The following is a 57,671-nucleotide window of genomic DNA, read 5'->3' as shown; positions in this document are numbered from 1 at the left end:
CTCACCGTCCCCGCGGTGCTCGGCGAGGCTGCGGGCCTGCCCGCCCTGCCGCTCGAGATCGTGCCCCTCTACTTCGAGCTCGACGGCACGTTCCCCAACCACGAGGCAAACCCGCTCGAGCCGGCAAACCTCGTCGACCTGCAGCGCGCCGTCGTCGAGCGCGGCGCCGACCTCGGCCTCGCCTTCGACGGCGACGCCGATCGCTGCTTCGTCGTCGACGAGCAGGGCGGCGCCGTCAACCCGTCGACGGTGGCCGCCATCGTCGCACTGCGCGAGATCGCCCGCGTCGGGGCCGCCGGCGAGACCGACGTCAACGTGATCCACAACCTCATCACCTCGCGATTCGTGCCCGAGACCATCGAGCGCGCTGGCGCGACCCCCGTGCGCACGCGGGTCGGGCACTCGCTCATCAAAGACCAGATGAAGGCCACCGGCGCCGTCTTCGGCGGCGAGCACTCGGCGCACTACTACTTCCGCGACTTCTGGGGCGCCGACAACGGCATGCTCGCGGCGATGCACGTGCTCGCCGAGTTCGGTGCGCAGCAGGCGCCGCTCTCAGAGCTCGCCGCACGATTCACGCCCTACTCGCTCTCGGGCGAGATCAACTCGGTCGTCGACGACGTGCCCGCCGCATACACGCGCATCGTCGAGGCGTTCACGGGCCGCGGCGAGTTCGACGAGCTCGACGGGCTCACGGTCGACGGCATCACCGCCGAGAGCGAGCCGTTCTGGTGGTTCAACGTGCGGCCCTCGAACACCGAGCCGCTGCTGCGCCTCAACGTCGAGGGTGCCGACGAGCCCACGATGGCCGCGATCCGCGACGAGGTGCTCGCGCTCATCCGCTCCGCTCCCTGAGCCCTGTCGACCGAAACCGGTCGACTCGAGCGCTCCGACGTCCCGTCTGCCGCATCCCGGCTCGACCTGACCGGGGTTCCCCGAGCGACTCGCACGTGCCCCCCGAAAGGGGGGAAGGTTTCTTGCCGAATGTGTGGGTAGTCTCGACATCCGAACACGGTCCGGCTGTGCGACAGCGTCGCCGCGCACACGGTTCCCCGACCCGAACCCTACAGCCGGAGACCACGTGCGTCCTCGATCGATCCTGTCTGCCCTCGGTGGAGCTTCGCGCCTCGCCCTCATCGCCGCGCTCGCATCCGGTCTCGCGCTGAGCGGTGCGTCCCCTGCGCTCGCCGAATCAGTGCCGCCGTCTGCTGCGCCGACCGTCGAACCGACAGAGCCCCCGAGCGTGCCGGCGGAGGAGCCGGTCGACCAACCAGCTGACGAACCCCTCCAGACCGAGCCCGCAGAGACCGAGCCCGCCGAGCCTGAGCCCGCCGTGAACGCATCGATCGATGGCACGGTGACCGTCGCCGACGGTGCGCCCGCGGTCGGCGTGAACGTGAACGCCTATCGGCACAACGGCGACTACTTCGAGTACTCAGCCGGTGCGATGACGACCGACACCGGTGAGTACACGATCGAATCACTCGAGCCCGGCACGTACACGCTCGAGTTCGCGCCGTCGTCCGACGAGTCGATCGTCGCCGAGTGGTGGGACGACCGGCCGACGCAATCGTCTGCGGATTCGTTCGAGGTCGGTGAAGGCGGCACGTTCTCGGGCATGGACGCGACCCTCGCGCTCGCCGGCGTCATCGAGGGCGGTGTCTCCGGGGTCGATGGCGTACCGCTGCCGTACGCCAGCGTCACGGCATACGAGTACGTCGATGGATCCGCCGAGTACCGGGGCAACGCCTGGACCGGTGAGGACGGGGCGTTCAGGATCAGTGGCCTGCCGGAAGGCACGTACACGTTGCACTTCAGCCCGCCGTGGGAATCCGCCTATTCGGGCGAGTGGTGGAACGACAAGTCCGACCAGTACTCGGCCGACACCTTCACGGTGATCGCCGGCGAAACCGTCTCGGGCATGCTCGCCGAACTGTCGGTCGGCGGCGGGATCAGTGGTGCCGTGACCGGCGCGGACGATCTGCCGCTCGCCGGGGTCACGGTCAGCGCGATGGGGTCGGGCACCTGGGGTTCGGATGTCTCCGACGCCGACGGACGCTACGAGATCCTGGGTCTCCCCGCCGACAGCTACACCGTCTCATTCCAGCCCGACGAGTTCGAACCCGGGCCAGCGTCCGGGTACCTCCGCGAATACTGGGACGACGTGCCGAATCAATTCGACGCCGTGCCCGTCGTCGTGGGCGCCGGCGAAACCGTGAGCGGCATCGATGCCGAGCTCGCTCGGGCGGGATCGATCTCCGGCGTCGTCGCCGCCGACGGCCAGCCGATCGCCGGCGTCGAGGTCTCGGTCAGCGGGCCCGGGTGGGGGTGGGCGACCACCGACATCGACGGACGGTACGAGGTGCTCGGTCTGCCTCGAGGCTCGTACGACGTCTGGTTCACGATGCCGGCCGGTACCCCGTACTTCGGCGGCCCCGCGACCGTCCAAGTGTCCGACGGCGAGACCGCCTCACTCGACTACACCCCGCAGCGAGCCGCGAGCGTGAGTGGGCTCATCTCGGTCGCCGGGTCCGACGAGGGCGTCCCCGGCGCGACCGTGACCTTGCACTCGTTCGGCGGCGCGACCGCCGGCACCGCGACCACCGATGGTGAGGGTCGCTACACGATCGCGCCGGTCGATGCCGGGCGCTACCTGCTCGAGGTGTCGGGCCCGGGCATCAGCACCACCTGGTCGGGCGGCTCGCCCGTTCGAGCGGGCGCCGAGGTGTTCTCGGTCGCGGCGTCGAGCGAGACGGTGCGAGATGTCGCGGCCCCAGCCGGTTCCTCGGGTGGGATCTCCGGCATCGTCTCGGTCATGACGAGGGAGGGCGCAGTGGCCGCGCCGGACGCTGTGGTCGAGCTCTACACCGAGCGCGGGCTGCTGCGCAGCACGGTCGCCGACGCCGACGGCGGCTTCCGATTCGATCGGCTCGATGCCGGGAAGTACGCGGTCCGTTTCGCGGAGTCCGCGTGGTCGACGAACTCGTGGTGGTGGGACGGCTCGGTGCGCGACACGGCGAGGTACTTCGACGTCGGCTCGACCGAAACGGTCACGCGCGACTTCACGCTGCCGGGTCTCGGCTGGATCGGAGCAACGATCCAGGTCGACGACACGTTCACCGGCGACATCCGCCTCGAGGCGGTCGATCCCGTCACGGGTGAGGTACTCGCGGCCGGCACTACACACGATGGGAGCGAGTACACCCTGTTCGATGTGCCTGCAGGCGATGTCAAGGTGCGCTTCGTCGGAGCGATCCGCGACACGTGGTGGGGCGGGGCCGCGGACTTCGCCGACGCCCCGACGCTGACCGTGCCGATCGGCGGCGAGGCACGAGCCGACGCGACCCTTTCGCTCGACACCGTGCTCAGTGGGATCGTGACCGGGCCCGACGGTGAGCCGCTCCCCGGGGCGTCGGTGCTGAGCCGACCCGACGATGCCGCGGGGAACGACTTTTACACCATCACCGACGAGTTCGGCCGATATCGGATCACGGGCCTGGAGCCGGGTCGCTACTCGCTGACCTCCGACGCCCCCGCGGCGAGCACGCACGGACCGGTGGTCGTCGAGATCGCCGCAGGAGTCGCCGGAGTGACCCGCGACATCCGGCTCGAGCACGACGTGCGACTCACCGGCACGCTCACCTACCTCGGCCAGCCTGTCGAGGGCTGTGTGGGCGTCGACGGGCCGATCCGCGACACCATCTGCACCGATGCGAACGGGACGTACGAGCTCCCGCTGCGCCCGGGCACGTACCGCGTCTCGTTCCGGACCACGGTCGACCTCGGAGCAGCCGCCCGCGTTCAGCAGGTGACGGTCGCTCCCGGACAATCGGGCCCACTCGAGCTCGATGCGGATCTCGAGACCGGCGGCGTGATCGAGGGCAGGATCACTGCCGACCTCGGAGCTGGACCCGAGGCGATCGGAGGGGTCTGGGTCACCGCCGCCGAAGGCTCCCGGTTCGGCGGTTCGGCGGAGTCGGGCGCAGACGGCCGCTATCGCATCTGGGGCCTGCAGAAGGATGTCCCGTACACCGTCCGGTTCGGCAACCCGTGGAACGACCTCGGCATGGAATGGTGGAACGACGCATCGTCGCCCGGAACGGCGACCCCGGTCGTTCCCGGTACCGAATCGATCACCGGCATCGATGCCGAGCTCACGCGCGGCGGCACGCTCAGCGGACGGGTCGTCGACGCCGAAGGGCTCGGAGCCTCCTTCGCCACCGTCGAGGTCTCCTCGCTCGACGGCGCCTACCTCGATGAGGTGCGGGCCGACATCCAGGGGAGCTACGCGATCACCGGGCTGGCAGCAGGCGACTACAAAGTGAGGTTCGAGCCCTCGACCGAGCGTATGCCGGGCTACCTGCCCGAGTGGTGGCGCGACGCAGGCTCGGCCGCTTCCGCGGCCGTCGTGACCGTCGCCGCAGGCGAGGAGACGTCGCACGTCGACGCTGCGCTGAACAGGGAGGGAACGGTGACGGTCGAGCAGGCCGCCCCGCAGCTGTCGGGCACGGCCCGCGTGGGCGAGACGCTGACGGCGATCGCGTCGTCGACGACCGATGGCGCAGCGATCGGCTACGAATGGCTCGCCGATGACGAGGTGATCACCGGCGCTGTCGGTGCCGAGTTGGTGCTCACCGCAGACCAACTGGGCAAGCGGATCTCGATTCGCGTGACCGCGTCCGCCGTCGGATACCTTCCGTCGACGCTGACGTCTCCCCAATCGGAGATGGTCGAGGCTGCGACGTCCGATCCGAGCCTGCCGCAGATCTTGGGCGTTCCACTCGTCGGCGCCAAGCTCACCGTCGACTCCGGAGAGAAGCCGCGGGGAACGGCCTTCGCCTACCAATGGCTCGCCGATGGCGTTCCGATCACCGGTGCGACGAGGAGGACGCTTCGACTCACCGAGGTGCAGGCCGGCGCCCGGATTCAGGTGCAGGTCACGACGCTCCGGCGAGGGGTCGAAGTGGAGCTTCGCACTTCCGTCCCGACGCTCCCGGTGCTCCTCATCGCAGCGCCGACGGCCGCAGGGTGACGACCCTGCGAGAATGGACGGCATGAGCACGCTGCCCGCCACCACCGCCCTCCCGTTCAAGGTCGCCGACCTCTCGCTCGCCGAGGCGGGCCGGCACCAACTCCGGCTCGCCGAGAACGAGATGCCCGGCCTCATGGCACTGCGTGAGGAGTTCGGTGAGGCGCAGCCGCTCGCGGGCGCCCGCATCGCGGGCAGCCTGCACATGACCGTGCAGACGGCCGTGCTCATCGAGACGCTCGTCGCGCTCGGCGCCCAGGTGCGGTGGGCGAGCTGCAACATCTTCTCGACGCAAGACGAGGCCGCGGCCGCCGTCGTGGTCGGGCCGAGCGGCACGGTCGACGCACCCGCCGGCGTGCCCGTCTTCGCATGGAAGGGCGAGACGCTCGACGAGTACTGGTGGTGCACCGACCGCATCTTCGACTGGACCGCCGAAGCGGCCGAGGCGGGCGCCGACTGGATCGGCCCGAACATGATCCTCGACGACGGCGGCGACGCCACGCTCCTCGTGCACCGGGGCCGCGAGTTCGAGGCCGCGGGCGTCGTGCCCGAGGCCTCCGGTGACGCGAGTGCCGAATACCGCGTCGTGCTCGACACCCTGCGCCGCTCGCTCGAGATCTCGCCCGACCGGTGGACGCGCATCGCCGAAGAGCTGAAGGGCGTCACCGAAGAGACCACCACGGGCGTGCACCGCCTCTACGAGCTGCACGCCGAGGGCGAACTGCTGTTCCCGGCGATCAACGTCAACGACTCGGTCACGAAGTCGAAGTTCGACAACAAGTACGGCATCCGGCACTCGCTGCCCGACGGCCTCAACCGCGCCACCGACGTGCTCATGGGCGGCAAGGTCGCGTTCGTCGTCGGCTACGGCGACGTCGGCAAGGGTGCCGCCGAGGCGCTGCGCGGCCAGGGCGCCCGCGTCATCGTGAGCGAGGTCGATCCGATCTGCGCGCTGCAGGCCGCCATGGACGGGTACCAGGTCGCCCGTGTCGAAGACGTCGTCGGAGACGTCGACATCTTCGTCACCTGCACGGGCAACAAAGACGTGATCCGCCGCGAGCACATGCTCGCCATGAAGCACCTCGCGATCGTCGCGAACGTCGGCCACTTCGACAACGAGATCGACATGGCCGCGCTCGAGTCGCTCGAGGGCGCCGAGAAGGTCGAGATCAAGCCCCAGGTGCACGAGTGGCGCCTGCCCACGGGCCGCTCGATCCTCGTGCTGAGCGAAGGCCGCCTCATGAACCTCGGCAACGCGACGGGACATCCGTCGTTCGTCATGTCGAACTCGTTCACCAACCAGGTACTCGCCCAGATCGAGCTGTGGACGCGCCCTGACGCGTACCCCGTCGGCGTCTACGTGCTGCCCAAGCACCTCGACGAGAAGGTCGCGCGCCTGCACCTCGACTCGCTCGGCGTGACGCTCACCGAGCTGAGCCCCGAGCAGGCCGCCTACATCGGCGTGCCGGTCGAGGGCCCCTACAAGGTCGACCACTACCGCTACTGAGCCGGGCCGGTCGCGCGCGCCCCCGCCCCACCCCGTCCCGCCGCACCCACCCGCCCCCCGTCCCACCCGTTCCGTCCCGAAAACAGGAAGACACGCCGCAGCGGCCTCGAGAACAGGAAGACACGCCGAGGTCGAGCGCCCGCGTTCCTGTTTTCGAGACGATGACGGACGGGCGTGGACGGGCGTGGACGGGTGTCGACGGGCGTCGACGGGTGTCGCGGATGTCGCACGCCTCGCTCCTGGCACGGGGAAGCGGCCGGGGGCGCGTTAGCGCTCGGGGAACCCTGCCGGCGTCGAGGTGAGCACCGGGCCGAGCGCGGCCATGCGGGCCGACTCGAGGCCGAGTGCGGCGAGGTCGCGTTCGCGCCGCAGCGCGGCGACACCGGCGAGGAATCGCTCGGCCGGGACATCCGGAACCGGTGAGACGAAAGGCGCGACCTCTGCGGCGAGGGATGTCGCGAGCCGCAGCCGACTCTCGGACACGAGGTGATCGGCGTTCGTGAAGAACGCGGCGACTCGCCGGGCGAGGGGATCGGGGAGCCGCGCGACGTCGGCGATGGTTGCCCATCCCGTGAGTTCGACGGGCACCCCGAACGCGGTCGACGGCGGCACCGGCACCCGTTCGACCTGGGCGTGCGTGCCCGCGAGCAGGTCGCCGAGCCGCTTCGACGAGGGGTTCAGGAACCCGACGAGCACGGCGAGGCCGCCGAAGGTCAGGTAGATCTCGATGACGCCGGTGAGGGCTCGGATGAGCGCGTGCCGGAAGCCGATCGCACCGCCGTCGTCCCGTACGACGCGCAGTCCGAGGGCGAGCTTGCCGAGCGAGCGGCCGCGGGTCGCCGTCTCGACCGTGGTGGGTACGAGCACGATGACCGTGACGACGCCCGCGATGAGGATCGCGCGGAACGCCGCCTCGTCGACGCCGAGGCCCGAGACCGCCCACAGCAGGCCGAGGAAGAGCGCGATGCTCACGAGCACGTCGATCGCGGTGCCGCCGCCGCGGATGAGCGCGCTCGCGGGGCGCACGTCGAGTGAGACGGCCTCGCCCGTGAGCACGCCGTCGTCGTCGAACCGGGCGACTCTGACGAAGGCGGCGGTCGATTCGGCCATGGGTAGTATTCAAGCAGATGGACCTCGACGCTCTCGCCGCCGCCCGCCACGACGATTGGCAGCGCCTCGACGCGCTCGCACGACAGCGTCGCCTCGACGGGCCCGAGACCGACGAGCTCATCGATCGGTACCAGGCCGGGGCATCCGACCTGTCTCTCGTGAAGTCGACCGCCGGCTCGACGGCGCTCGGCGACCGCCTCTCGATCTCGCTCGCGCGCGCACGCCTGAAGTTCACGGGTGCGCCCGAGAATCCGCTGCGCCAGCTCTCGCGGTTCGCCGGCGCGAGCCTGCCCGCGGCTCTGTACCGGCTGCGGTGGCTCACCCTCGCGGTGGCCGTCGCGACGTTCGTGATCGCCGGCCTCTACGCCTGGTGGATCACCGGCGATCCGCGTGCCATCGCCGCGCTCGGCAGTCCGGGCGAGCTCGAGCAGCTCGCCGAAGAGGGCTTCGTCGCGTACTACTCCGAGAACCCTGCGGCGTCGTTCGCGGGGGCCGTGTGGACCAACAACGCGTGGATCGCAGCGCAGTGCATCGCCTTCGGCGTGCTCGGCGTGTGGGTGCCGTACGTCATCCTGCAGAACGCGCAGAACCTCGGCATGACCGCCGCCGTCATGTTCGCCTACGACGAGGCCGACACGTTCTTCCTCTACATCGCCCCGCACGGCCTGCTCGAACTCACGTGCGTGTTCGTCGCCGCGGCCGCGGGCCTGCGCATCTTCTGGGCCTGGGTGGCGCCGGGGCCGCGCCCGCGCGGCATCGCACTCGCCGAAGACGCCCGGTCGCTGTTCACGGTCGCGATCGGGCTCGTGTTCTTCCTCTTCATCGCCGGCCTCATCGAGGGCTTCGTGACGCCGGCACCGTGGCCGTGGCCGGTGAAGATCGGCATCGGCGCACTCGCGCTCGCAGGGTTCCTCGCGTACATGCTCGTGCTCGGCGGTCGTGCGCGGCGCGCCGGCGAGACGGGCGACCTCGTCGAGTTCGACGCTGGCGCGACGCGCGTCGTCGCCGGCTGAGCGGCACCCGCCGACGGGCAAGGACGTCGGCCGGCAGGGCTCAGAGCTTGCCCGAGGCCTTCAACTCGAGGTAGCGGTCGGCAAGCGCCGGTGGCAGCTCGTGCGGCGCGGCGGCCACGGTGAGGGCGCCGAGTCGGCGGATCGCCGCACCGACGCGCTCGGCGTCGTTGAGACCGCGCTCGGCCGCGGCGGCGCGATAGACCTCGTCGAGGTCGCCGCGAGCGCGGCTCGCGTCGATGAGGGCCGGGTCGGCGACGGATGCCACCACCACGGTATGCCGCGCGGTGAGCTGTGGCAGCACCGAGAGCAGCCCCCGCGCGCTGCCGGGGGAGTCGGCAGCGGTGAGCAGCACCACGAGGGCGTGCCTGCTGGTCACACGGCGCACCTGGCCGGGCACGATCGCCCAGTCGGCCTCGACGAGCTCCGCGTCGATGCCGGCCATGGTGTCGACCATGCGGGCCAGCAGCTCGGGACCGGTGGCGCCGTGCACCCGGCCGCGCAGGCGCCGGTCGGTGGCGAGGAAGTCGACCCGGTCGCCCGCGTGCGTGGCGAGCGCCGCCAGCAGCAGCGATGCCTCGTAGGCCGTGTCGAGCCGTGGCTCGTCGGCGATTCGGGCGGCAGCGGTGCGCGACGTGTCGGCGACGATCACGATGCGGCGATCGCGTTCGGGGCGCCAGGTTCGCACCATGAGCCGCATGCTGCCCGGCACCTCGGGGTCGGCGTGACGTGCGGTCGCACGCCAGTCGATCGAGCGTACGTCGTCGCCGCGCACGTATTCGCGGATGGAGTCGAACTCGGTGCCCTGGCCGCGGATGAGCAGCGGGGTGCGGCCGTCGAGCTCGCGAAGCCTCGTGAGCCGCGAGGGCAGGTGCGCCCGCGAGTGGAACGGCGGAAGAACGCGCACGCGGCCGGGCGCGGCGAGGGTCGCCTGCCGTGACCAGAGCCGCAGCGGCCCCGCGGATCGGATCGTCACCTGCGAGGTGCGGCGGTCGCCGCGCCGCTGCGGCAGCAGCTCGAGCACGAGGCGCCGTCGTTCGGCGGGCGGGATGGTCAGGGCGGTGCGGTTGGACCCGACGACGCCGGCCGACGGCTCCCATGCATCGCGCACGGTCGCCCGAAGCGTGCGCGACCCCAGGTTCTGCACCGTGAGCACCGATGTGACGGGCTCACCGAGCCGCACGCGATCGGGGAGTTCGCGGGTCAACGCCACGCGCCGCGGCGACGCGGCGAGCGACAGGTCGATCGCCGCCGCCCCGATGACGAGGAACAACCACCCGACGAGCGCGAGCCAGGCCTCGGGCACGCCGGCGAGCCCCGCGACCACCACGGGGACGACCCCGAGCGCGAGGACGAGCGCGAACCGACCGGTCGGTGCCATCTCAGATCAGCGCCATCTCAGAGGGGGACCTGCACCTGTTGCACGATCGAACGCAGCACCGCGTCGACCGACACGCCCTCGAGCTCGGCCTCGGGTCGAAGCTGCACCCGGTGCCGCCACACGGGCAGCAGCATCGCCTGCACGTGGTCGGGGGTGAGGGACTCGTAGCCCGTGAGCCACGCCCACGCCTTCGATGCGGCGAGCAGTCCGGTGGTGCCGCGCGGGCTCACGCCGAGTCGCATCGACGGGCTGCGTCGGGTGGCGCGGGCGAGGTCGACGAGGTAGCCGAGCACATCGTCCTCGACGCGCACGGCCGCCGCCGCGGCGCGCGCAGCCGCGAGCTCGGCCGCGCCGAGCACGGGTTCGACGCCCGCCGCGGCGAGGTCGTGCGGGTCGAATCCGTCGGCGTGACGGCGCAGCAGCGACAGCTCGGAATCGCGCTCGGGGATGTCGAGCACGAGCTTGAGCAGGAACCGGTCGAGCTGCGCCTCGGGCAGCGCATACGTGCCCTCGTACTCGATGGGGTTCTGCGTCGCTGCCACCATGAACGGGTCGGGCAGCGGCCGGGTGACGCCGTCGGCCGAGACCTGGCGCTCCTCCATGGCCTCGAGCAGTGCCGACTGGGTCTTCGGCGGGGTGCGGTTGATCTCGTCGGCGAGCAGGATGTTGGTGAACACGGGACCCTCGCGGAACGCGAACTCACCCGAGCGCGGGTCGTACGCGAGCGAGCCCGTGACGTCGCCCGGCATGAGGTCGGGTGTGAACTGCACGCGCCGCGTGTCGAGGCGCAGGGTGCGGCTGAGCGTGCGCACCAGCAGGGTCTTGGCGACACCCGGGACGCCCTCGAGCAGCACGTGCCCACGGGTCAGCAGCGCGATGATGAGCCCGGTGACCGCGCCGTCCTGACCGACGACCGCCTTGCCGACCTCGGTGCGCACGCGGTTCAGGGCGGCACGCAGCTCGTCGTCGGGGTGGGCGGAGGCGGGCGCGGCGGCGGCGGCGGTGTCCGCCGGTGCGCCCGGCGCGCCGGCAGAGTCCTGCGGGGTCGTCGGATCGGTTGCGATCGGGTCGGTCATGGTCGCCTTCCTGCGGAGTCGTCCCCGGCTTCGGGGTGGGATGTCGCGGGCGCGAGCGTCGCCCGCACCTGGTCTTCGAGCGTGGTGAGGTCGGCGGCGAGCCGCACGAGGTCGCGATCGCCGGTGGGCGCGTCGTCGGCGAGAAGTCGGTGCACCGCGCCCGCTTCACGGCCGGTCGCGGCGGCTGCGGCGGCCGAGACTTCGTCGACGTGCGCCGTGCGGGGCAGCCGGAGCACCGAGGCGATGCGCTGGATGGCGCCGATGCGGAGCTGGTCGAGCGCATGGGTGCGCGCGGTGTTGCGCGCGTAGAGGCGGGCGCGCCCCTCGCTCGTCTCGCGGGCGGGGATGTGCACGGGGAGGTTCTCGGCGACGAGCGGGCCGAAGCGACGACCCTGCCACACGCCCGCGGCGATGACGACGATGATCGCGAGCACGAGCATCGGGCTGACCCAGCCGGGCGTCAGGTCACCGAGGGTCGGCGCAGCCTCGGCGTCGGCGTCGCCGGGACCGGGGAGGTACCAGACGAGGTCGTCGGAGGCGCCGGCGAGGCCGATGGCGAGGGCGGCGTTGCCGTGCTCGGCGATGCGGCCGTTCTCGAACGGGGTCGCCGCGGCGACGAGGGCGATCTCGGACCCGCCGTCGGTCTCGCCGAACACGACCGCATGGCCGAAGTCCGCGTCGCGGAAGCACCCGACCCAGCCGGCGTCGAGCGCGTCGTCGTCGACCGTCAGAAGGCGCTGCCCGTCTGAGAGCGAACCGGCGCGCTGGGCGGTCGGCACATCGCACGCGACATCGTCGAGCGGGCCGGTCGCCGCGCCGGCGAGCCGCACGCCGGGCGCGATGACCTCGAGCGCGCCGAACCCCGGCTCGACGACCACGAGCCGCTGCGCGAACATGGCGAGCCGTGCGAGCCGATCGTCGCCGAGCAGACCGTACTCGTCGTAGAGCACGACGGTCGCACCCTCATGGGCGCCCTCGAGTGCCGCGTCGTACGAGCGGGCGTCGGTGACGGTGACGCCGTGATCGGCGAGCACCTGCACGAGCGCCTTCGCCCCCGTCGGCCCCGGATTGTCGGCTCCGAGCCGGGGGCCGCCGCCGCTGACGGCGCCCTGCACGACGAAGATCACGATCGCACCGAGCACGAGCAGTGCGGCGAAGCCGATCCAGATGCGGCGTCGGCGCACGCTCGACCGCACGGTCGGCGTGAGTGCCACGGCGGCGTCGGCCGGGCCGTGGTCGGGCGTGCCGACGGCCACCCCGGTCGGAGTAGATGCACCGCTCATCGCACGGCCTCGAGAGATGCGTCGGCCGATGCCGGAGCCTCGGCTGGGCGGGCAGCCGCGAGTCGTGTCTCGAGCGCCGTGATCCGCTCGTACTCGGCCGCGTCGCCGGGGTGCCCGAGGTAGCGGACTCCCTCGAACCCGGCGGCCGCCGCGCGGATCCCGATCTCATCCTCGGGAAGTGCGCGGGTCGCGGCATCCGCGAACGCGCCTGCCGTCGTGCCGGGGTGCACGTGCACGAGGTCGCGATCGACCAGTCCGCGCACGATCGCCCGGAACCGCTCCTCGATCGCGAGCGGCCAATCGCCCGCGGCCGCGGCCGCAGTCGCGGCGCGACGCAACGCGGCGAGATCGCGCAGGTCGCCCTCGTCGAACAGCGGCACCGCCGCGGTGCGCGCACGCCGCAGCCGGGGGAGCCCGAACACGAGGAACGCGACCACGACGAGCGCCGCGACGACCACCACGACGATGAGGGTGAGCACGGGCCCGGGCACACCGGTCGCGCCGGCCAGGAGCTCGGCGAACCAGTCGCGCACGGCCTGCATCGCGAGGTCGAACGCCGTGGGCTGCGCGGCCTGGTATTCGGGCTTGGAGAGCTCGTCGGTGAGCCATCGGCGCGCCTCATCGGCGTCGGGAACGAGCGGGGTCGCCGCCGTCGAGGTGGGGATCACGTCGCGGGCGCCCCTGCGGTCGCGGGCGGGGCGAACGGATCGCCGACGGGGTGGCCCGTGTCGCGCAACTCGACCGTGCGCGCGAGCTCGAGGTCGAGGCCCTCGTGTCGCATGCGCAGGTCGACGTAGATGATTGCGACGAGCGCCGCCTGCACCACCGCCGTGATCGCCCCGATCACGAGCGAGAGGATGAGCGTCACGACCGTCGTGATGATCGTGACGGTGAGCCCTGCGCCCGTGCCGTTGGGGTCGATGAGGACGGCGAGGATGCTGCCGATGAACGAGATCGGCTGCACGACGACCTGGGACGCGAAGTTCAGGATGAGCGCGACGAGCAGCAGGGTGCCCAGCGTTCGCCAGAAGTAGTCGTTCGTGAGCAGCCACGACCGACGCACCGCGGCGCGGATGCCCGCACGCTCGAGCACGATGATGCTCGGCACGATCGAGAGCTTGGTGCCGAGCCACGCGGCGAGCACGGCGACGCCGAGGCCCGCGAGCAGCGTCGCGACGATCGCGACGACCAGTGCCGCGGGCGAGGTGAGCGCCCCGACGACGATGACGGCGACGAACGCCGCGATGACGAGGAGCACGGCGAGGGTGACGATCGCGGTCCACCCCAGCAACGGCCCGATGCGCTTCGCGGCCCTGCGCCACAGCGCCCCGAACCCGAGCCGTTCGCCGAGCGTGCCGGTTGCGACCTCGACCACCATGACGCCCTGCAGGAACGCCGCCGCGACGATCGAGACCGCGATCGGCACGAGCATGACGAGCAGCAGGCCGCCGACGCTGCCCGCCAGCAGGGCGTCGAGGTCTTCGGCGGCAGCGCTCTCGATGCGCGAGAACGTGAAGACGGCGAACGGCACGATGACGGCGATCGTCGCGATCGCCGAGATCAGCTGCACCACGAGGCCGCTGCCGAAGGTCGCCGCAGGGTTGCGCCGAAGCGCGGTGAACGGTGCCCACAGCAGCGTGCCGAAGCCCAGCGGCCGCAGCGGAAGCAGCCCCGGCTTGGGCGGCGGCGCCCACCCGCCCGATGTCCCCGGAAGGGGCGGCGGCGGTGCGCCGTAGGGCGAATCGGATGACCCGCCGCCGGGCTGCGACGCATACCCGGGAGCGGGCGCGCCCGAGGGCGAACCTGCGCTCGGAGCCGGGCCGCGCGAGGGTGCGCCGCCGGGCGCCTGCCAGTCGTGATCCGACACCTGTACGCGCTCCTTCCGGCGGGGTTTCCCCATGCTTTCACATTCGACCGACCGCTGCGGAGGCCGTCGCGTCGCATGGCGCCCGTCCACGGGACATCCGGCCGTCTGACGGTGTGAACGGCTAGTGTTGACGCACTGGATTCTGCCCCGCTCTCCGCGGCGACCGACAGAGATGAACAGATGCCTCCACGCGTACTCGTCGTCGATGACGACACCGCTCTCGCCGAGATGATCGGCATCGTGCTGCGCACCGAGGGTTTCGAACCCGTGTTCTGCGCCGACGGCGCAGGCGCGCTCGCCGCGTTCCGCGAGTCGAAGCCCGACCTCGTGCTGCTCGACCTCATGCTGCCGGGCGTCGACGGCATCGAGGTCTGCGGCCGCATCCGCGCCGAGTCCGGCACACCTATCATCATGCTGACCGCCAAGTCCGACACCGCCGATGTCGTGCGCGGCCTCGAGTCGGGTGCCGACGACTACATGGTCAAGCCGTTCAACCCCAAAGAGCTCGTCGCGCGCATCCGCACCCGTCTGCGCCCGTCACCCGACCCCGTCGCGGCGACGCTGGGCATCGGCGACCTCGTCATCGACGCCGCCGGTCATGAGGTGCGTCGCGGCGAGACCCGTATCAATCTCACGCCCCTCGAGTTCGACCTGCTGCTCACGCTCGCGTCGAAGCCCCAGCAGGTGTTCACCCGCGAGATGCTGCTCGAGCAGGTCTGGGGCTACCACTACAAGGCCGACACGCGGCTCGTGAACGTGCACGTGCAGCGCCTGCGCGCGAAGGTCGAGCACGACCCCGACAACCCCCGCATCGTGATGACGGTGCGCGGCGTCGGCTACCGCGCCGGCGCGACGACCTGAGGCGGCGCATGACGACGGCGGCCGAGGCTCCGGGGCGGTTCCAGCCCGGGTGGTGGCGGGAGGAGCCGCGGCGCCTCGCCGCGCTCTGGCGGCGCTCGCTGCAGTTCCGCACCGTCATCATCACGCTCGCCCTCTCGTCGCTCGCGATCCTCGTCATCGGCGCGTACATCTCGTTCAGCGTGGCGTCGAACATCTTCGAGCAGCAGCGCGACCGGGTGCTCGACGCGTCGAACAACGCGACGATCGCGGCGCAGCGCATTCTCAGCTCGTCCGATGCCGCCGACCGCGCGTCGCTGCAGAGCCTCATGAGCTCGACCGTGCGCACCGTGCAGGCGGTCTCGGGGAGCAACGCGATCAGGTACTTCCGGGTGCCCGACCAGGAGTCGAGCAGCATCGCCCCGCCCGACCGCGGCGACGCGGAGCTCAGCAACGTGATCACACCCGAGCTGCGCGAGCGGGTGCAGGCCAACCCGGGCGGGCAGTTCTGGCAGTCGGTCGGGCTCGCGAATCCCGACGGCGGCACCGACCCCGGCGTCGTCGTCGGCAGCGACCTCGAGGCGCCCCCCGGGGCCGGCCGGTACGAGCTCTACATCGGCTACAATTTCGCGGCAGCGCAGGACTCGCTCGCCTTCATGCAGGCCGTCGGCATCGTCGGCGCGATCGCCCTGCTCGCCCTGCTCACCGCGATCATCTTCCTCGTGGTGCGGTGGGTGATCGAGCCGATCCGCACCGCGGCCGCGACGAGCCGCCGGCTCGCCGCGGGCGATCTCGGCGTGCGCATGCCCTCGCGCGGCGAAGACGAGCTCGCCATCCTCGCCGCGTCGTTCAACGGCATGGCAGACAGCCTTCAGGCACGCATCCGGGAACTCGCCGAGCTCTCGGTCGTGCAGCAGCGGTTCGTGTCCGATGTCTCGCACGAGCTGCGCACCCCGCTCACGACGATCCGGCTCGCGGGCGACGTGCTGTACGGCCAGCGCGACGACTTCCCCGGCCCGACCTCGCGCACCGTCGAGCTGCTGCACACGCAGACCGACCGGTTCGAGCTGCTCCTCGCAGACCTGCTCGAGATCAGCCGCTACGACGCCGGATCCGTCGAGCTCGCGACCGAGCCGACGAACCTCGTGCACCTCGCGGGCGATGCGATCGAGTCGATGCACGAGCTCGCGCAGGGCCGCGGCAGCGAGCTTCGGCTCGTCGCCCCCGGCGGGCATCTCGACGCCGAGGTCGATCCCCGCCGCATCCGCCGCATCGTGCGGAACCTGCTCGGCAACGCGATCGAGCACGGCGAGGGTCGCCCCATCGTCGTCGCCGTCGATAGCAACGCCACGGCGATCGCCCTCTCGGTGCGTGACTACGGACTCGGCATGACGCAAGAAGAGAGCGCTCGCGTGTTCGACCGGTTCTGGCGCGCCGATCCGAGTCGGACGCGCACGATCGGCGGCACCGGACTCGGGCTCGCGATCTCCCTCGAAGACGCCGTCGCGCACGGCGGCACCCTCGACCTTTGGTCGCGGCCCGGCGCCGGCACGGTGTTCCGTCTCACGCTGCCGCGCACCGACGACGCTGCGGCCGTCGTCTCGCCGCTGCCGCTCGAGCCCGACGATGCCGGCGCCGAGGGCCCGCCGCCCACGGGCATGGTCACGACGGTCGAGAACGGTGCGATGCAGAACGGCGACGAGTCCGGCGCGATAGCGCCGGAGGGGGTGGATGCTCCGCCCGGGGCGTTCCCGTCGGCCCGAACCCCCGAGGAGGCCCGCGATGCATAGACGACACGGCGCTGCGGCATCCCTCGCCCTGATCCTGGTCGCGCTGCTCACCGCCTGCGTGTCGCTGCCGAGCTCCGGTCCGGTGACGGCAGGCAACCCCGAGCCGGTCGAGGAATCGCTCGAACTCGACACGTTCGCGCGCGGCCCGCAACCCGATGCCACGCAGCAGCAGATCGTGCAGGGCTTCATCGAGGCTGCGGCGAGCCCGCGCGGCCGCTACCAGGTGGCGCGAGAGTACCTCACGCCCGCGTTCGCCGGGGTATGGCAACCCGACGAACGCGCGACGATCGACGTGCTCGCTGATCGCGCGTACGAGCTGACGAGCGAGACCACGATGGTCGTCGACGTGACGCCGGCGGCCTCGCTCACGTCGAACGGGCAGTACGACCTGCCCGAGTCGAGCGCCGAGGTCGCGCTGCCGTACCGGCTCGAGCAGGTCGATGGGCAATGGCGCATCGCCGAGGCGCCGCAGGGCCTGCTCGTCGACGAGCTCACATTCGAAGAGGTGTTCCTTCCGCAGGCGCTGTACTTCTACGACACCGAGTACCGCTACCTCGTACCCGATCTGCGCTGGTTCGCGGGTCGCGACTCGGTGCAGACGAGCATCGTGCGGGCCCTGCTGGCCGGACCGGCCGACTGGCTCGATCCCGGGGTCGTCTCGGCGTTCCCCGAGGGGGTGCAGCTCGAGCCGAACTCGGTGCCGGTGTCGGGCCGAACCGCGAGCGTCGGCCTCTCGGGTGCCTCGTTCGACGACCTCGTCTCGGTGCAGCGCATGCAGGAGCAGCTCGACGCCAGCCTCGTCGGCAGCGTGCGCAACGTCGACGATGTCGTGCTGTCGCTCGACGGCGCCGAGCAGAACGTGCCCGCGCTGTCGCCCGAGCCCGAGGTGAATCCGCGAGTCGACCCGCGCCCGGTCGTGTTCGACGGCACGAGCTTCGGGCATCTCTCGACGTCGGGCGACTCGATCGAGCAGATCTCGGGGGTCTCGCCGCAGGTCGAGGCGCTCGCCCCCGATGGCGCCTCCGTCGGGCCCGGCGCCGAGGCCGTCGCGGTGCGGTCGGCCGGCGGCGTCGCGATCGTGCGCGCCGACGAGGACGCCGCGCCGCTCGATCCGAGACCGGGCCTCGTCGTGCCCGACATCGACCCGCAGGGCGTGGTCTGGTCGGTCCCTTCCGATGCGCCCGGCGAGCTCGTCGCGTTCCTCCCCGACGGCACCGAGCGCCAGATCCTGGTGCCGTGGGCGGGGAGTTCGATCGCGGCGATCGAGGTCTCGCGCGACGGCACGCGCGTCATCGCGCTGCTCGGCGACGGGGCGCGCACGCAGTTCGTGGCTGCCTCGATCGAGCGCGATGGCGACGGGTTCCCCACGCAACTCGGACCCGTGGGACTCCGAATGACGAGCGTTGCGGGCACGCCGCGCGACGTGGCGTGGCTCGACGCCCGCCGGGTCGCCTCGATCACCGCACTGCCCGGCGGCGAGACCCGCGTGATCATCCAGGTCGTCGGCGGATTCGCAGAGGTGGTGCAGGGCCCGGCCGAAGGCATCTCCGTCGTCGGCGGCAACGGCGAGCGAGACCTGCGGGTGCTCACGTCGGCGGGCGATCTCGTCGCGCGCAGCGGCGTCGGATGGCAGATCCGTGCAACCGGTATCCGGTTCACCGCGACGCAGCAGCCCGACTGAGCACGCGTCCTCGACAGGCGCGCACGATCCCGGCACATCCACATCTCCGACGCGGCCCGTTCACGTCCGGTCGCAGGTCGTCGACACTGTGCGGATGTCCCACCCGATGCATCCCGAAGCCCTCGCGCCTCGCGGGCGTGGCCTTCGCGGCCGTCTCGCTACGGCAGCGCTCGATGCGCTCGCGGTGCTCGCACCGGTCGCGTGCTCCGGCTGCGGGCTCGCCGACCGTGCCGTGTGCGACGACTGCCGCCGGGCACTCGTCGCGCACCCGACGCGGGTCTCCCGACCCGGCCTCGCCCGATGCGATGCGCCACCGGTGTGGGCGGCGCTGCAGTACGCCGGACCCGTCGCCGCCGTGGTCGGGGCGTTCAAGGACGGCGGACGCACCGACGCGGCTCCGGTGCTCGCGCGCGCACTGCACGCGGCCGTCGTGCGGGCGCTCGCCGACGCGCCGTCCGGCCGGGCGATCGAGGTGTGCACGATCCCGTCGACGGCCCGGGCCTTTCGCGAGCGCGGGTACCGCCCTGTCGAGCTGCTGCTTCGGCGCAGCGGCATCCGATCGGCACCGGTGCTGCGCCTGGCGCGCGATCGGGCCGACCAGGCCGGGCTCGGCGTCGAGGCCCGTCGCGCGAACGCCGAGGGCGCCCTCGTGGCCCCGAGATCGCTCGACGACCGTCGATTCCTCGTCGTCGACGACGTGCTCACGACCGGATCGACGCTCGCCGAGGCGATGCGCGCGCTGACCGCCGCAGGGGCCGAGACCGTCGCTCTCGCGGTGCTCGCCGAGACGCCGCTGAGGGGGTCGTCGGGCACAGGAGACTCTTGGCAAACATTCCGTGACAATGCCGTGTCGGGCGACTACGGTGGCAGGACAGGCGTGGTCGATCCACCCTCTAGAGCCGGGTGACACGCCGGTGAACGGAGGTCGTCATGGAACTGAACATCGTCGGACGCAACCTGGGGATCACGGATCGGTTCCGCGCATACGCGACCGAGAAGGCCGAGAAGGTCACGCATCTCGCCGAACGGGCAATCTCACTCGACGTGAAGCTCAGCCGTCAGAACGAGAAGAACGGCAACCCCGGTATCGACCGCGTCGAGCTCACCCTCGTCGGCAAGGGACCCGTGGTCCGCGCCGAGGCTGACGGCTCCGACAAGTACGCGGCGTTCGACGTGGCGCTCGGCCGATTGCTCGAGCGCATCCGGCGGGCAAAGGACCGCCGCAAGGTGCACCGCGGTGGATCGAAGCGCCCCACCTCCCTTCGCGAGGCGACCGACGGGGGCTTCTCCGACGTGGGCGTGCAGGCGGCAGCGCCCGAGGTGCTCGAGCAGGTGCGCACCGGCAGCATCCCCGTGGTCGCCGAGCACGAGGCGACCGAAGAAGACGAGGTGTACAGTCCCGTGGTGATCCGTCGCAAGGTGTTCCCGTCGACGCCCATGGCCGTCGACGACGCGCTGTACTTCATGGAGCTCGTCGGGCACGACTTCTATCTCTTCATCGACTCCGAGACCGGCAGGCCGAGCGTCGTCTACCGCCGCAAGGGCTGGGACTACGGGCTCATCGGACTCGACGAGAACGCCGAGGCCGCGGTCGACACCCCCGTGACGAACGGCAGGACGGCCGTCGCCTCCTGACCCGACCGTCCACCTGACGCAGCGAATCCGCCCACCGCGACCGCGGTGGGCGGATTCCGCTCAGCCTGCATCCCAGTAGCATGGCTAAAATGACCGCTGCACCGGCGGTGCGGGGCGTGCCCACCACCCGAGGCGTGTGCGCCCGACGAGTACAGGAGAACATTCGTGGCTTCGATTCTGGAAAAGGTCCTCCGTGTCGGTGAGGGTCGAACCCTCAAGCGGCTCGAGAACTACGCGGCGGCGATCAACGCCCTCGAAGACGGGTTCCAGGCCCTCAGCGACGAGGAGCTGAAGCACGAGACCGTCGAGCTGCGCGAGCGATACTCGAACGGCGAATCGCTCGACGACCTGCTGCCCGAGGCGTTCGCCGCGGTCCGCGAGGCCTCGCGCCGCACGCTCGGGCTGCGTCACTTCGACGTGCAGCTCATGGGCGGCGCCGCCCTGCACCTCGGCAACATCGCCGAGATGAAGACCGGTGAGGGCAAGACGCTCGTCGCAACGACCGCGGCCTACCTGAACGCGCTCACGAGCCGTGGCGTGCACGTCATCACCGTCAACGACTTCCTCGCGAGCTACCAGTCCGAGCTGATGGGGCGCGTCTTCCGTGCGCTCGGAATGACGACCGGATGCATCGTGGCCGGGCAGACCCCCGCGGTGCGTCGCGAGCAGTACGCGGCCGACATCACCTACGGCACCAACAACGAGTTCGGCTTCGACTACCTGCGCGACAACATGGCGTGGCAGGCGACCGACATGGTGCAGCGCGGGCACTACTTCGCGATCGTCGACGAGGTCGACTCGATCCTCATCGACGAGGCGCGTACGCCGCTCATCATCTCGGGCCCCGCGTCGGGTGAGGCGAACCGCTGGTTCGCCGAGTTCGCGCGCCTCGCGAACCGGCTCGTGCCCGGTGAGGACTTCGAGGTCGACGAGAAGAAGCGCACCGTCGGCGTGCTCGAACCCGGCATCGAGAAGGTCGAAGACTACCTCGGCATCGACAACCTCTACGAGTCGGCGAACACCCCGCTCATCTCGTTCCTCAACAACTCCATCAAGGCGAACGCCCTGTTCAAGCGCGACAAGGACTACGTCGTCATGAACGGCGAGGTGCTCATCGTCGACGAGCACACCGGCCGCATCCTCGTCGGCCGTCGCTACAACGAGGGCATCCACCAGGCGATCGAGGCGAAAGAGGGCGTTCAGGTCAAGGCCGAGAACCAGACCCTCGCCACGGTCACGCTGCAGAACTACTTCCGCCTCTACGCGAAGCTCTCGGGCATGACCGGTACCGCCGAGACCGAGGCGGCCGAGTTCATGTCGACGTACAAGCTCGGTGTCGTCGCCATTCCCACCAACAAGCCCATGGTGCGCATCGACCAGGCCGACCTCGTCTACAAGAACGAAGAGGCGAAGTTCGCACAGGTCGTCGAAGACATCGTCGAGCGCCACGCCAAGGGCCAGCCGGTGCTCGTCGGAACGACGAGCGTCGAGAAGAGCGAGTACCTCTCGCGCCTGCTCGCGAAGAAGGGCGTGCGTCACGAGGTGCTCAACGCGAAGAACCACGCCCGTGAGGCTGCGATCGTCGCGCAGGCAGGCCGCCACGGCGCCGTCACCGTCGCGACGAACATGGCGGGCCGCGGCACCGACATCATGCTCGGCGGCAACGCCGAGTTCATGGCCGTGCAGCACATGCACGAGAAGGGGCTGTCGCCGGTCGACACCCCCGAAGAGTACGAGGCGGCTTGGGACGGCGTGTTCGAGTCCGTGAAGTCCGAGGTCGAGCGAGAGGCCGAGAAGGTGCTCGAGGCCGGCGGCCTCTACGTGCTCGGCACCGAGCGCCACGAGTCGCGCCGCATCGACAACCAGCTGCGCGGTCGCTCCGGCCGTCAGGGCGACCCCGGCGAGAGCCGGTTCTACCTCTCGCTGACCGACGACCTCATGCGCCTCTTCAACGCGGGCGCCGCCGAGAGCCTCATGGCGCGTGGCGTGCCCGACGACGTCGCCATCGAGTCGAAGGTCGTCACCCGGGCCATCCGTTCGGCGCAGTCGCAGGTCGAGGCCCGCAACGCCGAGATCCGCAAGAACGTGCTGAAGTACGACGACGTGCTGAACCGCCAGCGCGAGGCCATCTACGGCGACCGCCGGCACATCCTCGAAGGCGACGACCTGCACGAGCGCACCCAGAAGTTCCTCGAGGAGGTCATCGACGAGGTCCTCGACTCGCACACCGCCGAGGGCAACCCCGACGAGTGGGACTTCGACGCGCTCTGGACCGAGCTCAAGACGCTCTACCCGATCGGCATCACGATCGACGAGGTCGTCGCCGAGGCGGGCGAGAAGGGTCGCGTCAACCGCGAGTTCGTGCGGCGCGAGATCCTCTCCGACGCGAAGCTCGCCTACCAGCGCCGCGAAGCGCAGCTGGGCAGCCCCGCGATGCGCGAGCTCGAGCGACGCGTCGTGCTCTCGGTGATCGACCGCCGCTGGCGCGACCACCTCTACGAGATGGACTACCTGAAGGACGGCATCGGCCTGCGCGCCATGGCGCAGCGCGACCCGCTGGTCGAGTACCAGCGCGAGGGTTACGCGATGTTCCAGCAGATGATGGGCTCGATCCGCGAAGAGACCGTCGGCTTCCTGTTCAACCTCGAGGTCGAGGTCGCGCCGCAGGGCGGCGTCGGGCCGACCATCGAGGCCAAGGGGCTCGCCCGTCCGACCACTCCCGACGAGAAGCTGAGCTTCTCGGCTCCGAGCGACTCGGGCGGGGTCGAGGTGCGCAACCAGCGCGGTCAGGTGCAGCAGGCGGCCACGCAGCGCGCGCGGCGCGCAGTGGCCGAGAGCCAGGCGCCGGCGCAGCCTGCGGTCGAACCCGCGCGAGGCGCATTCGGTCAGCGCACCGACAGCGGGGCCGCGCCGCAGAACCGCGCCGAGCGTCGTGCGCAGGAGCGCAAGGGCCGATAGCAGTCGAAGACGGATGCCCCTGCACGGCGTGAGCGCCGTGCAGGGGCATCCGTCATCTCAGTGTCGTGCGGGCCCGCCCGCGCAGGCGTCGCCGTGTGTGCACCCGAGTCGCCGTGCTGTCGCGGAGCTGGGTCAGAGCACGCTGATCGCGCTCGCGCGCCAGCGCTGGTCGAAGCCCTCGAGACGGATGGCGACGGCACGCGAACGCGCGCGCTGGTGCACCATGACGACGCCCTCGATGACTCCGTCGGCGGGCTCGCTGAGGTGCACGCGCCCGAGCGAGAACGACGGACGCTGCGGCGCCTGGTCTTTCACGCGGCGCGCCCGCGCGGCGAGCACCACGCGCTTGGAGAGGTTGCGGTAGACGTCGTCGTTGACCCACCGGGCGAGCTGTTCGAGATCGCGAGCACCCGCGAGCGCCTCGATGACGCAGCGGGTGAGGTTTCGCAGCACGGGCTCGGGATCGGGCAGCTCTGCACGTCGCGCCGGCTGGCGTGCGAAGTAGTCGTCGAGATCGTCGTGGAAGCGTGCGGAGGCACCCGATTGCGTGAGCGGTCGGGCGGTGGCGGCAGCGCGGTCGGACATTCATGCTCCAGGTAGGGCCGGGGCTCGCCGACCTCTCGATCGCGCGACATGAATGACCCCCGTTTTGGGGGGCATCGGTGATTCCTGACCGAACCTAGCCAGCGGTCGCGAAGCGTGTCAAGCGCTTTCGTCACCTGTGGAGAACTTCGTCGAGCCGCGAAGTCGCACGGTAGCGTCGCTGCATGCGCTGGGACCTGCTGTTCGACGACCTCGAGTCGCAGCTCGACCGCGAACAGCGCGATGAAGAGCGCGCGCTCGCCATCGAAGGCGAGCGGCTCCGCCTCGGTCGGCTCACGCTGCGCGACCGGCTCACGGCCATCTCGCGGACCACCGATGGCGGCGACGTCATCGTGCGCGTCGAACTCCACGGGGGCGTCGTGATGGCGTTGCGTCCCCTCGCGTTCGGGCGGGACTGGATGAGCGCCGAGTCGCGCGCAGCCGGCCGGCGATCGCGGCAGTGCGTCGTACCGCTCTCGGCGATCGCCGCGGTGCTGCCGAGCCGCTCGCAGCTCGACCCGAGCCTCGAGCCCGTGCCCGAGTCATCCGCTCGACTGGCCGAGCGCATCGGCCTGCCGTTCGTGCTGCGCGACCTCTGCCGCCGACGGACGCCGGTGCGACTGACGACCGTCGACTGCATCGTGCACGGCACACTCGACCGCGTCGCGCGCGATCACGTCGATCTCGCGCTGCACGAGCCCGGCTCGCCACGGCGAGAGCGTGAGCTCCAGGGGTATCGCATCGTGCCGCTCGCGCGAGTGGTGCTCATCGAGTTCGACTGACGAGAGCCGGTCTCGGCGATGCCGACGCCGGCCGGACTCCGCCGTCTCGATCAGTCGACGGGGCGGATGCGGTCGCGGCGGGCACCCGAGAGCTCGAATACGTTCGCGAACTCGCCCTCGTTGAACGCCGTGTGCTTGCGGGCGTCTTCATACTGCAGTTCGATCCACACCTCGAGCTGCGCACGCTCGATTCGCCACGGACCCGATGCGCCGACACGGATCGCCGGGAGCTCGCCCGAACGGATCAGGTCGTCGACGGTCGCCACATCGACGGCGAGGATCTCTGCCGCGTCGGCGATCGTGAGGAAACGGCCGATCTCGCCGCCCGAACCTGGTGAGGTCATGTGTCGATTATCGACCTGCCGTGCTTCCGGCGGGGCGCTTGTGGATAACTTCGGGGCATTCACTCGGATTCGGGCGACGATTGACTGCGGCGCACCGGCGCCGGCGAAAGGAGGAACGGCGAATGGCACGTCGCACCGACCGCGAGCGCGGGGCGCTGCGCCTCGACCCCCGCCTGATCATCGGAATCGTGCTGATCGCGGGCTCCACGACGGGCGTGTGGGCGCTCGTCTCGGGGTTCGACGACTCGATCGAGGTCTACGTCGCGCACGAAACGATCACCGCAGGCAGCGCCGTCGAGGTCGACGACCTCGCCGTCGAATCGGTGCGGCTCGGCTCGAGTGCCGAGCGATACCTGCTCGCCGATGCACCTGTTGGCGACGGGCTCGTCGCGACGCGTACGGTGCAGGCCGGCGAGTTCGTGCCCAGGTCCGCGGTCGACGAGGTCGATCGCACTGGCCTGTCGGTCGTCGTGGTGCCGAGCCGCGGCCCGCTGCCGAGCGGCCTGTCCGCGGGCGATCGCATCGACGTCTGGTCTGCTGCGGCCCTCGAGCGCGGCAGCTTCGAACCGCCCAAGGTGCTCATCTCCGACGCCGAGATCGCGGGACTCGTCGAGAGCGAGGGCATGGTGCAGGCCGACGGCGTGTCGGTCGAACTCCTCGTCCCGCGCGAGAAGGTCGCCGCTCTCCTCGAGGCCCTCGCCGCCGGCGATGCGATCGACCTCGTCGCGGCGCGATCGGCGGTCGGCTGACATGTCGAGGCTCGCGTTCGCGCTCGACCCTTCCACCGAAGACCGTTTGGTCGCTGACCTCGTCGAACACGGGCACACGGTCGTGGCCCGACTCGTGGGTTGGCGCGATCTGCTCGACAGCCTCGACGTGCTCGCGCCCGACGTCGTCATCGTCGGAACCGGGCGCGGAACCCTGAGCGCCGAGCTGCTCGAGGCGTGCGACGAACGAGGCATCCGACTCGTCGGGCTCGCCGGCGACGACGCCGAGCGTGCGCACGCGGCGCAGCTCGGACTCCACGAGGTCGCCGACCGCAGCGCGCCGTCGGCCGAGGTCGCGGCGCTCGTGAACGGGGGAGTGCTCGTGCCCACGCGCGTCGGCGCACCCGAGCGGCGGGCTTCGGGAGCGACATCCGTCATCGTGGTCTGGGGCCCAGCGGGCGCACCCGGCCGCACGACCCTGGCCATCAACCTCGCCGCCGAGATCGCCGCGGCAGGTCACCGCGTCGCACTCGTCGACGCCGACCCGTACGGAGGGGCGATCGCCCCATCGCTCGGGCTGCTCGACGAGACGCCCGGATTCGCGGCCGCGTGTCGGCTGGCAGGCTCCGACGCCCTCGATCGGGCCGAGCTCGAGCGTATCGCGCAGCGCTATTCCGCACCGCGTGCGTCGTTCGACGTGTTCACCGGGCTCGTGGGGCCGAGCCGCTGGCCCGAGCTCTCGCGCGAGCGCGTCACCGCGGCTATCGGCGTGATGCGAGCGTGGGCCGAGTATGTCGTCATCGACGCGGGGTTCAGTCTCGAACACGACGAGGAGCTCACGAGCGACCAGTTCGCCCCGCGCCGCAACGCGGCGACGTTCGCAGCTCTGGCCGCCGCCGACCGCGTCGTGGCCGTGGGCCTCGCCGACCCCGTCGGCCTGTCGCGCCTGTTGCGCGGCCACGGCGACCTCGTCGAATTCGTCGAACCTGAACGCATCGACATCGTCGTCAATCGGGTGCGCACGAGCGCACTCGGCATCGATGCCCACGCCCAGGTGCGCCAGACCCTCCGGCGCTTCGCGGGGCTCGGCGATGCCACCCTGCTGCCCCACGACGGCAAGGCGACCGACGCCGCCATCCTCACCGCGCGAACCCTGCGCGACGCGGCGAGCCGCTCGCCGCTGCGCGCCGCGATCCACGACTACGTGCTCGCCAACCTCCTGCCCGCGCCCGAGCCCGCGCGACGACGCGGGTTCGCGTTCTCCGCCGTTCGACGCGCGGCGACGGGCTGAGCCCCGCGCACACTACGCTGGAACCCGTGTCGACCCTCAGTGATCTCGTTCTCGCCCAGGGCCGCAGCAGTCAGGCCGATGTCGACTGGCTGCACATGCTCGTCGGCGACCTGCAGTTGCTCGCCGACCTCGCATTCGCAGACATCGTGCTGTGGGTGCCATCAGGGGACGCCGGATTCGTCGCCGTGGCGCACTCGCGGCCGTCGAGCGCCGCAACGCTCTTCTACCGCGACTTCGTCGGTCAGGAAATCAAGGAGCAGTGGCGCGACCTCGTGAACGAGGCCTTCGACACCGGGCGCATCGTCGACTCGGCGGCGCCCGACTGGTATGAAGAGATGCCCACGCGCGTGCGTGCGGTGCCCGTCATGCGTCGACTCACCGCCACCGGCACCGACGTGGCGTCAGAGCCGGTCGCGGTGATCACGAGGCACACGAACCTCGGTGCGACGCGCACTCCGAGCCGGCAGGAGCTCACCTTCAACGAGTGCGCCGAAGAGCTCTTCCAGATGATCGCGTCGGGTGACTTCCCCGATCTGGGCGCCCCCACCGGTCCGCGCCGCGGTGCACCGCGTGCCTCCGACGGGCTCATCCGCCTCGACGTCGACGGCATCACGACCTTCGCGAGTCCCAACGCCCTGTCGGCGTTCAACCGCATCGGCTTCGACGACGAGCTCGAGGGCGAGTCGCTCGCCGAGGTCACGACGAGGCTCCTCGGCGGCAAGCTCGTCGTCGACGAGTCGCTTCCGCTCGTCGTCACCGGACGGGCACCCTGGCGCACCGACGTCGAGTCGCGCGGTGTCACCGTCTCGCTGCGCGCCATCCCGATCCGTCGGCGTGGCGAGCGCACCGGCGCGATCGTGCTCAGCCGCGACGTCACCGAACTCCGCCACCAGGAGCAGGAACTCATCACCAAAGACGCGACGATCCGCGAGATCCACCACCGCGTCAAGAACAACCTGCAGACCGTCGCGTCGCTCCTGCGCATCCAGGCGCGGCGCACCCGCTCAGACGAAGCCCGCGAGGCACTCACGCAGGCCATGCGGCGGGTCGGCGCGATCGCCGTCGTGCACGACACCCTGTCAGAGGGGCTCACGCAGAACGTGGACTTCGACGAGGTGTTCGACCGGGCGCTGCTGCTCGTCGCCGAGGTCGCGTCGGCACACAACACGACCGTGCACCCGAAGCGTTCGGGGTCGTTCGGCGTGCTGCCGAGCGAGTACGCGACCCCGCTCGCGCTCGCGCTCACCGAGCTCGTCACGAACGCCGTCGAGCACGGGCTCGCCGGTCAGGAGGGCGATGTCGAGATCCTCGCGAACCGCTCCGACACCGTGCTCACCGTGCAGGTGCGCGACACCGGCGCCGGGCTTCCCGAGGGGAAGGTCGGCGAGGGTCTCGGCACGCAGATCGTGCGCACGCTCATCCAGGGCGAACTCAGCGGAACGATCGACTGGCACACCGTGGTCGGCCGGGGCACCGAGGTGACCATCGAGGTGCCGCTGCGGTGGATCGACGCGGCGTAGCGCCTATCCCGCGCGGCGGGCGCGCGCGGCGCGGCGCTTCAGGGCGCGGCGCTCGTCTTCACTGAGGCCGCCCCAGACACCCGAATCCTGACCGGACTCGAGGGCGTACTGCAGGCAGATCTCGGTGACCGTGCAACGAGCGCAGACCGCCTTCGCCTTCTCGATCTGGTCGACAGCGGGACCAGTGTTGCCGACCGGGAAGAAGAGTTCCGGGTCTGCGGTGAGGCAGGCGGCCTTGTCGCGCCAATCCATGTAGATGCTCCTTGCGGGTGTTCGTTCGCAGACACGCCTGTTGGCGCTTGCCGTGAGCGGCTGCTGCAGGGGGAAGTCGAATCTCGGGAAGTAGGATCATGACTGATCGGCTCACGTCCCTGTGAGCATCAATTCGACCTCATAAATGGTCGCATAGCGGAGAGATCGAATCAATAGCCGTGAATGGGATAACCCTGTGAATCGACGTGACGACGCCGGCCGGCGCGATGATGCCGCCTCCGAATCGCCTCGCCCCGAGACATCCGCACCGCAGAGCGCAGCCGGTGGCGGCGTTCGTGCCGCGCTCACCGTGGTGAGCGTGCTGCTGTTCCTCGAGGCCGCCGTCGTGACCGCACTGGTCGTGTGGCTCGTGATCGACCTGATCTCACTCGAGCCGTCGTCGTACGTGACGGCGATCGCGCTCATCGCGATCGTCGTGATCGGCGCGATCTGGGTCTGGGCGGTCGCCATCGCGACGTTGCGGCGTGCGCCGTGGGCGCGTGCCGCGGCGATCGTCTGGCAGATCCTGCAGCTCTCGGTGGCCGTCGGTGCGTTCCAGGGGCTGTTCGCCCGCCCCGATCTCGGGTGGGCGCTGCTCGTGCCGGCGATCACCGTGATCGGGCTGTTGCTGTGGACCCCGGTGCGCATCGCGTACTCGCGTCACGACGAGCGCCCCGACGCCGACTGACCTCAGCCGCGACCGACTCGCGCATCACCGAACGTTTCCGTTCCGACCGAATGTGCTCGCTCGAGCAGAGACTCTCGGCAGGAACGGAAACACTCGGCGCGGCGCGGGCGCGGCGCGGCGCAGCGCAGCGCGGGTGCGGCGCGGCGCGGCGCGCGCGGTGGTGCCGTGCCGCGCGGGGGACGTCAGGCGCCGTCGAGCCCGAGGTCGCGCCGCACGCGAGCGACGTGGCCGGTGGCCTTCACGTTGTACATGGCCTTCTCGATGCGGCCGTCTTCGCCGATGATGAACGTCGAGCGGATGGATCCCACGACGGTCTTGCCGTAGAGCATCTTCTCGCCCCACACGCCGTAGGCCTGCTGCACGGCGAGATCGGTGTCGGAGAGCACGCTGAAGTTGAGGCGGTCGCGCTCGGTGAACCGCTTGAGCTTGGCGACGTCGTCCTTCGAGACGCCGATGACGCGGATGCCTGCGTTCAGGAACGAGTTGAGGCTGTCGCGGAAGTCGCACGCTTCGGTGGTGCAGCCCGGCGTCATCGCCTCGGGGTAGAAGTAGAGCACGACCCTCGTGCCGCGCAGCGAGGAGAGGCTGACGGGTGCACCGTGCTGGTCGTCGAGGGTGAAGTCTGGAGCGAGGTCGCCGGGGGCGAGTCGTGCATCGATCATGTCACCCATGGTAGGCACGCTTGGATGTGCGGATGCTCCGTGCCGGAGCCGTGCGAGAGGCGCGAGGCGCGCGACGTGGCGGGCAGGTGGGCGTGCCGTGGCGGGCAGGTGGGCGTGCCCGAGCGGTGGTGGCGGCGCGGCGTCGGTTCGGGCGGATCAGCCCGCGAACGTGGTGAGCAGCCGCTGCAGCGAGTCGAGTCGTGCGCGGCCGGTCTCGCCGAGTTCGCCCGCCTCGACGGCCTCGACGATGGCGCAGTCCGGGGCGTCGGGCAGGTGCGTGCAGCCTCGGGGGCAGTCCTCGGCGATGCGCGCGAGATCGGTGAACGCGCCGAGGATGTTCGCGCGGTCGACGTGGCCGAGCCCGAATGAGCGCACCCCCGGTGTGTCGACCGCCCAGCCCGTGCGCCCGTCGTGTTCGATGCGCAGCGAGACGGTCGACGACGAGGTGTGGCGCCCACGCCCGGTGACCACGTTGACGCGGCCGGTGGCGCGGTCGGCGCCCGGAACGAGCGCGTTCACGAGCGTCGACTTGCCGACCCCTGAATGCCCGACGAACACGGTGCGGTGGCCGACGAGCGCGTCGGCGATCTCGTCGAGCGGCATCGACTCGGTGCTCGAACGGAAGACGGTGAACTCGAGCCCGGCGAAGTTCTCGAGGAACTCGGTCGGGTCGGCGAGGTCGGTCTTCGTCACGCAGAGCAAGGGCGTGATACCCGCGTCGTAGGCGGCGACGAGGTAGCGGTCGATCAGGCGGATGCGAGGCTCGGGGTTCGCCGCGGCCACGACGATGAGCATCTGGTCGGCGTTCGCCACGATGACGCGTTCGACCTCGTCGGTGTCGTCGGCGCTGCGGCGCAGCAGGGTCGCGCGTTCGCCCACCCGCACGATGCGCGAGAGCGACCCGGGCTCGCCCGAGACGTCTCCGACGAGGTCGACGCGATCGCCCGTGACGACCGACTTGCGCCGCAGTTCGCTCGCCCGTGCGGCCGTGACCTCGCGCTCGTCGCGCCCGCCCTCGTCGACGAGCACGGTGTAGCGGCCGCGGTCGACGCCGAGCACCGTGCCCTCGACCGCGTCGGCGTGCTCGGGGCGGGTCTTCGTGCGTGGTCTGCTGCCGCGCCGGTTGGGGCGCACGCGAACGTCGGATTCGTCGAACTCGGGCTCGTCCTCATCGTCGTCGGCGCTCCACCACGTCATGCCAGCAGCTGCTCCCAGAGCGCGGTGAACTGCGGAAGGGTCTTGCCGGTCGACGCGATGTCGTCGACGACGACACCGGGCACCGCGAGCCCGACGATCGCGCCGGTCGTGGCCATGCGGTGGTCGGCGTAGGCGTGCCACGGCCCGCCATGCAATGGCGCGGGCTCGATGTGCAGCCCGTCGTCGAGCTCGGTCACCCGCCCGCCGAGTCCGTTGAGCTCGGCGGCGAGCGCCGCGAGCCGGTCGGTCTCGTGGTGGCGGATGTGCCCGATGCCCGTGATGGTCGACGGCCCGTCGGCGAAGGCAGCGAGTGCGACCAGGTTCGGCACCAGTTCGCCGGCCTCGGAGAGGTCGAGGTCGACGCCGCGGATGCCCCGGCCCTCGGCCGTCGCGGTCTCGGGGGCGTGCACCGTGAGGCGGTCGCCGTCGCGCACGACCCGTGCGCCGAACCGGGGGAGGAGGTCGATGAGCTGCGCCCCGACCTGCGTGGTCTCGGCCGGCCAGCCCGTGATGGTCACCGAACCCCCGGCCACCAGGGCGGCGACGAGGAACGGCGCGGCGTTCGAGAGGTCGGGCTCGATGTCGACGTCGATGCCCCTGATCGGCCCGGGGGCGACGATCCACCGCCCGGTCTCGGGGTTGTCGACGGCGACGCCGCGTGCGGCGAGCGTCGCGATGGTCATCTCGATGTGGGGGAGGCTCGGCAGGCGTTCACCCGAATGGCGAAGGTCGAGGCCGCGCTCGAAGCGGGCTGCCGACAGCAGGAGGGCCGAGACGAACTGGCTCGATGCCGATGCGTCGATCTCGAGTTCGCCGCCCACGACCGAGCCGGTGCCGTGCACGGTGAAGGGGAGGGTGCCGCGACGGTCGTCGTCGAGGTCGACGCCGAGGGCCTGCAGGCCGTGGATCACGCCGGCCATGGGGCGGCGGCGGGCGTACTCGTCGCCGTCGAACGTGGTCGGACCGAGCGCGAGGGCCGCGACCGGCGGAAGGAAGCGCATGACCGTGCCGGCGAGGCCGCACTCGATCGTGGTCGAGCCGAGCAGCTCATCGGCGGGCGTGACGCGCAGGTCGTCGCCGAACCCGCCGGAGCCGGGAACGCGTTCGATGCCCGTGCCGAGCGCCCGCAGGCCCTCGACCATCAACTCGCTGTCGCGCGACCACAGGGGCGCGTGCAGCGTCGACGGCGAGTCGGCGAGCGCGGCGAGCACGAGCTCGCGATTCGTGAGCGACTTCGAGCCGGGAAGCGACAGGACCGCGGACAGCTTCGACGCCGCGAGCGGGGCGCGCCACCCGTCATCCGTCTCGGTCTGCCTCGCATCACCGTACGGATCGAATTCAGGCTCGGAATACTTCGAAATCAGCATCGGTTACCAACAGTAGCGTCAGGGACGCGGAAGGAGAGTGGTGCGCGTGTCGCTTGCGGTACTCGAACGCCCGGTCGGGGCGAAGGTCGACGATCTAGGATGGCCAGTGATGACTGCCGACCAGACCGACACCACGCCGACCGACGCCGAAGCGACGAACGAGACCCGGCCCATCGGCGAACTCTTCGAAGAGCAGGCGCTGCCGTTCATCGACCAACTCTACGCCGCCGCCCTGCGCATGACGAAGAACCCCGCCGACGCGCAAGACCTGGTGCAGGAGACCTTCGTCAAGGCCTTCGCGGCGTTCGGACAGTTCACTCAGGGCACGAACCTCAAGGCGTGGCTGTACCGCATCCTGACGAACACCTTCATCAACAGCTACCGCAAGAAGCAGCGCGAGCCCTATCAGGGCACCATCGACGATCTCGAGGACTGGCAGCTCGGCGGTGCCGAGTCCACGACGGCCCGGTCGAGTCGATCGGCCGAGGCCGAGGCGATCGACCACCTGCCCGACAGCGCGGTGAAAGACGCGTTGCAGGCCCTGCCCGAGGACTTCCGGCTGGCCGTGTACTTCGCCGACGTCGAGGGTTTCTCCTATCAGGAGATCGCCGACATGATGAACACCCCCATCGGAACCGTGATGAGCCGCCTGCACCGTGGCCGGCGACTGCTTCGCGAATCCCTCGCCGACTACGCCCGTGAGCAAGGCATCGCCACGGCCGAGAAGGCGCCGAAACCCGCGAGGAGCGCGAAATGACCGACTGCGGCTGCGAGAAGGCCCGGGCCGAGCTCGAGGAGTACCTGCACAACGAACTGCGCAGCGACGAGGCGGCCGACATCCGCGAGCACGTCGAGAACTGCGCCGACTGCCAGGCGGAGCTGCGCGTCGGCGTCGCGATCACCGAGGTCGTGCAGCGCGCCTGCAAGGAGAGCGCGCCCGAAGAGCTGCGCGTGCAGGTGCTCACGAAGCTGCGGGTGTACCAGTCGACGCACGCCACCACCGCCTGATCCCAGCCCGGAACCCTACTTCGGGTTCAATCGTTCGTTCGATGCGGGTGACGCGGGGGCATCCGTAGCGTCGACGGCGTGATCGAACGCTCCACCCCGCCCCGAACCCGTCCTCGTCGTGTACGCGTGCCCGCCTGGCTGCGCGTGCTCATCCCCGCCGTCCTCATCCTCGTCTGGCTCGCCCTGTTCGGCGCGGGCGGATCGGCGTTCGGCCAGGTCTCGCAGGTCGCGACGAACGACCAGTCGCAGTTCCTTCCGGCCGAGTCCGAGTCGACGCGGGTGCAGGAGCTCTCGGCCGAGTTCCGAGGCGAAGACGTCATCCCGGCGGTCGTCGTCGTCGAACGCGATGGTGGTCTCACCGTCGGCGACATCGTGCGCCTCGACGACGCGTCGATCGCGCTGGCAGGCGTCGAGGGGGTCGTCGTCGACGGCGTCTCGCCTCCGGTCCGCTCCGACGACGGCGAGGCCGTCGAGCTCTTCGTCATGATCGACGCCGAGGCGAAGGCGAGCGCGGTCGTCGCCGAGCTGCGTGCAGTGCTCGACGACGAACTCGGCTCGGGAGGGACATCCGGACTCACCGTCGCGGTCACCGGGCCCGCCGGCCTCGCCGCCGACCTCGCCGGCGCGTTCTCGGGCATCGACGGGCTGCTGCTCGTCGTCGCCCTCGCCGCCGTGTTCATCATCCTCGTGGTCGTCTACCGGTCGCCGCTGCTGCCGGTGATCGTGCTCGGAACGAGCATGGCGGCGCTCACGGTCGCGGTGCTCGTCGCCGTCGCCCTGGCACGGGCGGACGTCGTGCTCCTCACGGGGCAGACGCAGGGCATCCTGTTCATCCTCGTGATCGGCGCGGCGACCGATTACTCGCTGCTGTACATCGCGAGGTTCCGCGAGGCGCTCGCCCGGCATGAACGCAAATGGGATGCCACGTGGGCGGCGTTGCGCGGCTCGTGGGAGCCGATCGTCGCCTCGGGCGGCACGGTCGTCGCGGGCCTGCTCATGCTGCTGTTCAGCGCCCTCAACTCGAACAAGGCGCTTGGTCCGGTCGCGGCGATCGGCATCGTCTGCGCGGTGCTCGCAGCCCTCACGCTGCTGCCCGCGTTGATGCTGTGGGCGGGCCGTGCGGCGTTCTGGCCGAGGCGGATCACGGTACAGGCGGCCGATGGGGCGGCATCCGACCCCGCGAGCGCGCCGGCACGCGCCGGAGCCGACCAGGTGGACGTGACCCGCGCCCGAGGCCTCTGGCCGGCGGTCGCGCGCCTCGTCGCCCGGCGCCCGCGGATCGTCTGGATCGCGTCGACGCTGCTGCTCGGCGTGATGGCGCTCGGCCTCACCCAACTCGACGCCGACGGGGTTCCGCAGAGCGAGTTCGTGCTCGGGGCTTCCGAGGCGCGAGACGGCCAGCGTGTGCTCGGCGAGCATTTCCCGGCCGGCTCGGGAACTCCGGCACTGATCGTCGCACCCGAGGAAGCGCTCGACGAGACGGCCGAGATCACGCTCGCCACCGACGGCGTCACTGCGCTCGCCGTGCTGTCGGAGACGTCGCCGACCGGCGCGCTCGCGGTCACCGGGGCGGGCGTCGAGCCGTCTCGTGTCCCGGGGGCCGAAGACGCGGTGCCGACGGTCCGCGACGGGTATGTGATGCTCCAGGCGACCCTCGACCATCCTGGCGATTCGCTCGAGGCGGAGGCCGTCGTGACCGACCTGCGATCGGCGTTCGCCGACGCCGACGTCGAGGTGCTCGTCGGCGGCACCTCGGCGATCGCACTCGACACGGCCGTGGCCGCGGTGCACGACCGGAATCTCGTGATGCCGCTCGTGCTCGGCGTGATCCTGCTCATCCTCGTGGTGCTGCTGCGCTCGGTCGTCGCGCCGCTCCTGCTCGTGGGCAGCGTCGTGCTCTCGTTCGCCGCCGCGCTCGGAGTTTCGGCGATCGTCTTCGATGGAGTGTTCGGCTTCCCCGGCGCGGACCCGACGGTGCCCCTGTACGGCTTCGTGTTCCTCGTCGCACTCGGCGTCGACTACAACATCTTCCTGATGAGCCGGGTGCGTGAGGAGTCGCTCGTGCACGGCACCCGCCCCGGTATCCTCCGCGGGCTCATCGCCACCGGTGGCGTCATCACGTCGGCGGGGATCGTGCTCGCGGCGACCTTCGCCGCGCTGGGCGTGCTGCCGATCCTGTTCCTCGCCCAGATCGCGTTCATCGTCGCGTTCGGGGTGATCCTCGACACGGTCCTCGTGCGCTCGCTGCTCATCCCTGCGCTGAGCTACGACATCGGGCCCGCGATCTGGTGGCCGTCGAAGCTCCGGCGTGCGGCCTCCGACCGGTCGCCGCACGACGCGGCGCCCGACGTGCTCGCAGACGCGGGCGACGAACAGCGGGAATCGCGCGTCGAGGGGAACATCCCGGTCCACCACGGCTGACACCGGAACGACGAAGCGAGCGGATGCCCCGGGGCATCCGCTCGCTTCGATTCGTGAGGGTCAGAGCGTGGTGGCGCGGCGAACGAGCTCCGCCTGCTCGACCGCGTGGCGCTTGGCCGAACCCGTCGCGGGCGAGGCCGCGGCCTCTCGGGCGACGACCGCGACCGGACGCGGCCCGAGCTTGTTCGTCTCGATGATGAAGTACGGCCACGCACCCTGGTTCTCGGGTTCGTCCTGCGCCCACATGAGCTCGGCGTCGGGGTAGGCGTCGGCGATCGCCTTGAGCTCGACCGCGGGCAGCGGGTAGAGCTGCTCGAGGCGCACGACGGCGATCTCGGTGTTCTGCTTCTTCTCGAGCTCGTTGATCAGGTCGTAGTAGATCTTGCCCGAGACGAACACGACGCGCTTGACCGCCGACCGGTCGGTGATGCGCGGGTCGTCGAGCACGGGCTCGAACTTGCCCTGCGTGAAGTCGGCCACCTCGCTCGTGGCCCCGCGCAGGCGCAGCATCGCCTTCGGCGTGAACACCACGAGCGGTCGGCGCGGCCGTGCATAGGCCTGGCGTCGCAGCAGGTGGAAGTACGACGCGGGCGTCGACGGGCGCGCGACGGTCATGTTGTTCTCGGCGCAGAGCTGCAGGTACCGCTCGATGCGGGCGCTCGAGTGGTCGGGCCCCTGGCCCTCGTAGCCGTGGGGCAGCAGGAGCACCACGCTCGAGCGCTGCCCCCACTTCTGCTCTGCCGACGAGATGAACTCGTCGATGATGGTCTGGGCGCCGTTGGCGAAGTCGCCGAACTGGGCCTCCCACAGCACGAGGGCGTCTGCGCGCTCGACCGAGTAGCCGTACTCGAAGCCCATCGCCGCGTACTCCGAGAGCAGCGAGTCGTAGATCCAGAACTTGGCCTGGTTCTCGGCGAGGTACTGCAGCGGCAGCCATTCCTGGCCGTTCACCCGGTCGTGCAGCACCGCGTGGCGCTGCACGAACGTGCCGCGGCGGGCGTCTTGACCGGCGAAGCGCACCGGGGTGCCCTCGAGCAGCAGCGAGCCGAGCGCGAGCAGCTCGCCGAAGCCCCAGTCGATCTTGCCGTTACGGCTCATGTCGAGGCGCTTCGTGAGCAGCTGCTGGATCTTGGGGTGCACGGTGAACCCGGCGGGCTTGTTGTCGAAGGCGTCGCCGATGGTGTGCACCACCTCGAGTGCGACGCCCGTCGTGTCGGGCTCGCCGATGGCGGCCTCGGGCTCGTGCGAGCCCTCGGTCGCGCCGACGACGGTGATCGCGCCGGTCTGCACCGCGTGGGTCTCGGCGAAGGCGCGCTCCAGTCGGTCCTGGAAGTCGCGGTGCGCCTCTTCGTACTCTTCCTCGGTGATGTCGCCGCGGCCGACGAGCGCCTCGGTGTAGAGCTTACGAACCGAGCGCTTGGCCTCGATGAGGTTGTACATGAGCGGCTGCGTCATCGAGGGGTCGTCGCCCTCGTTGTGACCGCGGCGGCGGAAGCAGACGAGGTCGATGACGACGTCGCGCTTGAACTCCTGGCGGTAGCGGAATGCGAGCTCCGCCACACGCACCACTGCCTCGGGATCGTCGCCGTTCACATGGAAGATCGGGGCCTGGATCGTCTTCGCGACATCCGTCGAGTAGATCGACGACCGGGCGTCGCCCGGCACCGTCGTGAAGCCCACCTGGTTGTTCACGACGATGTGCACGGTGCCGCCCGTGCGGTAGCCGCGCAGCTGCGACATCTGCATTGTCTCGAGCACGACGCCCTGGCCGGCCATCGCGGCGTCGCCGTGCACGAGGATCGGCAGGATCGAGAACGTGCCGATGGGCTTTCTGTCTTGCTTGGCCCGCACGATGCCCTCGAGCACGCCGTCGACGGCCTCGAGGTGCGACGGGTTCGCGGCGAGCGAGACCGGGATCTGGTGGCCGTCGTCGGCCGTGAACATGCCCTCGGTGCCGAGGTGGTACTTCACGTCGCCCGAGCCCGAGAAGGCCTTGGGCTCCTGCGTGCCCTCGAACTCGCGGAACACCTGCCCGTAGGTCTTTCCGGCGATGTTGGTGAGCACGTTGAGGCGGCCGCGGTGCGCCATGCCGATCGCGACCTCGTCGAGGCCCTGCTTCGCAGCGCCCTGCAGGATCTCGTCGAGCATCGGGATGACCGACTCGCCGCCCTCGAGGCTGAAGCGCTTCTGGCCGACGTACTTGGTCTGCAGGAAGGTCTCGAACGCCTCGGCCTCGTTGAGCTTGCCGAGGATGCGCATCTGCTCGTCGTGCGTCGGCTTCTCGTAGCTGCGCTCGACCTCGTTCTGGATCCACTTGCGCTGCACGGGGTCTTGGATGTGCATGTACTCGATGCCGATCGTGCGGCAGTACGAGTCGCGCAGGATGCCGAGGATGTCGCGCAGCAGCATGGTGCGCTTCTCGCCGAAGCCGCCCGTGACGAACTCGCGATCGAGGTCCCAGAAGGTGAGGCCGTGGCTGGCGATGTCGAGGTCGGGGTGCGAGCGCTGGGTGTACTCGAGCGGGTCGGTGTCGGCCATCATGTGACCACGCACGCGGTACGAGTTGATGAGCTCCTGCACGCGGGCCGTCTTGTCGATGGCGCTCGCGATGTCGACCGAGATGTCGGGCGCCCACCGGATGGGCTCGTAGGGCAGGCGCAGCTCGGCGAAGATGTCCTCGTAGAACCGGCGCTGCCCGATGAGGAGCTCGTGCACCTTCTTGAGGAACTCGCCGGAACCGGCACCCTGGATGACGCGGTGGTCGTAGGTCGACGTGAGCGTGATGGTCTTGCCGATCGCGAGGTTCGCGAGGACCTTCTCGGACGAGCCCTGGAACTCGGCGGGGTACTCGAGGGCGCCGGCGCCGATGATGCAGCCCTGGCCCTTCATGAGGCGCGGCACCGAGTGCACGGTGCCGATGCCGCCCGGGTTCGTGAGCGAGATCGTCGCGCCCGAGAAGTCGTCGGCGGTGAGCTTGTTCTTGCGTGCGCGCTGCACGAGGTCTTCGTAGGCGGTGAGGTACTCGTTGAAGTTCATCGTCTCGGCGCGCTTGATCGCGGGGACGAGGAGCGCACGGCTGCCGTCGGGCTTCGGCAGGTCGATCGCGATGCCGAGGCCGATGTGGGCGGGCTTCACGATGCTCGGCTTGCCGTCGGGCTCGGCGTAGAAGACGTTCTGGCTCGGGAACTCCTTGAGCGCCTGGATGAGGGCCCAGCCGATGAGGTGCGTGAACGACACCTTGCCGCCGCGCGAGCGCCGAAGGTGGTTGTTGATCACGATGCGGTTGTCGATCATGAGCTTCGCCGGGATGGTGCGCACGCTCGTCGCGGTCGGCACCGTCAACGACGCGTCCATGTTCGCCGCGAGGGTCTTCGGGAGGCCGCGCAGCGGGAGGATCTCGTCTTCGTGCGGGCCGTCGGCCAGGACGGGCTGCGGGCTCGTGATCGGGACGTCGGCCGGCACGGGGGTCGTACGGGGCGCCACCGAGGTGGTGCGCGCTGCGGGCGTCTGGCCGATCACGGGGACGGGCGCGGTCGAAGGCGCGGCGTGCGTTGCGTCGGCCGCGGGCGCCGGGGTCTCGGCAGCGGGTGCGGGCGCGGCCTCGGCGGGCGGCGCCTCAGCGGGCGCGGCCTCAGCCGGCGCCGCGGGCTGCTCGGGCGCCGGGGCATCCGCCGCGACCGGCGCTGCTTCAGATGCAGGCGCGCCGGAATCGGCCGTCTGCTCGGGCTGCCGGCCGTACTGCTCGAGCACGGGCCACCAGGACTTGTCGACCGAGTCGGGATCGGCGAGGAACTTCGCGTACATCTCGTCGACGAGCCACTCGTTGGCTCCGTATTCGCCCGACGCCGTCTCGTCGGCTCCCGCTCCGGTCAATTGGCTCGACACAGCCTCTCGCCCACTCTCTCCGTTGATGCTGGATTACCTGCCGCGGCGATCGACCGGAGCCGCACGACAGCCACCGGATCGCCTCCACAAGCCTAACCCCCGTCCGGGTGCTCCCGGCACCGGCGGGCGGTAGCGTGAGGCCCATGGAGTTCTACCGGACGACCCCCAGCCACGACCTCACGTACTCCGACGTGTTCCTCGTTCCGAGCCGCTCCGGCGTGACCAGCCGGCTCGACGTCTCGCTCGCCCCCGACGACGGCTCGGGGGCCACGGTCCCCGTCGTCTCGGCCAACATGAACTCCATCACCGGGCCTCGCCTCGCAGCCACCCTCGCCCGCCGAGGGGGCCTCGGCGTGCTGCCCCAAGACCTGCACCTGCAGGACCTCGCCGAATCGATCCGCTGGGTGAAGGCCCAGTCGCCGCGCTTCGACACGCCCCACTCCTTCGCTCCCGACGCCACCGCCGCCGATGCGCTCGAAGTGCTGCCGCCGTTCGCCGGGCACGGCATCGTGCTGCACGATGCGAGGGATCGATACGTCGGATGCCTCCCCGCGACGCGTCTCGCGACCGCACTGCCCGACGCACGCCTCGGCGACCTCGTGCACGGCGGCATGGCCTCGCTCGACGCCGAAGACGTGGACTCACCGCGGCGGGCGTTCGACCTGATGGTCGACGCCGACCTCGAGTTCGCTCCCGTGCTCGAGCACGGGAGGGTCGTCGGCACGTTGAGCCGCCGCAGTGCGCTGCGCGGCACGATCTACGAGCCGAACGTCGACGCGTCGGGCCGCCTGCGCGTCGCCGCGGCGATCGGCATCAACGGCGACGTCGCCGCCAAGGCGCAGGCGCTCGCCTCGACGGGCGTCGACATGCTCGTGATCGACACCGCGCACGGGCATCAGGAGGGCATGATCCGGGCCGTGTCGATCGTGCGCGACCTCGGGCTCGGCATCCCGATCGTCGCGGGCAACATCGTCACGGCCGACGCGGTCGCCGATCTCGTCGACGCCGGCGTCGACGTGCTCAAGGTCGGGGTCGGCCCCGGCGCCATGTGCACGACACGCATGATGACGGCGGTCGGGCGACCCCAGTTCTCCGCGGTGCTCGAGACGGCCGACGCGGCGCGCGAGCTGGGCGCCGCGGTGTGGGCCGACGGGGGAGTGCGCTACCCGCGAGATGTCGCGCTCGCGCTCGCCGCCGGTGCGGCGTCGGTCATGATCGGGTCGTGGTTCGCGGGCACCATCGAAGCTCCGGGGACGCTTCGGCACGATGCATCCGGCCGGCTCTTCAAAGAGAGCTGGGGAATGGCATCGACGAAAGCCGTCCGCGAGCGGTTCGACCGGCTCTCGCCCTACGAGCTGGCCCGCAAGGAGCTGTTCGCCGAGGGCATCTCGTCATCGTCGATCTACCTCGACCCGCTGCGCCCCTCGATCGAGGACCTGCTCGACATGATCACCGCGGGCGTTCGCAGCTCGTTCACGTACGCGGGGGCGCGTTCGATCGAGGAGTTCCGCGACCGTGCGCTCGTCGGCATCCAGTCGGCCGCCGGGTACGAGGAGGGCAAGGCGCTCCCCGTCAGCTGGTAGAAGTCGTCGGTCGAGGTGCGACGCAGGCGGTGGGTCGAGCAGGCGCGCCGGCGCCGTATCGAGACCAGGTTCCGAGACCACGAGCGATGGTCTCGATCCGGCGCTTCGCGCCCACTCGACCGACGGCCGAACAGCAGGGCCACCGATATACTGGCTGGACAATGGACGATCCTCCTTCTGCGAATACGCCCGGCCATAGACCCTCGCCCGTGACTGATCGGGGAGGCCGAATTGTCTGAGTGGATACTCCTCGGCATCGGATTCCTCCTCACGATCGGCACGGGCTTGTTCGTTGCGAGCGAGTTCGCGCTCGTCAACCTCGATCGCGCCGACCTCGAGGCGCGCCGCGCCAGGGGCGAGACCCGGCTCGGCATGACGATCTCGGCGCTCAAGATCACGTCGACGCACCTGTCGAGCGCACAGCTGGGCATCACGCTCACGACCCTGCTCACCGGGTACACGATGGAGCCGGCGATCTCGTCGCTGCTCGCCGGCCCGCTGACCGCGATCGGCCTGCCCGAGGCGCTCGTGCGGCCGGTCGGCGCGACGACCGCGATCATCATCGCGACGCTGCTCTCGATGATCATCGGCGAGCTCGTGCCGAAGAACTTCGCGCTCGCGCTGCCGCTCGCGACGGCGAAGGTCGTGATCCCGTTCCAGGCGGCGTTCACGTGGGTGTTCCGGCCGGCGATCGCGCTCCTCAACGGCAGCGCCAACGCGTTGCTCCGCGCGATCGGCATCGAGCCGAAGGAGGAGCTGTCGGGTGCGCGCTCGGCCGAAGAGCTCTCGTCGCTCGTTCGCCGTTCGGCGAGCGCCGGCCTGCTCGAGCAGGACACCGCCACGCTGCTCGGCCGCACCCTGCGCTTCTCCGACCTCGACGCGTCCGACGTCATGACGCCGCGCCCCCGTGTGGCGGCGGTTCAACGTCTGGAGCCCGCCGAGTCGGTGCTCGAACTGGCCCGCCAGACGGGCTTCTCGAGGTTCCCGGTGTACGACGAGAATCTCGACGACGTCGTCGGCATCGTGCACGTCAAGCAGGCGGTCGCGGTGCCGCGTGAACGGCGAGCGGATGTCCCGGCCTCGGCGCTGCAGTCCGAGGCGTTGCGCGTGCCCGAGACCATCAAGCTCGACGCGCTGCTCGGCGAGCTCCGCGGCCGCGGATTCCAGATGGCCGTTGTCGTCGACGAGTACGGAGGGACGGCGGGGGTCGCGACCCTCGAGGACCTCGTCGAGGAGCTCGTCGGCGAGGTCGCCGACGAGCACGACCGCACTCGGGCCGGCATCGTGCGGCGCGGCGAGATCGTGAGCTTCCCCGGAATACTGCGGCCCGACGAACTGCTCGAGCGCACCGGCATCCGCGTGCCCGAGAACGGCGACTACGAGACGGTCGCCGGATTCGTGATGGCCGAGCTCGGGCGGCTTCCCGTCGTCGGGGACGAGGTGCCGATCGACGAGGGCACGCTCAGCGTGCAGCGCCTCGACGGACGCCGGATCGACCGGCTGCGCTTCGAACCGACGCCGGTGCACCGGGCGACCGAACTCGAGGAGGCCGAGCGATGAGCGACTGGGTCGGAATCGCGTGGCTGTTCGTGCTGCTCGCCGCGAACGCCTTCTTCGTCGGCGCCGAGTTCGCCGTGATCTCGGCGCGGCGCTCGCAGATCGAGCCCCTCGCCGAGCAGGGTCGCCGGAGCGCGAAGACCGCGCTCTGGGCCATGGAGCACGCCACCCTCATGCTCGCGATGAGCCAGCTCGGCATCACCATCTGCTCGCTGCTCATCCTGAACGTGTCGGAGCCGGCGATCCACCACCTGCTCGAGGTCCCGCTGCAGCTCACCGGCTGGTCGCCCGAGGTCATCTCGACGATCGCGTTCGTGATCGCGCTCCTGCTCGTGTCGTACCTGCACGTCGTGTTCGGCGAGATGGTGCCGAAGAACCTCTCGTTCTCGCTGCCCGACCGGGCGGTGCTGCTGCTCGCACCGCCGCTCGTGTTCGTCGCCCGCATCTTCAAGCCGATCATCATCGCGTTGAACGCGACGGCGAACGGCGTGCTGCGGCTCTTCGGCGTCGAACCGAAGAGCGAGGCGAACTCGACGTTCACGCTCGAAGAGGTGCAGACCATCGTCGACCAGTCGCGGCGCGAGGGCGTGCTCGACGACGCGAGCGGCACGCTCACGGCGGCGTTCGAGTTCACGACGAAGCGCGTGAAGGATGTCGCGGTGCCGGTCGCCTCGCTGGTGAGCCTTCCTCCGGGCGCCACGCCGGGCGATGTCGAGCGGGCGGTCGCGCGGAGGGGCTTCTCGCGGTACCCGATCCTCGGCGCCGACGGCGAACCCGAAGGCTACGTGCACCTGAAGGACGTCCTCGACCTCGACGACGACGAGTTCGACGACCCCATCCCGCCCAAGCGCGTCCGACGGCTCGTGTCGATCTTCGACGGCACCGATCTCGAGGACGCCCTCGCGACGATGCGCCGGCTCGGCACGCACGTCGCTCGGGCCTTCGACGAGGACGGCGCCGCGACGGGCGTGATCTTCCTCGAAGACATCATCGAGGAGCTCGTCGGCGAGGTGCAGGACGCCACCCGGCGAGGGTGAGCGACCCCGGTCGCCTGCAGGTGTGACGGCGCCCGCCCGGGCGTAGACTGCTCCCCGTCCGACAAAGGCGAGGTGTTCTCATGTTCGACAAGGTGCAGTGCTACGGCGTTCTTCCGGCCTCGGATCTCGAGCGAGCGGTGAAGTGGTGGAAGGACGTGTTCGGCCTCGAGCCCGACATGACCGACGAGGGCGGGGTCATGTTCCAGATCGGCGGCACGGCGGTGCTCGTCTACGAGACGCAGTTCGCCGGCACCGCGAAGAACACGGCGTTCGGCATCGACACCGACGACTTCGACCGTGACGCCGCGGCGCTGCGGGAGCGCGGCATCTCGTTCCTCGACTACGACCTGCCGGGCGTCAAGACCGTCGATGGCGTCGCCGACCTCGCCGGCATGCGCACCGCCTGGTTCAACGACAGCGAGGGGAACATCATCGCCATCGGTCAGCGCCCGTGAAGGGCAGCGGGTCCGATCACCACTCCCCGTCGTTCACCTCGGGCCTCGCCCGCAGGTACTGAACGGGCCACATCGTCGTGTCGGCGCCCAATTCGTGAGCGGCGCGCAGGGCGAAGTGGGGGTCGCGCATCATCGCCTTGCCGAACATGACGGCGTCGGCTCGGCCGGTGGCGATGAGTTCCTCGGCGTGCCGCGCGTTCGTGATGCGCCCAACGGCTGAGACCGGGACATCCGATCGCTCGCCGACGTACTCGGCGAAATGCGCCTGGTATGCGGGGCCGATCGGGATGTCGGCGGACGCCACGAGGCCGCCCGTCGAGATGTCGAAGAAGTCGGCGCCGGCATCGGAGGCCCATCCGGCGACCGTCGCGGTCTGCGCCTCGTCCCATCCGCCGGGACTCCAGTCGGTCGCCGAGAATCTCACGAACACGGGCATCGCCTCGCCGACCTCGGCGCGCGCCGCGCGCACGATCTCGAGCAGCAGGCGCGCGCGGTTCTCGAGGGTGCCGCCCCAGTCGTCGGTGCGCAGGTTCGACAACGGCGACAGGAACTGGTGCACGAGATAGCCGTGCGCGGCGTGCACCTCGACGAGGTCGAACCCCGCGGCGATGGCGCGCCGGGCGGCGGTGCGGAAGTCGTCGATCACCGCGGCGATGCCCGCCTCGTCGAGCGCGGCCGGCTCGCGCAGGCCGTCGAACGCGACCGCCGAAGCCGACACCGTCGGCCAGCCGCCCTCGTCGAGCGGCTGCGAGCCGCGGCGCCGGGTCGGCTCGGGCCAGACCGACGCCTTGCGGCCGGCATGGGCGAGCTGCACTCCCGCCGCGGCGCCCTGCGAACGAAGGAATCGCGTGATGCGCGCCCAGGCGTCGGCCTGCGCATCGTTCCAGAGCCCGGTGTCGTGATCGGAGATGCGCCCCTCGGGGCTCACCGCCGTCGCCTCGGCCATGATGAGCCCGGCGCCGCCGGCCGCCATCGCGCCCAGATGCACCAGATGCCAGTCGTTCGGCACGCCGTCGCGGGCGTCGACCGAGTACTGGCACAGCGGCGGCACCCATACTCGGTTGCGCATCGTGAGGCCGCGGATCGTGATGGGGGTGAAGAGCCCCGCCGCGGCATCCGTCGACCCGATCGGCTCGTCGACCGACAGCGCCGCCGTCGTCTCGGCGGCGTCGGTCGCGCTCATGCGAGATCCCTCAACCAGGACTCGAGCGCTCGGGCATCGGCGAAGACGTGCCCGTCACCGCCGACGGCCCGCGCACCCTCGACGTTCTCGGCCCGGTTGTCGACGAAGAGCAGATCGGCGGGCTCGATGCCGAGCTCGGCCATCGCGTGCCGGTAGATCTCGGGCTCGGGCTTGACGAGACCCAGCTCGCCGCTCACGAACACCCGCTCGAACAGCGGCGCGAACGAACCATGGCGGAGCCAACCCGCGAAGTCGGCCCCGGCGTTCGAGAGCAGCGCGATGCGCGTGCCCCCGGCGACGAGCGCATGCAGGACGCGCAACGTGCCCGGGTCGACCGAGAGCCAGCTGCGGTGATCGATGGCCCAGAGCTCATGCACGTCGATGGGGTTCCACTCGGCACCGACATCGCGTGCGACGGCCTGCCAGTATGCGTCGATCGACGTCGTGCCCCGGTCGAGGCCCTCGCGGTGCGCCCAGTACGCCGTCCAGAACGGGTCGGCTGCGACGCCCGCCCGGGCGAGCAGCGCAGCCTGTTCGGCGGCGCCCGGCGCGCGTGAGATGACCTCGCCGTAGTCGAAGACGACGACGCGCGGTGTGAGGCTGATCGGAGCGAGGGCTGACGTGGACATCCCCCTCAACCTATCGTTGGACCATGAGCGTGTCGTGGCGGGAGTGGACAGCGGCGGAATGCGTCGAATGGGTCGCGCCGCCGAGCCCCGACGACGACAAGTACTCGCGCGGCGTGCTCGGCGTGATCACCGGGTCGCCCGATTATCCCGGTGCCGCCGTGCTCGGCGTCGAGGCCGCGTGGCGCGCCGGGGCCGGCATGGTCCGCTACAGCGGCCCCCGCCCGGTGCGCACCGCCGTGCTGGCGCAGCGGCCCGAGACCGTGACGGTCGCCGGCAGGGTGCAGGGCTGGCTCGTCGGCTCGGGCATCGACCCGCGCCGGCGTTCGTTCGTGCTGCAGGGCGACCTGCAGCGCGCGCTCGCCTCGCGCGTGCCCGTGGTGCTCGACGCCGGCGGCCTCGACCTCGTCGGCACGCACACGGCGCCCACCGTGATCACTCCGCACGCGCGCGAGCTCGCGAACCTGCTCACCGCCCGCGAGGTCGATGCGAGCGTCGCCGAGGTTCGGGCCGAGCCGGCGGTCTGGGCCGAGCGGGCCGCGCGCGAGCTCGGCGTGGCGGTGCTGCTGAAGGGGGCGGTCACCCGCATCGTCGACCCCGACCGCGACGCCTACGTCGTGACCGCGCCGACGCACCGACTCGCGACCGCGGGCAGCGGCGACATCCTCGGCGGCATCCTCGGTGCGCTCGTCGCGACGAATCACGACGCGCTCGCCGTCGACGCCGAGGTGCTCTCGAAGCTCGCCGCGACGGCGGCGTGGGTGCACGGCGAGGCGGCGAGGCGCGCGAGCGCCGCGGTCGGCGGCGGCCCGATCGTCGCGCTCGACATCGCTGCCGCGCTGCCCGGCGTGATCGGCTCGCTGCTGGCGCGCTGAAGGCGGCACGCGTCGTCGTGGCGCACCGTCGCGGATTCCGACGCTCGGTTAGGCTCGTCGTCGTGACTCAGAGAGGCGAGCGCGAGGCGACCGTGCGCACGGTCGGCGTGGTCCGCCGCTTCCTCGGGGGACGCGCCGCCCTCTGGGCCGGGTTCTTCCTCGTGCACGCGGCGCTCATCGGGTTGAACCTGTTCGGCCAGGGTCAACCGCTCGGCGACGTCTCCTGGGTGTATCGCGTCTGGGCCGAGAATGCCGTCGACGGGCTCGTGCGCATGGGCATCGACGTGCCCTGGGTCTACCCGATCCTCGCGTTCGCCCCGATGACCGCGGCGCTCGCCCTCGGCAGCGAATCGTATGCACAGACCTGGCTGGCCATCGTCACCGTGCTCGACGCCATCGCCTTCACGGTCCTGCTGGGCAGCAGCCCGCGGCTGTCGCGCACGCGGCGCATCGCGGCGTGGTGGTGGGTCGGATTCCTCGCCCTGCTCGGCCCCATCGCGCTCGGCCGTATCGATGCGATCACCGTGCCGCTCGCGATCACCGGGCTGCTCTTCGCCGCCGGGCGACCTCGGGTCGCCGCCGTGCTGCTCACCGTCGGCGCCTGGGTGAAGGTCTGGCCTGCCGCCCTCGTCGCTGCACTGGTCATCGCGGCGCGCCGGCGCGTCGAGGTCGCCACCGTTGCGTTCGCGCTCAGCGCAGGCATCCTCGCGGTGAGCGTCGTCGCCGGAGCGGGCGCGAATGCCGTCGGCTTCATCGTCGAGCAGGCGGGCCGCGGCCTGCAGGTCGAGGCACCGCTCGCGACGGCCTGGCTCTGGCAGATCGTTGGGGGAGCGAAGCACGTCACGATCGAGTACGACCGCGACATCCTGACGTTTCAGATCGAAGGGCCGGGTGCGGATGTCGCAGCAGCGGTCACGACGCCCCTCATGATCCTCGGGGTGGCGGCGGTCGTGCTGCTCGGCGTGCGCGCCGCGCTGCGGCAGGCGCACCTCGGTGAACTGCTCGCCCCGCTCTCGCTCGGGTTCGTCGTCGTGCTCATGCTCGCGAACAAGGTGGGATCGCCGCAGTTCGCGACGTGGCTCGCTGCGCCGGTCATCCTCGGCCTCGTGTACCGGCCGGCGAGGTTCGCCGTGCCCGCCGCGCTCGCCGCCGCCGTGGCGCTGCTGACCCACATCATCTACCCGTACTGGTACGGCTGGCTGCTGGTCGCGAATCCGGCATTCGTGTTCCTGCTGACGGTGAAGTCGGCGCTCCTGGTCGCCCTGCTCGTGTGGTCGCTGCGAGCGGTGTGGCAGGCTGGGAGACCGAACCCGGGTAGTGAGGAGTAGGGCCGATGCTCGTCGCGTTCTCAGTGGCACCGAGCGGCACGGGCCGCGCCGACGGATCCGTGCACGACGCCGTCGCGGCGGCCGTGAAGATCGTTCGCGAATCGGGGCTCCCGAACCGGACGACGTCGATGTTCACCGAGCTCGAAGGCGAATGGGACGAGGTCTTCGACGTCGTCCGCCGTGCGACCGAGGCCGTCGGCGAATACGGATCGAGGGTGTCGCTCGTGCTGAAGGCCGACATCCGGCCGGGCTACTCCGGCGAGCTCGATGCGAAGATCGATCGGCTCGAGACCGCGATCGGCGAGGCGGGCGTGGGCGAGGCGGGCGCGGACGCGTAATCCGCCGCGATGCTGACCGAGGCGACCGCCGACGAGGTGCTGCCGTGCCTCCTCGTCCGGGACTGAACGCAGGACTCGAAGGTCCGGGGTGCAGTCCGACCGTCGAGTCGTCATGTTGCGCGGTCGGCTGTCGAATCGATTCGATCTATGCGAGAATCGGTCGGGTGACCCTCTTGACCGACGGGCCGACGACGTTGTCGCCGGCCCGTATTCGTTTTGCGCTCCTCGCGCTCGCGCTCGGCGGCTTCGGCATCGGATCGACCGAGTTCGTCGCCATGGGCCTGCTCCCCGACATCGCGCAGGACCTGTTCCCGTCGCTGTACGCCGATTCACCCGCCGACGCCAACGCGAACGCGGGCTGGATGATCTCGGCGTACGCGCTCGGCGTCGTGGTCGGTGCGCCGACGATCGCCGCGGCCGCGGCCCGTTGGCCCCGCAAGCGACTGCTGCTCGTGCTGCTCACGGCGTTCACGCTCGGCACCGTCGCGTCGGCCCTGCTGCCCACCTTCGAACTGGTGCTCATCGCCCGATTCGTGGCGGCGCTGCCGCACGGTGCGTACTTCGGCATCGCCTCCCTCGTCGCGGCGAGCCTCATGGGACCAGGCCGGCGCGCCCGCGGGGTGGCGCTCGTGCTCTCGGGACTGACCATCGCCAACGTCATCGGGGTGCCGGCCATCACCTGGCTCGGGCAGAACGCCGGCTGGCGCACCGCCTACCTCGCGGTCGCCGCGATCTTCGCGCTCACCTTCCTCGCGGTGCTCGTCGCCGTGCCCTGGCAGGCCGGCGACCCCGGCGCCACGATCGCCCGCGAGCTGCGGGCGTTCACGCGTGCCCAGGTGTGGTTCGCCCTCGGCATCGGCGCGATCGGGTTCGGTGGACTCTTCGCCGTCTACACGTATGTCGCGCCGCTCGCGACCGAGGTCACCGGGCTCCCGCCCGAGTCCGTGCCGATCGTGCTGATCGTCATCGGACTCGGCATGACGGTGGGCAACATCGTCGGCGGCAGGTTGGCCGACTGGAGCGTGCGCCGGTCGATGTACCTGTTCTTCGCGATCCTCGCGGCGGCGCTCGTGCTGCTCGGCCTCACCGCGACCGCGGCCGCGGGACTCTTCCTCGGGGTATTCCTCGTCGGCGGGGCATCCGCTGCACTCTCCCCGACGATCCAGGCACGCCTCATGGACGTCGCACGCGACAGCCAGTCGATCGCCGCCGCGCTCAATCACTCCGCGCTCAACATCGGCAACAGCCTCGGGGCGCTGTTCGGCGGTCTCGCCATCGCGGCCGGACTCGGCTACGTCGCACCCGTGTGGATCGGGCTCACGCTCACGATCATCGGCGTCGCGCTCGCCCTCGGCTCGTTCGGCCTCGACCGCGCGAGGGGGCGTCGCGGAGTGGCGGTGCCCTACGCGACGGGCGCGATGGAGGCGGTGGACGCCTGAGCCACGGATGACTCAGTCGGACTGCAGCAGGATCCCGTCGAGGATGGCACGCTTGCGCAGTGCCACCTTCGTGCCGACGTCGTAACCCGATGCACGGTACTTCTCGCGGATGCGCTTGAGGTAGCTCTTGGCGGTCTCTTCGGAGATGCCGAGCTGGAAGGCCACGGCCTTGACCGGCTGGCCGGCGCCGTAGAGGGCCATGACCCGGCGCTCCTGGGCCGAGAGCTTGGGCAGCGTGCCGTCGTCGAGGAGCGCCTGCTCGAGCTCTGGAGTGAGGTACGAGTCGCCGACTCCGGCGGCCCGGATCGCCTCGATGATGGACTCGACGGGCTCGGACTTCACGAGGTAGCCCATCGCCCCGGCGCTGAGCGCCTCGCGCACGACGGCGGCCTCGGAGTAGTTGCTCATGAGCATCGTCTTCACGCCGGCCGACTTCAGCATCGACAGCTTCAGCGAGATCGGGATGTTGTCGCGCAGGTCGAGGTCGAGCAGCACCACGTCGACGGGGAAATCGGGGTGGGCGAGCAACTCGGACCACGACGGCACCGCCGCGACGAGCTCGATCTCGGACGAGGCCCCGCGGAGCCACTCGGAGAGCGCGCCGAGCAGCATGCGGTGATCGTCGACGATCGCGAGTCTGATCGGATCTGCGGTGTCGGCCATTCAGCTCCCCCTCGGATTGGCCGCGCTTCGTGCGGCCGTTGCACTTGCCGACGACGTGGAGTTCGTCTGGCATTCGATCTCGATGCGGAAGGATTCGGCCCCCGCGACGAGGTCGTGTCTTCCGACACTATCCACAGCCTCCCACGTCGCCGGGTCGAGACGCCGTAAGACGACGCCGAACACTTCGATGTCGATCTCGACAACGGGCGAGGGCGTGTGGTCGTCGTCGGTCGCCGGAGTCCGCAACTCGACCGCGATCGGCTCCGTCGGCGCCTTGCGACGTTCGCCGACGAGCAGCCAGAGGGCGAGCAGCAGGCCGTCGCGCTGCTGCTGCGACAACAGTCCCGCCGCGCCTTCGGGATCGTCGAGCACGACCCGGTTGCTGAGATACGCCGACTCGAGGACGGCGTGCTTCAGCCACGTGTCGGTGCGCCCCTCGATGAGGCGCGCCCGGAGCCTCGCAGCGACGGCCGCCGCCCGCTCGGCAGCGGCAGTCGGGAGCGGGATCGCGATGCGCCCGGAGCCGACATCGTCGAGCAGTGTCTCGGCGTCGAAGTCGAGCTTCGCGAGTTCCTCGGACGCCTGCATTCCGACGGCGATGGGGGCGGTCGACACGGTGCTCTGCACGAGCGACAGGTCGAGTTCGCGGCCCACGAGTGAGCGGAACCCGCTGATCGCGAAGACCGCGAGCAGCGTCGGCAGCACCGCGGACACGGCGACGGCGAGGCCCACGACGGTGTACTCGCCGGCCTCGCTCGCCTGCAGGAGCGTCGATGTCGCGATGACGACACCGATCGCGCACGCGACGGCGAGCGGTACCCGCGTGCCGCGGATCGCCGCGACCGGCATCAGCACCGCTCCGGCAGCCGCAGCAGCGGTGGGCGTCACGCCGCGGTCGAGATGCCCCCAAGTCGCGGCTACATCGAGCCACACGGGCACGGCGAGCGCGACCAGCAGGGTGACGTAGAGCCAGTCGGGGAGCGGGTTCGACCGCGAGACCAGGCGGGATGCGACGCCGACGCCGAGGATCGCCGCGAGGGCCAGCCAGGCCGCCCACGGACCGATCCCGGCGGCGTAGAACGGTGCCAGCATCACGGCTCGCAGCAGGTCGGCCACGATGACGATGGCCGCGGTGATGGTGACGCCGGTGGCGAGGCGGCGCCCGCCATGACGCTCGCGGACGTCGCCCGCCGCGAGGGCGGAGCGATTCGGCCGTCGGAACGGCTGCGATTCTGCGCGGGTCGATGCGTGGCTCACGGCTTGGGCACCTCGAGCATCACGGTGGTTCCCGAACCCGGTGATGAGAACACCCGTGCCCGCCCTCCGACCGTGCTCAGCCGCCCGACCACCGACTCCGCATAGCCGAGCCGGCGCCCGTCGACCGTCTCCGGTTCGAACCCGTTCCCCGCATCGGTGACCATCGCCCGCACCGTGCGCTCGTCGTCGGTGACGGTGACGTCGGCCTCGTTGACGCCCGAGTGCCGGCGCACGTTCTCGAGGCACTCGCCGAGCGCGCCGAGCAATGCGTCGAGGGTCTCCCGGGGCAGTGCGAGCGACTGGCCCGCACCGTGCCAGTTGACGTCGAGGCCCATACGGGCGAAACGCTGCCGCACCGACTCGAAGGTCGTCCCGAGGATGTCCTCGTCGGCCTCGGGGGAGAAGATCGCGTCGGACGCCGTGTCGAGCGACGCGCCGAGCCGGAGTTGCTTGAGCAGCCGGGCATCGTCGCCGGCCTGCTGGCGCAATGCGCCGACGCCCACGCCGACACCCGAGTGGGCGAGCAGGCTGAGCGTCGCGAGGACGGTGTCGTGCAGCACCCGGGCGTCCTGCCGCTGCCGAGCCTCGAGCTCGCTCGCGAGCCGTTCAGCCTGGTGGGCGCGCCCGACCTCCTCGATGCGGGCGGCGGCTCGGGCGATGGCCGCATTGAGCGCGAGTCCGAGCGATGCGGCCGCGGCCCAGCCCGCGATCGCCGAGATGAGCACGACGGGTATCGGGTGCCCGCTGACGGCGAAGAAGACGAGGAGGGTCGCGATGATGACGGCGGCGAACGCGAACACGAGCGACGGCCCGCGGCGGCGCACGACGAGCGTGATCGCGACCGACGGCGCCGTGACCGACGCGGTGGCGGACACGGCGGTCAGCACGACCGGGTCGAGCACGGGGGCCGTCGCGAGCACGGCGATGAGCAAGGCCGACACGCCGACGACGCCGACCGCGGTCGGCACTCCGCCGCGTTCGGTGTGCAGGAACACGAGCGCGCCAGCGGCGACGCAGAGCAGCGCCGCCGCAGCGAACTGGATCCCCGTGGCCGTCCCGGGCACGAGCACGCACAGAAGGCCGCCGACGGCACCCGTCAGACCGCAGATGCGAGCGAGCTTGCGCAGCAGTCGATCGCGTTCCTTCTGGATGCGCTTCATGGACACCCCCTCGCGTGACGGCGCAGGCCGGGCCATCCGTCTCTTTCGAACCTTAGCCCAGTCGCGCGGATCACGCCGCCAGCAGGCGGGCGAGTGCCGCGCCGACCGCGTCGTCCTCGATGAGGAAGGCGTCGTGCCCGTACTCGGACGTGATGATGAGCGGGGCCTCGCCGTGCACGCTGTGCCTGAGCTGTGCGGCGATCTCGCGCTGGCCGCTGAGGGGGAAGTAGCGATCGCTGTCGATGCCGAGCACGAGGCTGCGCGCCTCTACGCGGGCGAGGGCCGCCGCGACGCCGCCGCGCCCCCGGCCGATGTCGTGGGAGTTCATCGCCTCGGTCAGCACGATGTAGCTGTTCGCGTCGAACCGGCGCGTGAACTTGTTGCCGTGGAAGTCGAGGTACGACTCGACCGCGAAGCGCCCGTCGCCGCCGAGCGGGTCGAGCTCGGACTGCCAACTGCGCTCGAAGCGGTGGTTGAGCTCGTCGGCCGTGCGGTAGTTGAGCATCGCCATGCGGCGCGCGAGCGAGAGCCCGCGCGTGGGGCCCTCGCGGTCGGCCGCGTCGTAGAACGCCCCGCCGTTGAACGCCGGGTCGGAACGGATCGCCTCGATCTGCACCGAGTTCAGGGCGATCTGGTCGGCCGTCGTCGACGGGGGCCCCGCGAGCACCGCGATGCGCTCGACTGCGTCGGGTGCCTCGATGGCCCACTCGAGCACGTGCATCGCGCCCATCGAACCGCCCACGACCGCCGCGAACCGCTCGATGCCGAGGCGCTGCGCGAACGCGAGCTGAGCGCGCACCTGGTCGCGGATGGTGAGGAACGGGAACCTCGAACCCCATTCGGTGCGGTCGGGCGCGAGCGACGCCGGACCCGTCGAGCCCTGGCATCCGCCGACGACGTTCGGCGCGAGCACGAACCAGCGGTCGGTATCGATCGCGAGCCCGGGGCCGACGACGCCCGGCCACCAACCGGAGCTCGGATGCGCCGGACCGGCTGGGCCCACGACATGGCTGTCGCCGGTGAGCGCATGCAGCACGAGGATCGCGTTGTCGCGAGCGGCCGAGAGCGTGCCCCACTGCTCGTAGGCGACCTGCACGCCCGGCAGCACGCGGCCCGATTCGAGCTCGAGGTCGCCGATTCCGATGAACCGCCGGTCGCCGACGGGGTCGCCGTCGCGCCAGGCTCCGGTCGCGGGCGCTCGCCGCCCGAGCATCGCGAGCGCACGCGCCTCGGGCACGATGCTCGCGGGCACGGTGTTCGCCTGCGTCTGCCAGTCCATGCTTCGATTCTCCCGAACCGGGCTCCCTCGCGGAGCTTTGTTACGAGTCGCGGCCCTCCCGAATCGATCCGTCGAAATGTGCACCAAGGGCGCGCGCGAACGACGTTTTCCGACGGATCGATGGTGGTTGCCTGCGTGCGTGGCGCGGCGGAGGAACACGGATGCCGCGGGCCGGTGCGGCCCGCGGCATCCGAGTGCCGGCGCGATCGGTCAGACGCGCGCCGCCTCAGCGGCGGTGCGGGCGGCGGCGAGGCCCACCTCGAGGTCGGCCTTGAGGTCGTCGATGTTCTCGATGCCGACGGAGAGGCGCACGAGTCCGGGCGTGACACCGGCCGTGAGCTGCTGCTCGGGGGTGAGCTGCGAGTGCGTCGTCGAGGCGGGGTGAATGACGAGCGAGCGCACGTCGCCGATGTTCGCGAGGTGGCTGAACAGGGCGAGGTTGTCGACGAAGGCGCGACCCGAGTCGACGCCCCCCTTGAGCTCGAACGACAGCACCGCGCCGACGCCCTTCGGCGCGTAACGGTTGGCCGCGGCGTACCACGGGCTCGAGGGAAGACCCGAGTAATTGACGCTCGCGACGTCGGGGTGGTTGTCGAGCCACTCGGCGATCTCCTGCGCGTTCTGCACGTGGCGTTCGATGCGCAGCGACAGGGTCTCGATGCCCTGGATGAGCAGCCAGGCGCTGTTCGGAGCGATGGCCGCGCCGAGGTCGCGAAGCAGTTGCACGCGCGCCTTGATGATGTAGGCGAGGCCGTCGCCGACCGCGGCCGTGTAGCTCGCGCCGTGGTACGACGGGTCGGGTTCGGTGAGGCCGGGGAACTTGTCGACGTTCTTCGACCACTCGAACGTGCCGCCGTCGACGATGACGCCGCCGATGGTCGTGCCGTGGCCGCCGAGGAACTTCGTCGCCGAGTGCAGCACGATGTCGGCGCCGTGCTCGAACGGGCGGATGAGGTACGGGGTCGCGATCGTGTTGTCGACGATGAGGGGCACGCCGGCCTCGTGCGCGGCGTCGGCCACCGATCGGATGTCGAGCACGTTGATCTTGGGGTTGCCGATGGTCTCGGCGAAGAACAGCTTCGTGTTCGGACGCACCGCGCGGCGCCATTCCTCGATGTCGTCCTGGTGCTCGACGAACGTGGTCTCGATGCCGAGCTTCGCGAGGGTGTACTTGAAGAGGTTGTACGTGCCGCCGTAGATCGACGACGACGAGACGATGTGGTCGCCGGCCTGCGCGATGTTCAGCACCGCGAACGTCTCGGCCGCCTGGCCCGACGCGACGAGCAGCGCCCCGGTGCCGCCCTCGAGCGCGGCGATGCGCTCTTCGACGACCGCCTGGGTCGGGTTCTGGATGCGGGTGTAGATGTTGCCGAACTCGGCGAGCGCGAACAGGTTCTTCGCGTGCTCGGAGTTGTCGAACACGTACGACGTGGTCTGGTAGATCGGCGTCGCCCGTGCGTTCGTCGTCGGGTCGGGCGCGGCGCCGGAGTGCACCTGCTTGGTCTCGAAGCGCCAGTCGGCGGTGTTGCTCATGGGAGTCTCCTCGGAGGTCGGGTGTGCGGACCCGCCGCAGCTTTCGAGCCACGTTAAGGGCGCACGCGAGGGTCGGCAACGGATGCCGCAACACGGCGTCACGGGCAACGTCGGCGCCGCGGGTTGAGGAGCGAGGAACGAGCGTCTCGAAACCCCGTCAGCGACGCCCGGCCTCGGGGGGCAGCACGAGGGTGCCGGTCGCGGTGGACGGCTCGGGCCGGAAGAGCCACCTCGCGCGGGGCTCGATGAGCGGGCGGAAGATGCGGCGCACCGGCTTCAGCGAGAGCACGATCGAGATGCCGATGCAGAACACGATCATGGCCGGGAGCACCCAGAACGGCTGCTGCCCGGCGAGCAGGCCGGTCTCGCGGAACGGGAACAGCACGAACGTGTGCAGCAGGTAGATGTACATGGTGGCCCTGCCGAACGGCGTGAACCAGTGCGCACCCCGCGGCATGAGGGTGAGGAATGCCACCGCGAGCGTCATCGCGGCAAGTAGCAGCACGAGGCGGATGGCGCCCGACCACGGTTCGTCGTAGCCGATGGCCTCGTACGACTCGTCGTACAGCATGAACCGGCGCAACCGCAGGTCGCGCAGGGTCTCGATCGTCATCGGCATGAATGCGAGCACGGCCGCGAAGAGCGCGATCGCGCCGGCACGCCACCGCCAGGCGACCGCCGAGCGGAGCTCGAGCCACCGCCCGGTGAGCTGCCACTGCCGCAGCTTCCAGCCGAATACGAAGAACGGCAGCATGCCGAACGTGCGCGTCAGCGCGAAGGTCGAGTCGATGGTCTCGGTGTAGCCCGCGCCGATCGAGATGACGATCGCGATGATGAGCGGGTAGCGCAGCAGCACGAGGTAGGGCAGCACGATGCGCCAGATCGCGAGGGCGATGAGGAACCAGAGGGTCCACGAGGCGGTCGTGTAGTCGAGCGCGAACTCCCCGCCGAGGATCCACCGGATGACCGTCCAGATCGTCTCGAAGATGAAGAACGGGAAGACGATGTCGGTGAGGATCTGCTTGAGCGCCCGCGCATTCGGGGGACCCGATTTCGCGAAGTAGCCGGCGACCGTCACGAAGACGGCCACATGGAACGAGTAGATGAACAGGTAGACGCTGTAGGCGGCGTTGTCTTCACCGATGAGCGGGAGGATGCCGTGCCCGATCACGACGAGCGCGATCGCGATCCAGCGGGCGTTGTCCCAGAGCGGCACTCGTCTGCGGGTCGGCGTCGGAGGGTGGTGGGGCCTCGTGTGCATCACTCCAGTCTCCCGCATCCGTCGCGGGTTGAGGAGCGACGGAGGAGCGTCTCGAAACCCTGCGATGCGTGCGGCCGGGCTTCGAGACGGTCGCTGCGCTCCCTCCTCAACCCGCGAACCGGCAGAATGGGCGCATGAGTGTGCTGCGAGCGGTCGTCACCGGTGCCAGTTCGGGGATCGGGGCCGCCACCGTGCGCGCCCTGCGGGCGGCCGGATGGGATGTCGTC

General features: G+C 70.6%; 48 protein-coding genes (2 of these 48 cut by a window edge). 27 read left to right on the top strand and 21 right to left on the bottom strand.

What is annotated here, in order from left to right:
- The 3 genes from LQ757_RS17215 to ahcY all read left to right on the top strand — a co-directional run.
- Positions 1-855: the 3' portion of a phosphomannomutase/phosphoglucomutase gene (locus LQ757_RS17215; RefSeq protein ID WP_231048498.1), read on the top strand. The gene continues 585 nt to the left of window position 1, outside the view; 855 of the gene's 1,440 nt are visible here — the last part of the coding sequence; its start codon lies off the left edge, out of view; the stop codon is at positions 853-855.
- Positions 856-1,081: 226 nt separating this feature from the next.
- The gene (locus LQ757_RS17210; RefSeq protein WP_231048497.1) at positions 1,082-5,032 is read left to right on the top strand and encodes a carboxypeptidase regulatory-like domain-containing protein; all 3,951 of its coding nucleotides are present in this window, start codon (positions 1,082-1,084) and stop codon (positions 5,030-5,032) included.
- Positions 5,033-5,054: 22 nt separating this feature from the next.
- Positions 5,055-6,536 carry an adenosylhomocysteinase gene (gene ahcY / locus LQ757_RS17205; protein ID WP_231048496.1) on the top strand — a complete coding sequence of 494 codons (1,482 nt, stop codon included), beginning with the start codon at positions 5,055-5,057 and terminating at the stop codon, positions 6,534-6,536.
- A 267-nt stretch (positions 6,537-6,803) separates the two neighbouring features.
- On the opposite strand, the gene LQ757_RS17200 is transcribed toward ahcY, so the two are convergent.
- Positions 6,804-7,646, bottom strand: coding sequence for an RDD family protein (locus LQ757_RS17200; protein ID WP_231048495.1), 843 nt, complete (start codon positions 7,644-7,646; stop codon positions 6,804-6,806).
- A gap of 17 nt (positions 7,647-7,663) precedes the next feature.
- Here LQ757_RS17200 and LQ757_RS17195 point away from each other — a divergent pair, with 17 nt between their 5' ends.
- Positions 7,664-8,659, top strand: a complete 996-nt coding sequence (locus tag LQ757_RS17195) for a stage II sporulation protein M (RefSeq protein WP_231048494.1) — start codon at positions 7,664-7,666, stop codon at positions 8,657-8,659.
- 40 nt (positions 8,660-8,699) lie between these two features.
- On the opposite strand, the gene LQ757_RS17190 is transcribed toward LQ757_RS17195, so the two are convergent.
- Genes LQ757_RS17190 through LQ757_RS17170 form a run of 5 tightly spaced genes read right to left on the bottom strand, consistent with a single transcriptional unit; the run spans position 8,700 to position 14,263 of the window.
- Positions 8,700-10,037 carry a DUF58 domain-containing protein gene (locus tag LQ757_RS17190; RefSeq protein WP_231048493.1) on the bottom strand — a complete coding sequence of 446 codons (1,338 nt, stop codon included), beginning with the start codon at positions 10,035-10,037 and terminating at the stop codon, positions 8,700-8,702.
- Positions 10,038-10,054: 17 nt separating this feature from the next.
- A complete protein-coding gene (locus LQ757_RS17185) occupies positions 10,055-11,113 on the bottom strand; it encodes an AAA family ATPase (protein WP_231048492.1) in 1,059 nt (352 codons plus the stop codon).
- On the bottom strand, positions 11,110-12,396 hold the full coding sequence (locus tag LQ757_RS17180) for a DUF4350 domain-containing protein (RefSeq protein ID WP_231048491.1): 1,287 nt from the start codon (positions 12,394-12,396) through the stop codon (positions 11,110-11,112). Before LQ757_RS17180 ends, LQ757_RS17185 begins: the two co-directional genes overlap by 4 nt.
- On the bottom strand, positions 12,393-13,064 hold the full coding sequence (locus LQ757_RS17175) for a DUF4129 domain-containing protein (RefSeq protein ID WP_231048490.1): 672 nt from the start codon (positions 13,062-13,064) through the stop codon (positions 12,393-12,395). Before LQ757_RS17175 ends, LQ757_RS17180 begins: the two co-directional genes overlap by 4 nt.
- On the bottom strand, positions 13,061-14,263 hold the full coding sequence (locus tag LQ757_RS17170) for a hypothetical protein (protein WP_231048489.1): 1,203 nt from the start codon (positions 14,261-14,263) through the stop codon (positions 13,061-13,063). The genes LQ757_RS17175 and LQ757_RS17170 overlap by 4 nt, the downstream gene beginning before the upstream one ends.
- Positions 14,264-14,443: 180 nt before the next feature.
- Between LQ757_RS17170 and mtrA the strand changes: the two genes are divergently transcribed.
- The 6 genes from mtrA to secA all read left to right on the top strand — a co-directional run bounded on the left by mtrA (position 14,444) and on the right by secA (position 23,164).
- Complete coding sequence (gene mtrA, locus LQ757_RS17165; protein WP_231048488.1) at positions 14,444-15,124, top strand: MtrAB system response regulator MtrA; 681 nt, start codon at positions 14,444-14,446, stop codon at positions 15,122-15,124.
- 8 nt (positions 15,125-15,132) lie between these two features.
- The gene (gene mtrB, locus LQ757_RS17160; RefSeq protein WP_231048487.1) at positions 15,133-16,890 is read left to right on the top strand and encodes an MtrAB system histidine kinase MtrB; all 1,758 of its coding nucleotides are present in this window, start codon (positions 15,133-15,135) and stop codon (positions 16,888-16,890) included.
- Positions 16,883-18,571, top strand: a complete 1,689-nt coding sequence (locus tag LQ757_RS17155) for an LpqB family beta-propeller domain-containing protein (RefSeq protein ID WP_231048486.1) — start codon at positions 16,883-16,885, stop codon at positions 18,569-18,571. The genes mtrB and LQ757_RS17155 overlap by 8 nt, the downstream gene beginning before the upstream one ends.
- Before the next feature lie 94 nt (positions 18,572-18,665).
- Positions 18,666-19,478 carry a ComF family protein gene (locus LQ757_RS17150; protein ID WP_231048485.1) on the top strand — a complete coding sequence of 271 codons (813 nt, stop codon included), beginning with the start codon at positions 18,666-18,668 and terminating at the stop codon, positions 19,476-19,478.
- A gap of 23 nt (positions 19,479-19,501) precedes the next feature.
- A complete protein-coding gene (hpf, locus tag LQ757_RS17145) occupies positions 19,502-20,206 on the top strand; it encodes a ribosome hibernation-promoting factor, HPF/YfiA family (protein WP_231048484.1) in 705 nt (234 codons plus the stop codon).
- A 165-nt stretch (positions 20,207-20,371) separates the two neighbouring features.
- Entirely contained in the window at positions 20,372-23,164 is a 2,793-nt protein-coding gene (gene secA / locus LQ757_RS17140; RefSeq protein WP_231048483.1) for a preprotein translocase subunit SecA, read from the top strand.
- Positions 23,165-23,296: 132 nt separating this feature from the next.
- Here secA and LQ757_RS17135 read toward each other — a convergent pair whose 3' ends face one another.
- Complete coding sequence (locus tag LQ757_RS17135) at positions 23,297-23,749, bottom strand: Rv3235 family protein (protein ID WP_231048482.1); 453 nt, start codon at positions 23,747-23,749, stop codon at positions 23,297-23,299.
- 182 nt (positions 23,750-23,931) lie between these two features.
- Here LQ757_RS17135 and LQ757_RS17130 point away from each other — a divergent pair, with 182 nt between their 5' ends.
- On the top strand, positions 23,932-24,528 hold the full coding sequence (locus LQ757_RS17130; protein ID WP_231048481.1) for a hypothetical protein: 597 nt from the start codon (positions 23,932-23,934) through the stop codon (positions 24,526-24,528).
- 50 nt (positions 24,529-24,578) lie between these two features.
- Here LQ757_RS17130 and LQ757_RS17125 read toward each other — a convergent pair whose 3' ends face one another.
- A complete protein-coding gene (locus tag LQ757_RS17125) occupies positions 24,579-24,872 on the bottom strand; it encodes a helix-turn-helix domain-containing protein (RefSeq protein WP_231048480.1) in 294 nt (97 codons plus the stop codon).
- Positions 24,873-24,994: 122 nt separating this feature from the next.
- On the opposite strand from LQ757_RS17125, the gene LQ757_RS17120 reads away from it, so the two are divergent.
- Genes LQ757_RS17120 through LQ757_RS17110 form a run of 3 tightly spaced genes read left to right on the top strand, consistent with a single transcriptional unit; the run spans position 24,995 to position 28,390 of the window.
- Positions 24,995-25,621 (top strand): SAF domain-containing protein, encoded by a 627-nt coding sequence (locus LQ757_RS17120; RefSeq protein WP_231048479.1) that lies wholly within the window; start codon positions 24,995-24,997, stop codon positions 25,619-25,621.
- Between the two features lies 1 nt (position 25,622).
- A complete protein-coding gene (locus LQ757_RS17115; protein WP_231048478.1) occupies positions 25,623-26,870 on the top strand; it encodes a CpaE/TadZ family protein in 1,248 nt (415 codons plus the stop codon).
- A 26-nt stretch (positions 26,871-26,896) separates the two neighbouring features.
- Complete coding sequence (locus tag LQ757_RS17110; RefSeq protein WP_231048477.1) at positions 26,897-28,390, top strand: sensor histidine kinase; 1,494 nt, start codon at positions 26,897-26,899, stop codon at positions 28,388-28,390.
- A gap of 3 nt (positions 28,391-28,393) precedes the next feature.
- Here LQ757_RS17110 and LQ757_RS17105 read toward each other — a convergent pair whose 3' ends face one another.
- On the bottom strand, positions 28,394-28,642 hold the full coding sequence (locus tag LQ757_RS17105) for a WhiB family transcriptional regulator (protein ID WP_231048476.1): 249 nt from the start codon (positions 28,640-28,642) through the stop codon (positions 28,394-28,396).
- A 196-nt stretch (positions 28,643-28,838) separates the two neighbouring features.
- Between LQ757_RS17105 and LQ757_RS17100 the strand changes: the two genes are divergently transcribed.
- Positions 28,839-29,330, top strand: a complete 492-nt coding sequence (locus tag LQ757_RS17100; protein ID WP_231048475.1) for a hypothetical protein — start codon at positions 28,839-28,841, stop codon at positions 29,328-29,330.
- A 182-nt stretch (positions 29,331-29,512) separates the two neighbouring features.
- Here the strand turns inward: LQ757_RS17100 and bcp are convergent, their stop codons facing one another.
- The 3 genes from bcp to aroA form a co-directional block, all read right to left on the bottom strand.
- On the bottom strand, positions 29,513-29,992 hold the full coding sequence (gene bcp / locus LQ757_RS17095; RefSeq protein WP_231048474.1) for a thioredoxin-dependent thiol peroxidase: 480 nt from the start codon (positions 29,990-29,992) through the stop codon (positions 29,513-29,515).
- Positions 29,993-30,148: 156 nt separating this feature from the next.
- On the bottom strand, positions 30,149-31,189 hold the full coding sequence (rsgA, locus tag LQ757_RS17090) for a ribosome small subunit-dependent GTPase A (RefSeq protein ID WP_231048473.1): 1,041 nt from the start codon (positions 31,187-31,189) through the stop codon (positions 30,149-30,151).
- Entirely contained in the window at positions 31,186-32,556 is a 1,371-nt protein-coding gene (aroA, locus tag LQ757_RS17085; RefSeq protein WP_231048472.1) for a 3-phosphoshikimate 1-carboxyvinyltransferase, read from the bottom strand. The genes rsgA and aroA overlap by 4 nt, the downstream gene beginning before the upstream one ends.
- Before the next feature lie 109 nt (positions 32,557-32,665).
- Between aroA and LQ757_RS17080 the strand changes: the two genes are divergently transcribed.
- From LQ757_RS17080 to LQ757_RS17070, 3 genes are all read left to right on the top strand, one after another.
- A complete protein-coding gene (locus LQ757_RS17080; RefSeq protein WP_231048471.1) occupies positions 32,666-33,313 on the top strand; it encodes a sigma-70 family RNA polymerase sigma factor in 648 nt (215 codons plus the stop codon).
- Positions 33,310-33,564, top strand: a complete 255-nt coding sequence (locus LQ757_RS17075; protein ID WP_231048470.1) for a zf-HC2 domain-containing protein — start codon at positions 33,310-33,312, stop codon at positions 33,562-33,564. The genes LQ757_RS17080 and LQ757_RS17075 overlap by 4 nt, the downstream gene beginning before the upstream one ends.
- 78 nt (positions 33,565-33,642) lie before the next feature.
- Complete coding sequence (locus tag LQ757_RS17070; RefSeq protein WP_231048469.1) at positions 33,643-35,985, top strand: MMPL family transporter; 2,343 nt, start codon at positions 33,643-33,645, stop codon at positions 35,983-35,985.
- A gap of 60 nt (positions 35,986-36,045) precedes the next feature.
- On the opposite strand, the gene LQ757_RS17065 is transcribed toward LQ757_RS17070, so the two are convergent.
- Positions 36,046-39,870: a multifunctional oxoglutarate decarboxylase/oxoglutarate dehydrogenase thiamine pyrophosphate-binding subunit/dihydrolipoyllysine-residue succinyltransferase subunit gene (locus tag LQ757_RS17065; RefSeq protein ID WP_231048468.1), complete on the bottom strand. Its 3,825-nt coding sequence runs from the start codon at positions 39,868-39,870 to the stop codon at positions 36,046-36,048.
- A 143-nt stretch (positions 39,871-40,013) separates the two neighbouring features.
- Between LQ757_RS17065 and guaB1 the strand changes: the two genes are divergently transcribed.
- The 4 genes from guaB1 (at position 40,014) to LQ757_RS17045 (ending at position 44,502) form a co-directional block, all read left to right on the top strand.
- Complete coding sequence (gene guaB1 / locus LQ757_RS17060) at positions 40,014-41,453, top strand: GMP reductase (protein WP_231048467.1); 1,440 nt, start codon at positions 40,014-40,016, stop codon at positions 41,451-41,453.
- A 231-nt stretch (positions 41,454-41,684) separates the two neighbouring features.
- A complete protein-coding gene (locus tag LQ757_RS17055; protein WP_231048466.1) occupies positions 41,685-43,013 on the top strand; it encodes a hemolysin family protein in 1,329 nt (442 codons plus the stop codon).
- On the top strand, positions 43,010-44,047 hold the full coding sequence (locus tag LQ757_RS17050; RefSeq protein WP_231048465.1) for a hemolysin family protein: 1,038 nt from the start codon (positions 43,010-43,012) through the stop codon (positions 44,045-44,047). The genes LQ757_RS17055 and LQ757_RS17050 overlap by 4 nt, the downstream gene beginning before the upstream one ends.
- A gap of 80 nt (positions 44,048-44,127) precedes the next feature.
- On the top strand, positions 44,128-44,502 hold the full coding sequence (locus tag LQ757_RS17045; RefSeq protein ID WP_231048464.1) for a VOC family protein: 375 nt from the start codon (positions 44,128-44,130) through the stop codon (positions 44,500-44,502).
- A gap of 16 nt (positions 44,503-44,518) precedes the next feature.
- On the opposite strand, the gene LQ757_RS17040 is transcribed toward LQ757_RS17045, so the two are convergent.
- Together LQ757_RS17040 and LQ757_RS17035 are read right to left on the bottom strand one after the other, a co-directional pair.
- A complete protein-coding gene (locus tag LQ757_RS17040; protein ID WP_255681657.1) occupies positions 44,519-45,685 on the bottom strand; it encodes an NADH:flavin oxidoreductase/NADH oxidase in 1,167 nt (388 codons plus the stop codon).
- Complete coding sequence (locus tag LQ757_RS17035; protein WP_231048463.1) at positions 45,682-46,314, bottom strand: HAD family hydrolase; 633 nt, start codon at positions 46,312-46,314, stop codon at positions 45,682-45,684. The genes LQ757_RS17040 and LQ757_RS17035 overlap by 4 nt, the downstream gene beginning before the upstream one ends.
- 23 nt (positions 46,315-46,337) lie before the next feature.
- Here LQ757_RS17035 and LQ757_RS17030 point away from each other — a divergent pair, with 23 nt between their 5' ends.
- From LQ757_RS17030 to LQ757_RS17015, 4 genes are all read left to right on the top strand, one after another.
- Positions 46,338-47,186: an ADP-dependent NAD(P)H-hydrate dehydratase gene (locus LQ757_RS17030; RefSeq protein ID WP_231048462.1), complete on the top strand. Its 849-nt coding sequence runs from the start codon at positions 46,338-46,340 to the stop codon at positions 47,184-47,186.
- A 62-nt stretch (positions 47,187-47,248) separates the two neighbouring features.
- The gene (locus tag LQ757_RS17025) at positions 47,249-48,514 is read left to right on the top strand and encodes a glycosyltransferase 87 family protein (protein ID WP_231048461.1); all 1,266 of its coding nucleotides are present in this window, start codon (positions 47,249-47,251) and stop codon (positions 48,512-48,514) included.
- Positions 48,515-48,519: 5 nt separating this feature from the next.
- The gene (locus LQ757_RS17020) at positions 48,520-48,852 is read left to right on the top strand and encodes a thiamine-binding protein (protein ID WP_231048460.1); all 333 of its coding nucleotides are present in this window, start codon (positions 48,520-48,522) and stop codon (positions 48,850-48,852) included.
- 164 nt (positions 48,853-49,016) lie between these two features.
- On the top strand, positions 49,017-50,291 hold the full coding sequence (locus LQ757_RS17015; RefSeq protein ID WP_231048459.1) for an MFS transporter: 1,275 nt from the start codon (positions 49,017-49,019) through the stop codon (positions 50,289-50,291).
- A 12-nt stretch (positions 50,292-50,303) separates the two neighbouring features.
- Here the strand turns inward: LQ757_RS17015 and LQ757_RS17010 are convergent, their stop codons facing one another.
- The 6 genes from LQ757_RS17010 to LQ757_RS16985 form a co-directional block, all read right to left on the bottom strand.
- The gene (locus LQ757_RS17010) at positions 50,304-50,954 is read right to left on the bottom strand and encodes a response regulator transcription factor (protein ID WP_231048458.1); all 651 of its coding nucleotides are present in this window, start codon (positions 50,952-50,954) and stop codon (positions 50,304-50,306) included.
- A complete protein-coding gene (locus LQ757_RS17005) occupies positions 50,955-52,211 on the bottom strand; it encodes a hypothetical protein (protein WP_231048457.1) in 1,257 nt (418 codons plus the stop codon). It lies immediately after the preceding gene.
- Entirely contained in the window at positions 52,208-53,371 is a 1,164-nt protein-coding gene (locus tag LQ757_RS17000) for a sensor histidine kinase (protein ID WP_231048456.1), read from the bottom strand. Before LQ757_RS17000 ends, LQ757_RS17005 begins: the two co-directional genes overlap by 4 nt.
- Positions 53,372-53,441: 70 nt before the next feature.
- Complete coding sequence (metX, locus tag LQ757_RS16995; protein ID WP_231048455.1) at positions 53,442-54,650, bottom strand: homoserine O-acetyltransferase MetX; 1,209 nt, start codon at positions 54,648-54,650, stop codon at positions 53,442-53,444.
- Between the two features lie 210 nt (positions 54,651-54,860).
- Positions 54,861-56,183 carry a bifunctional o-acetylhomoserine/o-acetylserine sulfhydrylase gene (locus LQ757_RS16990; RefSeq protein ID WP_231048454.1) on the bottom strand — a complete coding sequence of 441 codons (1,323 nt, stop codon included), beginning with the start codon at positions 56,181-56,183 and terminating at the stop codon, positions 54,861-54,863.
- A gap of 157 nt (positions 56,184-56,340) precedes the next feature.
- Positions 56,341-57,444, bottom strand: coding sequence for an acyltransferase family protein (locus LQ757_RS16985; RefSeq protein WP_231048453.1), 1,104 nt, complete (start codon positions 57,442-57,444; stop codon positions 56,341-56,343).
- Between the two features lie 134 nt (positions 57,445-57,578).
- Between LQ757_RS16985 and LQ757_RS16980 the strand changes: the two genes are divergently transcribed.
- Positions 57,579-57,671: the beginning of an SDR family NAD(P)-dependent oxidoreductase gene (locus LQ757_RS16980; protein ID WP_231048452.1), read on the top strand. It continues 696 nt past the right edge of the window; 93 of the gene's 789 nt are visible here — the first part of the coding sequence; its start codon is at positions 57,579-57,581; its stop codon lies beyond the right edge, outside the window.

It is taken from the genome of Agromyces cavernae (genome assembly GCF_021044935.1).
GTDB classification, from domain to species: domain Bacteria; phylum Actinomycetota; class Actinomycetes; order Actinomycetales; family Microbacteriaceae; genus Agromyces; species Agromyces cavernae.
Note: the sequence above shows the minus strand (reverse complement) of the source record. Positions and strands in the feature narration are given on the sequence as shown.

Coding starts and splice junctions, on each gene's coding strand:
- ahcY (WP_231048496.1), top strand. CDS start 5,055: ATGAGCACGCTGCCCGCCACCACCGCCCTCCCGTTCAAGGTCGCCGAC.
- LQ757_RS17200 (WP_231048495.1), bottom strand. CDS start 7,646: ATGGCCGAATCGACCGCCGCCTTCGTCAGAGTCGCCCGGTTCGACGAC.
- LQ757_RS17195 (WP_231048494.1), top strand. CDS start 7,664: ATGGACCTCGACGCTCTCGCCGCCGCCCGCCACGACGATTGGCAGCGC.
- LQ757_RS17190 (WP_231048493.1), bottom strand. CDS start 10,037: ATGGCACCGACCGGTCGGTTCGCGCTCGTCCTCGCGCTCGGGGTCGTC.
- LQ757_RS17185 (WP_231048492.1), bottom strand. CDS start 11,113: ATGACCGACCCGATCGCAACCGATCCGACGACCCCGCAGGACTCTGCC.
- LQ757_RS17180 (WP_231048491.1), bottom strand. CDS start 12,396: ATGAGCGGTGCATCTACTCCGACCGGGGTGGCCGTCGGCACGCCCGAC.
- mtrA (WP_231048488.1), top strand. CDS start 14,444: ATGCCTCCACGCGTACTCGTCGTCGATGACGACACCGCTCTCGCCGAG.
- mtrB (WP_231048487.1), top strand. CDS start 15,133: ATGACGACGGCGGCCGAGGCTCCGGGGCGGTTCCAGCCCGGGTGGTGG.
- LQ757_RS17155 (WP_231048486.1), top strand. CDS start 16,883: ATGCATAGACGACACGGCGCTGCGGCATCCCTCGCCCTGATCCTGGTC.
- LQ757_RS17150 (WP_231048485.1), top strand. CDS start 18,666: ATGTCCCACCCGATGCATCCCGAAGCCCTCGCGCCTCGCGGGCGTGGC.
- hpf (WP_231048484.1), top strand. CDS start 19,502: ATGGAACTGAACATCGTCGGACGCAACCTGGGGATCACGGATCGGTTC.
- LQ757_RS17135 (WP_231048482.1), bottom strand. CDS start 23,749: ATGTCCGACCGCGCTGCCGCCACCGCCCGACCGCTCACGCAATCGGGT.
- LQ757_RS17130 (WP_231048481.1), top strand. CDS start 23,932: ATGCGCTGGGACCTGCTGTTCGACGACCTCGAGTCGCAGCTCGACCGC.
- LQ757_RS17125 (WP_231048480.1), bottom strand. CDS start 24,872: ATGACCTCACCAGGTTCGGGCGGCGAGATCGGCCGTTTCCTCACGATC.
- LQ757_RS17120 (WP_231048479.1), top strand. CDS start 24,995: ATGGCACGTCGCACCGACCGCGAGCGCGGGGCGCTGCGCCTCGACCCC.
- LQ757_RS17115 (WP_231048478.1), top strand. CDS start 25,623: ATGTCGAGGCTCGCGTTCGCGCTCGACCCTTCCACCGAAGACCGTTTG.
- LQ757_RS17105 (WP_231048476.1), bottom strand. CDS start 28,642: ATGGATTGGCGCGACAAGGCCGCCTGCCTCACCGCAGACCCGGAACTC.
- bcp (WP_231048474.1), bottom strand. CDS start 29,992: ATGATCGATGCACGACTCGCCCCCGGCGACCTCGCTCCAGACTTCACC.
- rsgA (WP_231048473.1), bottom strand. CDS start 31,189: ATGACGTGGTGGAGCGCCGACGACGATGAGGACGAGCCCGAGTTCGAC.
- aroA (WP_231048472.1), bottom strand. CDS start 32,556: ATGCTGATTTCGAAGTATTCCGAGCCTGAATTCGATCCGTACGGTGAT.
- LQ757_RS17080 (WP_231048471.1), top strand. CDS start 32,666: ATGACTGCCGACCAGACCGACACCACGCCGACCGACGCCGAAGCGACG.
- LQ757_RS17075 (WP_231048470.1), top strand. CDS start 33,310: ATGACCGACTGCGGCTGCGAGAAGGCCCGGGCCGAGCTCGAGGAGTAC.
- guaB1 (WP_231048467.1), top strand. CDS start 40,014: ATGGAGTTCTACCGGACGACCCCCAGCCACGACCTCACGTACTCCGAC.
- LQ757_RS17050 (WP_231048465.1), top strand. CDS start 43,010: ATGAGCGACTGGGTCGGAATCGCGTGGCTGTTCGTGCTGCTCGCCGCG.
- LQ757_RS17045 (WP_231048464.1), top strand. CDS start 44,128: ATGTTCGACAAGGTGCAGTGCTACGGCGTTCTTCCGGCCTCGGATCTC.
- LQ757_RS17040 (WP_255681657.1), bottom strand. CDS start 45,685: ATGAGCGCGACCGACGCCGCCGAGACGACGGCGGCGCTGTCGGTCGAC.
- LQ757_RS17035 (WP_231048463.1), bottom strand. CDS start 46,314: ATGTCCACGTCAGCCCTCGCTCCGATCAGCCTCACACCGCGCGTCGTC.
- LQ757_RS17030 (WP_231048462.1), top strand. CDS start 46,338: ATGAGCGTGTCGTGGCGGGAGTGGACAGCGGCGGAATGCGTCGAATGG.
- LQ757_RS17020 (WP_231048460.1), top strand. CDS start 48,520: ATGCTCGTCGCGTTCTCAGTGGCACCGAGCGGCACGGGCCGCGCCGAC.
- LQ757_RS17010 (WP_231048458.1), bottom strand. CDS start 50,954: ATGGCCGACACCGCAGATCCGATCAGACTCGCGATCGTCGACGATCAC.
- LQ757_RS17000 (WP_231048456.1), bottom strand. CDS start 53,371: ATGAAGCGCATCCAGAAGGAACGCGATCGACTGCTGCGCAAGCTCGCT.
- metX (WP_231048455.1), bottom strand. CDS start 54,650: ATGGACTGGCAGACGCAGGCGAACACCGTGCCCGCGAGCATCGTGCCC.
- LQ757_RS16990 (WP_231048454.1), bottom strand. CDS start 56,183: ATGAGCAACACCGCCGACTGGCGCTTCGAGACCAAGCAGGTGCACTCC.
- LQ757_RS16985 (WP_231048453.1), bottom strand. CDS start 57,444: ATGCACACGAGGCCCCACCACCCTCCGACGCCGACCCGCAGACGAGTG.